The following is a 57671-nucleotide window of genomic DNA, read 5'->3' on the forward strand; positions in this document are numbered from 1 at the left end:
CGCAGGTGCTCTACGGCCTCTTCGCCCACGTCCCCGGCTTCAAAGTCGTCGTCCCCGCCACCGCCTACGACGCCAAGGGCCTCACCATCAGCGCCTTGCGCGACCCCAACCCCGTCGTCATCTTCGGCCACAAGCTGCTCACCGGCCTGCCGTTCCTGCCCTTCGAAGGCATCGCCGACGAACCCGTGCCCGATACCCCCTACACCGTCGAGTTCGGCAAGGCCGCCGTCCGCCGCGAAGGCCGCGATGTCACCCTCGTCGCTGCTGGCCTCATGGTGCACCGCTGCCTGCGCGCCGCTGAGCAGCTCGCCCAGCAGGGCATCGACGCCGAGGTCATCGATGTCCGCACCCTCGTCCCACTCGACACCGCCACCCTCGTCGCGTCCGCCCGCAAGACCGGCCGTGTCCTGATCGTCGACGAGGATTATCAGAGTTTCGGCATGACCGGTGAACTTGCCTTCCGCATCCAGGCCGACGCCTTTGACGCCCTCAAGGCGCCGATCCGCCGCCTCGCCGTCCCCGACGTGCCCATCCCCTTCTCCGCGCCACTCGAGCAACGGGTCATCCCCAGCGTCGAGCGGATCGTCGCTGAAGCCCAAGCACTCTTTGGCGCGCCAGCCCGCGCAACGGCGCGGTAGGAGGGATCACCAGATCTGATGCACCGGTTTCCATTCCGCCTGCTGGTCGGCACGAGCACAGCCGCCCTCGCGGTTGTGCTCGTTGTCCTGCTCGCGCTCCCGCTCGGCCCACTCCCCGCCCTCGGCCCCACCTTCAACCCCGTCACCGGCGTCTTTGCCGGCATCGACCGCGATCAAGCATCGACGCTCACCGTCCCTGGCTTACAGCAGCCGGTCATCATCAACGAAGACGCCTACGGCGTGCCCCACATCTTCGCCCAAACCGACCATGACCTCTTCTTCGCCCAGGGGTACCTCACCGCACGCCATCGCCTCACCGAACTCGACCTGATCCGCCGCCAGGCCGAAGGCCGCCTCGCCGAAATCGTCGGCCCGGCTGCCCTCCCCAGCGACGAACGCGAGCGCGTCCTCGGCCTCGCCCGCACGGCGCAGGCCGCCGCCGCCCGCCTCCCCCAGGTCGACCCCGAGGCCGCCGCCGAACTCGACGCCTACGCCGCGGGCATCAACGCCTGGATCGACGAGGCCGTCCGCACCCACGCCTTGCCGCCCTTCTTCCGCTTGCTCGGGTACACCCCCGAACACTGGCAGGTCGCCGACAGCCTCGCCATCCAGGGCATCATGACCCAGGAACTCGCCTTCAGCACTGCACCCATCGACCGCGCCAACCTCGCCGACGCCCTCGGCCAAGACGCCGCCGCAACGCTCTTCCCGCAACTTCCCCAGAACCCGCAACTGCCCTACGCGCCCGGCCCCTACCCCGCCATCACGCCCGACCAGGCCGCCCTCGACGCCGCCTTGCTCCCCTATGGCAACGGCGCTGGCACCGGCGGCCGCCAGCCGTCGTCCGCTGACGCGCCGCCCCCGCCATCACGCGCCACCAGCCTCCCGCCCTCGCGCACCGTCGACCGGCTCATCCAGTCCATGCCCTGGCTCGTCGATCCGCTCGGGCTCCTCGTCCGGCCACAGCTCACCGAGGGCAACAGCAACAACTGGGCGGTCGGCGGCGGCCTCACCGACACCGGCAAGCCCTACCTCGCCGGCGACCCCCACCTCGGCCTCACGTTGCCAGCCATCTGGATCGAAGTCCACCTCGAGTCGCCGACCATCCACGTCTACGGCGTCAGCATCCCCGGCACACCCGGCATCATCATCGGCCACAACCGTACCGTCGCCTGGAGCCTGACCAACACCCAAAACGCCCAGACCGTCTTCTACCGCGAACAGACGAGCCCTGACCACCCGGGCCAGTACTTCTACGCCGGACAGTGGCGCCCCTTCGTCGACCACGACGAAACCATCCTCGTCCGTGGCCAGCCCGCCCACCACCTCACGGTCCACTGGACCGTCCATGGCCCGGTCATCCCCGAAGGGCTTGCCGGCATCCCGCCGCTGAACGGCCGCACGCTCGCCATGGCCTGGACCGGCAATCTCTTCTCCGACGACGTCGGCGCACTCCTCCGCCTGATGCAAGCCCGCACCGCCGACGACGTCCGTGCCGCCCTCGCCCGCTGGGGCGCCCCAACCCAGAACTTCGCCTACGCCACCACTGACGGCGCTATCGGCATCATCGCCGCAGGCTACTACCCGCTCCTCGCCCACGGCCAGCTTGACACCCTGCTCGACGGCAGCGACCCGCAGCAGAACTGGCAGGGCCTCATCCCAGCTAACGCTGTCCCCCAGGTCCAGGGCAAGCCCAACCAGTTCGTCTGGTCAGCGAACCAGCGGCCGGTCAGCGCTGACTATCCTGTTGATATCGGCAGCGCCCTCGGTTTCGACGCCGGCTATCGCGCAAGCGTCATCTACGCGTTTCTCAACGACCCCGCCAACCGGCCGCTCACGCGCGATCGCCTCATGGCCCTCCAGGCCTCGCACCAGGACGCCCTCGCGCGGCGCATGCTCCCCGTCGTCGTCCAGGCTCTCGCCCAGGACACCACGCTCTCCCCGCTTGCCCAGCAGGCCCTCGCCCTCCTGCGCCAGTGGGACGGCACCATGGCAGCCAACCAGGCCGCCCCCGCCATCTGGTGGCACTTCCTCCAGGCCTTCATCGTCCAGCTCTTCGGCCCCTGGTGGGCCCAGGCCGGTCTCGACCAAACCGCCTACACCTTGCACACCTTCACGCCGCACCAGGACGGCTGGGACGGCAACCTCGTCGTCGCCGCCGAAGTGCTCACCACCGGCAACCCCGCCGACCGCGCCCAGGTCCTCCAGCGCTGGCTCGCCGACCCCTCCACCGGCCAGCCCCGTCCACTCCCCACCCTCTTCCATAACGCGCTCGAATCCGCGGTCAACGACCTCGCCCAGCGGCTCGGCGCCAACCCAGCCAGCTGGCAGTGGGGTGCCATCCACCGCCGCCTCATCCCATCCCTCACCCAGGCCCCGCGCCTCGCCCGCGGCCCCTATCCCACCGACGGCGACCGCTTCACCGTCGACCCCAGCGGTGGCGAGTCATCGACCGGCGGTGCCAGCTGGCGCATGATCGCTGACCTGGCCGATCTCACGCGTTCCGTCGGCGTCTTCCCCGCCGGCGAATCCGAAGACCCGACCAGCCCGCACTACGACGACCAGCTACCGCTCTGGCTCAACCACCAGGTCAAGCCGCTCCACTTCCCCGACACCCCACAGACCACCCCAGGCGGCTGGGTCGTCCGCGTCTGGCAGCTTCGCCCGAAAGGAGCGTCGTGATGCGCGTCGCAGCCCGCTGGCTCCCCTGGCTGATCCTCCCCCTCGCCCTGCTCATTGCCGCAGCCATGCTGCTTATCGGCTGGTGGTGGGCCGTGCCCGTCGCCGGCCTGCTCACCGGTCTCGTCGGCCAGGTGAGCCGCCGCCGCGCCTTCAGCTACGGCTTCCTCGCCGCCCTGCTCGCCTGGCTCGCCTTGCTCGCCTGGCGCGCGCTTGCCTGGCGCGGCCTCGCCCAGCTCGCCGTCGTCGCCGCCCTGGCACGGTTGCCCACGGTGGCCGGCATCGCCTTCGCCCTCGTCCCCGCCCTGATCACAGCCCTCGCCGCAGGGCTCCTCGCCGTCGCGGCCTGGACACTCGCCCGTCTCGCCCGCTAGGCTTCGCTCAGCGCTGGCTCCTCGGACGGCCGCACCAGCAGCAATGGCACCGTGCCCTCACGCAGCAGCCGCTCGGCCACGCTCCCCAACACCAGCCGGCTCAGCCCACTGCGCCCGTGCGTCGCCATCACGACCAGGTCAGGCTGGAGCTTCCGTTCCAGCTCCAGCAGTTCCGCGACCGGCAGGCCGCTCCGCACCTGCGTCTGGACAACAACCCCCTGCGACCGTACCTGCTCGGCCACCATCGTCAGGTAGCTCTCAGCATCCTGCACCAGATCCTGCTCGAGCTGATTGATGATGTCCGCGCTCGCTGGCATCTGCACCCAACTCTGGTAGAGCATTGCTGGCACATCGACCACCCGCACCACGTGGATCGTCGCCCCCGTGTGCGCCGCTAGCTCCACCGCGTAGGGCAACGCCGCCTCCGCCAAGGCCGAGCCGTCCAGCGGCACGAGCAGCATCCGCAGCGTGTCCGGCACGGCGTGCGTCACCCCCGAGCGCAACAGCAGCACAGGCACACCAGCGTGCCGCACCACCTTGTCAGCAACACTGCCGGAAATCCAACGCCCAATGCCGCCCCGTCCGTGCGTCGTCATCACGATCAGCGGATCGGATTGCTCCTGCGCATAGTCAATAATCTCCCCAGCCGGATCGCCATAGCGGATCTCGCCGTGCGCCGCGACTGCTAGCCGCTTTGCCACATCCTCGACATACGCCCGAGCCTCAGCGCCCGCCTCCGGCGTCGCATCCTCGGGCACCACCCGCAGCAGCCGCAGGGGCACGTCGAGCTTCCGTGCCAACAGCACCGCGTAGGGCAGTGCGTCCTCGGCAAGCGCCGAGCCATCGAGCGGCACCACAATCGTCCCGATCCGCCGTCGTTCCTGCATCGGTTCCCTCCCAATCCACCCTGACAGACAACCATTGGCATAGTACCATGCCCACGAGCGCACAACGGTTGGCGCGACCGTTCGGCAAGCACTGCGTTATTCAGGAAAAGGGGGAACGTTGTGGGGCAGAACGAGGTTCGCGTGCCGGTCGACACGCTCCATGCCTTCGTCGTCGACGCCTTCCGCCGGGTCGGCATCCCTGACGACGATGCCCGGATTAGCGCCGACATCTTGCTCGCATCCGACGTCCGCGGCATCGAGTCACACGGCGTCCCACGCCTGCGCGGCTACATCACCCGCATCCGCCAGGGCGTCATCAACTTGCGGCCAACCCTCCGCGTCCTCGCCGAAACCCCCGCGACGCTCGCCCTCGACGCCGACAACGGCCTCGGCATGCCGTCGGCCTACCGCGCCATGCAGCGCTGCATCGCCAAGGCCCAGCAGACCGGCTTCTGCCTCACGACGGTCCGCAACAGCAACCACTTCGGCATCGCGGGGTACTACGCCACCATGGCGCTCGAGGCCGGCCTCTGCGGCGTCGCCATGACCAACGCCACGCCGCTCGTCGTCCCCGCTGGCGCGCGTGACCCCTATCTCAGCACCGCCCCCATCGCCGTCGCCATCCCCGCGGGCGAGGAGCCGCCCTTCGTCCTCGACATGGCCACGAGCACCGTCGCCTGGGGCAAAATCGAAATCGCCCAGCGCGAGGGAAAGCCCATCCCCCGCGGCTGGGCCTATGACGCCAATGGCGAGCTGACCACCGACCCCTTCACCGCCGTCGCTCTCACGCCGCTCGGCGCGCTGCCCGAACTCGGCGCGCACAAAGGCTACGGCCTCGGTCTCTTCATCGAAGTTCTCTGTGGCCCACTCGCCGGCGGCCCCTGGGGCTACCACGTCGCCGGCTCACGGAGCGCGCCGCGCCCCTCCGGCACTGGCCACGCCTTCATGGCCTGGCGCATCGACGCTTTCCAGCCCGAGGACCAGTTCCGCGCCGCCATGGACGAGATGCTCCGCACGCTCCGCTCCGCCGCCCCACGCTCTGGCGTCGCGCGCGTGCTCGTGCCCGGCGATCCCGAGCGTGAGGCCGAGGCCGACCGGCGCGCCAACGGCATCCCGCTCCATCCCAAAGTCCTCGACGACCTCCGCGCCCTGGCCGCCGAACTCGACCTGCCCGCGCCCTTCTAGCCGTCGAGCACCACCGGGCTATCAGCGCCGCACTCCCGGCACTGATAGGAGACAAATTCAACCCAGGAAACAACCTCGTCTGGCGCTGGAAAGGCGTGCTCAGCGCCAGCGTCCCAGCGTGCGTAGATCGTCCCAAGGTCATCGGTCACGACCAGCGCCGCCACCGGCTGACCGCCCATGCCCCGCAGCCCGCACCGCCCATGCAGCGCGCCATCCTCGTCGAGCAGCACCGCCGTACCACGGCCCAGCCGCGTCAGCTCCCGCACCGCGATCGTCGGCCCCAAGGCAACCACCACGAGCAACTGCCCGCGCGCCGCGGCAATCGCCGGCTCGCGTTCCGCCAGCTGCTCCACGTAGGCCGCACAGCCCGGACACGGCCAGGCATGCGTGAACAGCACCACGAGGTTGCGACGCCAGTACCACTGCCGTGTGTCCACCTCGCCGTCCAGCCCCGTGCCACGCAGTCGCGGTAGCTGCTGCCCGCGCGCCAGCCGTTCACCGGCCTGCTCCGCTGCCATCGCCACTTCCCTCGCTACTGCGTGATGATCCCCGCTTGCACGGCCGCATCCACCACCTGCCGTGCCAGGGGCGCTGCCGTCACCGAGCCCTCGCCGCCGTGCTCGACCATGACAACCGCTGCCAGCTTCGCCCCGTCCACCGGCGCAAACTCCGCGAACCAGGCGTGCGGCTGCTGCTGCCCGCTCTCGGCCGTCCCCGTCTTGCCCGCAACCGGCACCTTCTCTCCGCGGAACGCCGTCACCGCCGTGCCATTCGGTGCTGACGTCACGTCATGCAGCGCGCTGCGAATATCCGCCAGGTGCTGCGGCGAGACCGGGAGCGTGCCCCGCGCCTTCGGCTGGTGGGTATAGAGCTTCGTCCCATCGACCGCCACCACCTCTTGCACCAGATAGGGCTCCCAGAGCGTCCCACCGTTCGCGATCGCTGCATAGGCATCGGCCAGTTGCAGCGGCGTTGCCAGGAAGAAGCCCTGCCCAATCGCCAGGTTCACCGCATCGCCCCGCGCCCAGTAGTCGTTCTTTTGCTGCCGCTTCCACGTCGGATCCGGCACGAGCCCAGCAACTTCCGGTAACTCCGCCAGCCCCGTCTGCGAGCCAAACCCAAAGCCCCGCGCCATCTGCGGCAGCAGGTTCGGGTCATGCTCGTCGAGCTGGGCACCAATCTGGTAGAACACCGTGTCACACGACTGCACCAGCGCATTGTGCAGCGTCAGCACACCCTGCCCGTTCGGGCTCCAGTCGTGCCACACCTGCGAGCTGCCAGGCAACGAGAACGTCGCCGGACAGTTGATCCGCGTCTGCGCCGTCATCCCCAGCTTCTCGAGCGCCGCGGCCATCGTCACGACCTTAAACGTCGATCCCGTCGGGTAGGCCATCTGCGTCGCCCGGTTCACCAGCGGCTGCTTCTGCGGATCATTCAGCGCGTTCCACGCCTCCGGCGTCATCCCCAGGATGAACTGGTTCGGGTCGAAGCTCGGGTTGCTGGCCATCGCCAGGATCGCCCCGGTGTTCGGGTCGAGCACGACGATGCTGCCAACCTTGTCCCCCAGCGCCTTGTAAGCCGCCTGCTGCAAATCAGCGTCGATCGTCAGCACGATGTCGGCAGCCGGCTGGCTCGGCACCTCCGCTAGCAGCTTCCGCTCCTGCCCGTCCGGCCCGACGATCACCAGCCGCCCGCCGCGCTTGCCGCTCAGGTACTGCTCGCCCCACGCCTCAATGCCTGCCCGGCCAATCCGGTCGCCAACCTCATAGCCCCGGTCAGCATACTTCGCCAGCTCGTCGGCGCTAATCTCCGTCAAATAGCCCGTGATGTGCGCCGCCGCTGGCCCCAGCGGGTAGACGCGGTCGGGCCACTGCCGGATCACCACCCCGGGAATCGCCAGTAACTTCTGCGCCAGCTGCGGATCGACCGGATCGGGCAGCGTGGTGATCGGCATGAACCAGTCCGGCTGCCCGTTCGCATAGCGTTGCTTGATGACGTCCTTCGGCAGGTTCAGCAACTGGCTCAAGCTCTCCAGCAGCGCGTTCTCGTCCTTGATCTGCCCGGGAATCACCCCGACCTTGTCCACCATCCCCAGCTCTGCCAGTGGCCGCCCCTTGCGGTCAAGGATCCGGCCACGCTGCGGCACCACCGGCACCCAGCGCACGTAGCCGTCTCCCAGGTCAGCCACAATCAGCGAGGGCGTCCAGTCTACCCGATATTGCCCTTGCTCGCGAATAATCGGGATCACATTGTCTTCGGTCAGCGTCCCCACCCGGCTCGTCTGCCGCACCACGTGGATCGGCAGCCGCATCGCCCCCGGCGCGGCCGTCCCCAGCGTTACCGTGATCGACCGCTGCCCCATCTCGGCCGCAATGTCCTGGTACCGCTTGACGAAGTCCGCCTGGCTGATGTGCGACTGCGCGGCACTTGAGATCAACGGGTACATTGCGGCATAGTCGCCCTTCTGCCAGGCCGCGATGAACGCCTGGGCCAGTTCCTGCGGCGACGCGAATGTCGCCCCAGCCGGCACGGGCGTGCCGCCAGCCACCGCCAGCGGACTCGCCGTGCTCGTCGCCGCCGCTGTCGCCGTCGGCTCCGGCCCGGCGGCAAGGCGCCCCAGCCGCGCTGCGAGCAGGAACGCTCCCCCCACCACGACCAGCACGCTGACCACACTGACGATGATCAGGGCAGGATTCCGGCTCCGTTCGAGGCGTCGAGCCGGGACCGTTGAGTATCGTCGCACTGCACACCCCCGGCATCGTAGCACCGGCCGCTGTCGGCGACCCGGCGTGCCCTAATGCTGGCAGCTGAAGGGGGTGCGCGTCAACCAACCGAAGGCCACCGCAGCCGCGCTGCACTGCGGTAGGCCAGGCTCACGCTTGCCCCGGTGTGAATCCGCTGGATCGACTCCCCGAGCAGCGGCGCCACCGACAGCACCGTGATCTTCTCGAGGTGCTTGTGCGGGGGCAGCGGAATCGTGTCCGTCACCACCAGCTCCTGGATCGGGCTGCGCGCGAGCCGCTCCACCGCCGGCCCGCTCAGCACCGGGTGCGTGCAGGCCGCGTAGATCGTCCGCGCCCCCCGCGCCAGGCACAGCTCCGCCGCCTGCGTAATCGACCCCGCCGTGTCAATCTCGTCGTCGATCAGAATCACCTCAGCGTCCCGCACGTCGCCGATCAGGTTCAGCAACTCGGTCTGGTCATTGTTCCCCTTGCGCCGCTTCTCGATGATCGCCAGCGGCGCATTCAGCTCGTCCGCGAAGTTGCGCGCCCGCTTCGTGCTCCCCAGGTCAGGCGAGACCACCACCGGATTGCTGAGTTGCTTTTCCTGGAAATACCGCGCCAGGATCGGTAGCGCCGTCATCTCGTCCACCGGGATGTTGAAGAAGCCCTGAATCTGCCCAGCGTGCAGGTCGATCGTCAGCACCCGGTCAGCCCCGGCCACCGTAATCATGTCGGCGATCAGCCGCGCGGTAATCGGCACCCGCGGCTGATCCTTCTTGTCCGTCCGCCCATAGCCGTAGTACGGGATCACCGCCGTGATCCGCCCAGCCGACGCCCGCTTCAGCGCGTCGATGATGATCAGCAGCTCCATGATGCTCTCGTTGACCGGGCTGCTGAACGACTGGATCACGAAGACGTCGTTCTCGCGCACGCTCTCGCCGATGCGCACAAAAATATTCTCGTTGCTGAACTTGAAAACCTCGATCCGCCCGAGCGGGATATCGATATACGCGCAGACTTTGCGCGCCAGCTCGGGGTTCGCGTTCCCAGTGAAGATCGTCAGCTGGTCATAGAGTCCCATCGCGCCCCCTCGCCTCCTCCGCCTGCAACCGCTCGAGCGCCTGGCGCGCCGCCTCTTGCTCGGCCGCCCGCTTGCTCGGCCCTTGGCCAATTCCCAGCACCACCTCGCCGACCTGCACCGCCACAGTGAACATCCGCTGGTGCGCCGGCCCCACTTCCTCGAGCGTTGCATACACCGGCGTCACGTGCAGCCGCTCTTGCGTCCACTCCTGCAGCCGCCCCTTGTAGTTGCCGATCCGCCGCACCAGTGACCCCTCGTCCGCTTCCCGCTTCAGGAAGCGGGCCAGGAATCGCCGTGCCGTCCGAATCCCGCGATCCAGGTAGATGGCGGCCAGCACCGCCTCGAACGCCCCGGCCAGAATCCGATCACGCACTGGCTGGCCCGGCCGTGGCCGCTCTCCATGCCCCAGATATAAGCACTGGTCGAGTTCCAGCTCCCGTGCCCAGCGTGCCAGCGTCTGCGTCCGCACCAGCGCCGTCCGGTAGGCCGTCAAGTCGCCTTCCGGCGCGCGCGGAAACCGCTGGTAGAGAAATTCGGCCGCCAGCAGCCCAAGCACCGCATCGCCGACGAACTCCAGCCGCTCGTTTGAGGCTGCCACCGCCGCCTCGCCGCTCAGCCCCTGCTCATTGACGTACGACAGGTGCGTCAGCGCGCGCCGCAGCAGCGCCACATCACGAAACTGCACCCCCAGCCGCTGCGTGGCCAGCGCCAACCGCTCGTCCAGCTCCCCCGCCTTCGCCATCGTCGCGTCTGCTGTCGCGCTCATCGCATGGCAAGCTTCAGCATCGCCTCAAGGTCGACCTGGGCCTTGCGCGCGAGCTCGGCCAGCTTGTCCCAGTGGATGGAGATGATATAGAGGTAGTGCATCGGCTCCGTCTCGCGGCTCATCGAACTCGCCAGCCCCGGACCCACCAGAAAGTGGATCAGCGCCTCGGCCATCATGTTCTCTTCCGCGTTGCGATCGTCCAGCGTAATCGCGTTGCCCCCGGCGCAATACGCCGCGTACGCCTTTGCCAGACCCCGCAGAAACGGCCGCACCATCCGATCGGCCAGCGCCCGCTCCTTGCGCATCACCCGTCGCTGCTCGGCCTCGATCTCCTGCACAGCCTCAGCCGTCGTCGCGCTGCGCTCGACGTCCTTCACCTCCTCACGCCCAGTGTAGTGCTCGACAATGTAATACAGCAGGCGCTGTGCCTCGTCTGCCATATCCACCCTGCCCCACTGCTGGCCAGCCCAGCCCTCTGGCCTGCCCTTATTCTCGCATAGTCTGCCTCACGAGGAACACCTGCGCGCACTCCAAGCCTACCGGTATCCCCGCCCGCTCAGCAACCCCACCCGGCAATCGTAAGAAGCCGTTTACACAACGGTTACCATGCGGCACTATTATGAGCCAGGCCGGGGTATCCTTCCCCGGCAAAGTCAGGCGTGTCGTGCTGTCAGCAAGGAGGCCCACTGCCGATGAGCACCGGAACTGCTGGTCTGCGTGCCCCGTGGTCGTTCCCCAAGTTTCCGTTTTCCTGGACACAACGCGCCGTGCTCCTCGCCGCGCTCTTGATCAGCGCCGTCGTCGGCCACACGGCCTACTACCGCGTGACCGGCCAGTCATCTGCCCCTGTCACACCGCCGACCGTCACGCCCGTCCGCCGGGGCACAGTGGCCGCGACGGTCTCGGCCTCCGGCAACTTGACGACTGACACGACGCTGAATCTCAACTTCGCCACATCGGGCCGTGTCCAGGAAGTGCTGGTCAAGGTCGGCGACCAGGTCAAGGCCGGCCAGCCACTCGCTCGCCTCGACCCGACCGACCTGCAGAACCAGGTGAACCAGGCCCAGGCCCAGGTCGCCGCGGCCCAGGCGCGTCTTGACGCCGTCATGCACCCCTACACCCAGGCTGACGTCGCTGCGGCGCAACAGCAAGTGGCGCAGGCCCAGGCCTCCTATACCCAGGCCGTCAACAACCTCAACGCTCTACTGAACCCGAGCCCGGCCGACATCGCTGCGGCGCAGCAGCAGGTGGCCCAGGCTCAGGCAACCTACCAATCGGCTCTGAACAACCTCAATACCTTGCAAAACCCGAGCCAGGCTGACATTGCTGCCGCCCAGCAGGCCGTCCAGCAGGCCCAAGCCAACTACCAGACCGCGCTCAATAACCTCAACACGCTCCAAAACCCGAACCAGGCCGACGTCGCCGCAGCCCAGCAAGCTGTCCAGCAAGCCCAGGCCAACTACCAGACCGCGCTCAATAACCTGCAGAACCTGCAGCAGCCGAACGCCGCCGACGTCGCTGCGGCCCAGCAGGCCGTCGCTCAGGCTCAGGCAGCCTACCAGAGTGCCCTCAACACGCTCAACACGCTCCAGCATCCGAGCCAGGCCGACATCGCTGCTGCCAACCAGGCCGTGCAACAGGCTGGCGCAAGCCTCAGCCAGGCCCAGAACAACCTCACCTTCTGCGGCCGGCAGGGCTATCCCGACTGCGTCACTGCCCAGCGCCAGGTCGATTCCGCCAAGGCCGCACTCGACGCCGCTCGCCAGAAGCTCTACCAGCTCATGAACCCCGACCCCGCTCAGATCGCCGCGGCCCAGCAGCAGGTGCAGTCGGCCAAGCAAGCCCTCGATGCCGCCAACGCCAAGCTCCAGCAGTTGCTCAACCCCGATCCCAGCCAGGTCGCCGCGGCCCAGCAGCAAGTCAACGCCGCCAAGTCGGCGCTCGATGCCGCCCAGGCCAAGCTCAACCAGCTCCTCCATCCCGACCCGAACCAGCTGGCCGCCGCGCAGCAGCAGGTCGACTCGGCCAAGGCCGCGCTCGATGCTGCCAACGCCAAGCTCAACCAGTTGCTCCATCCTGACCCCAGCACGATCCAGGCCGCGCAGCAGCAGGTCGACTCGGCCAAGGCTGCGCTCGACGCCGCCAACGCCAAACTCAACCAGCTCCTCCACCCCACCGCCCGCGATATCAGCAACGCTCAGGCGGCCGTCCAGAGCGCGCAATCAGCCTTGAACGCTGCCCAGGCTCACCTGCAGCAGGTGCTCGCTGGCCCCTTGCCGACCGACGTCGCCCAGCAGCAGGCAGCTGTCCAGCAAGCCCAGGCCGCCTTGCAGCAGGCCCAGGACAACCTCGCCAAGGCCACCTTGACTGCGCCGATCGATGGTGTCGTAACGGCCGTCAACATCAAGCCCGGTGACCTGGTCGGCACCTCGAGCGCCAGCGGCGCCATCAGCATCCTCAACAACACCGGACTCTACCTGCAGGCGACGATCAGTGAAACCGACGTGCCCAACGTCAAGGTCGGCCAGCCGGCGATCATCACGCTCGACGCCCTGCCCAACCAGCGCTTCACCGGCCACGTCTCGGCCATCTCGCTCTCGCCCACCGTCACCCAGGGCGTCGTGACCTACACCGTCCTGCTCTCCCTCGATAACACCCCGGCCACCAGCAGCCTGGCCCCGGGCATGACCGCGACCGCCTCGATCATCACCCAGCAGCACACCAACGTGCTCGTCGTCCCCTCGCGGGCCATCCGTCGCCAGGGCACGCAGCAGGTCGTCGACGTCTGGGCCAATGGCCATATGGTCACCCGGACCGTGACGACCGGCCTGAGCTCCAATAACCTTACGGAGATCACCAGCGGCCTGAACGAAGGCGACCTCGTCGTCGTGCCCACGACTGGCACGGCTGGCACGACTGGTACGACCACGCAAGCGACGCCCGCGGCCAACGCGCCACGCGGCTTCGGTGGCGGCGGCTTCTTCGGCGGCCCCGGGCGATAGGAGGTGTGCGATGATCCGCGTCCGTAACCTCAAGAAGATCTACCAGATGGAAGGCGGCGTGACGATCCCAGCCCTGGCCGGCGTCTCGCTCGACATTGCCGACGGAGAGCTGGTCGCGATCATGGGGCCCTCCGGCTCGGGCAAGTCGACGCTGATGTACATCCTCGGCTGCCTCGACCAGCCCACCTCTGGCACCTACGAACTCGACGGCGTCCTCGTCAACGAGCTCTCCGACGACAAGCTGGCCGAGATCCGCAGCAAAAAGATCGGCTTCGTCTTCCAGAACTACAACCTGCTCCCCCACCTGCCCGCCATTGAGCAGGTCGAGATGCCGCTCATCTACCTCGGCCTGCCGCGCAGCGAGCGCCGCAAGCGGGCCCGTGAGGCGCTGATCGCCGTCGGACTCGGCAACTTCCTCGATCACCGCCCCACCCAGCTCTCCGGCGGCCAGCAGCAACGCGTCGGCATCGCCCGGGCGCTCGTCAAGGAGCCCTCCCTCATCCTCGCGGACGAGCCGACCGGCAACCTCGACAGCCGCTCCGCCGAGGAGATCCTCGCCATCTTCCAGCGGCTCAACGCCGAGCGCGGCATCACCATCGTCCTCGTCACCCACGAGCCCGATATCGCCGCTCACACGCAACGCGTCATCCGCATGCGCGACGGCTTCGTCATCGGCGACGAGCGCCAGGAGCCCGTCCTGGCCGGCAGCTGGGCCACCGTTGCGCCCGCGGTGACTTCACCGGAGGTGCAGCCATGAGCATCGGCGACGCCTTCGCCATCGCCTTCCACGCCCTGGCCACCAACAAGCTGCGCACCGCCCTCACCATGCTCGGCATTATCATCGGCGTCTGTGCCGTCATCGCCATGATCGCCATCGGCCAGGGCGCCCAGCAGCAGGTCGTCTCCCGCATCTCCTCGCTCGGCACCGACCTGCTCTACATCCGCCCCGGCGCCCAGCAGCAGAACGGCGTGCGCACGGCCGCCGGTACCGCCCCGACCCTCAGCATCGACGACGGCCAGGCCATCGCCCAGAACGTCGACAACGTCAAGGCCGTCGTCCCCGTCGTCTACGGCAACGCCCAGGTCATCTACCAGGGGCAGAATGTCAACACCCGTATCATCGGCACGACCCCAGCCTACCAGGACGTCCATAGCTACTATCCCGTCGACGGCGACTTCTTTACCGACCAGGACGTTACCGCCGCCAACCCGGTCATCGTCCTCGGCTCCAACGTCGCCCAGGAACTCTTCGGCGACACCGAGCCGGTCGGCCAGACCGTCCGCGTCTCGGCCGGCCGCGTCTCGATCCCCTTCCGCGTCGTCGGCGTGATGCAGTCGAAGGGCAGCCTCGGCTTCGTCAATGTCGACGACCAAGTGCTGATGCCCCTCACAACGCTCGCCCGCAAGATCCAGGTTAACCGCAACACCAAGGGTGGCCAGCTCGTCGACGAACTCGACGTCCAGGTCACCAGCACGGACGTAATCCCAACCGTCCAGAACCAGATCGACGACCTGCTCCGCACGCGCCACCAGGTCGCTCAGGACGACTTCACGATTCTGAGCCCGCTCGACTTCCTGAACACGCTCTCGAGCGCGATCCAGGCCTTCACCATCCTGCTCGGCAGCATCGCCGGTATCTCCCTCGTCGTCGGCGGCATCGGCATCATGAACATCATGCTCGTCTCGGTCACGGAGCGCACACGCGAGATCGGCATCCGCAAGGCGATGGGCGCCCGGCGACGGGATATTCTGACCCAGTTCCTGATCGAGGCCGTGACGGTGAGCCTGATCGGCGGCGCAGCCGGCATCTTGCTCGGCGTCGGGGCAGCCCACGTGCTCAACGGCCGGCAGATCGGCACCGGCACGCTAACAACGGCGATCGTGCCGTCCTCGATCGTGCTGGCCTTCACCGTCGCCGCAGCGGTCGGGATCGTCTCCGGGATCTACCCGGCGATGCGGGCTGCCTCGCTCAACCCGATCGAGGCCCTGCGGTATGAGTGACACGCAGCCGCCACGCCCGCCGCACTGCTGCGGCCCGCCCGGTGCCAGGGAAACGCGGCGCCGGGCGACCGGACAGGCAGCAGGCACGGGATCGCTGGGTAGGGGTGGAAAGGAGAAGGCATGCGCAATCGCTTTACCCAGGTACTCGCCGTCGTCATCATCCTCGGCCTCGGCATCGGGGCTGCATTCGCCGCCGGCTCGGTCTACGGCCGGAACACGGCGGCCAAGAACGTCCAGCCGGTCGTCATCGGCGCGGGCGGCACAGGCGGCGTCGCCGCAGCGAGCGGCACAGCCGACGCCGCCGGTGGCACCGGCAGCGGCAGTGGCAGTGGCCGCCAGGGCTTCGGCGGAGGCGGCTTCGGCGGCGCCATCAGCGGCACCGTCAGCGCTGTCAACGGCCAGCAGCTCACGCTGACGCTCGCCAACGGCCAGCAGCTCACCGTCGCCCTCACGGCTGACACCCACATCGGCACGGTGAGCCAGGCGAGCCAGAGCGCGCTCACCAGCGGCGCTGAGGTACTGGTTACGGGCACCCGCGGCAGCGACGGCACGCTGACCGCCAGCGCCGTGATCGTCGTGCCGTCGGGCTTCCTGCCGACGCCAGCAGCCGGCAGCACCAGCGGCGCAGGCGCCTCGGGCGCAGGCACCTCGGGCGCAGGCACCTCAGGCGCGGGCGCCGGGACTGGCGGAGCCGGCCGGGCCGGTGGACAGGCCACGCCGGGCGCAAGCGGACGCCCCGCGGCCACGCCCACCCCGACGCCCTAGCCCCACCTAACTCGATCACACCAGTCCGTTTGCTCCAGTCCTTTTTCTCCACGCACGTGGGCCGGGAGGTAACCTCCCGGCCCACCCTGCTGCTCGGGCACGCCCGCGCACGCCGTCTCTGACCAGCCTTGTGCCGGCATGCCAGGGCAGGGCACGCAGCGCTGCCAGCTCTCCCGCAGAGACAGCCTGTGCCAGGCGCTCCAGCCTGCCAGCGAGCCCCAGGCCGTCGCCACGGCCCACGCTCGCCACCCCAGCACGCCACACCTGGCCCACGCACAACCGGGAGGCGCACGCAGAGCTGGGCCATGACGTCGATGCACGATGCGCAGGTGCGCGCCCGAGTCAACACCCGGCTCAGCGCACGCGCCAAACGCGCACAACATCACAACGCGCAACCGGCAACGCGAAAAACGCGGGCGTCACGAGCGGGCAGCGGGCAGCGCCCAGCGCATCGCTCGCACCATAACACCGACCCGCAAACCGGCGACGCCGGCGGACAGCACGGGTGCATTGCCTGCCCAACACCCAGGAACGCAGGCATCACTGGGGAATCACGACCGGGGCATGGTCGCACAAGAGCACGAGCGCCTTGCCGCGTAACACGCTGGTGCGACAGCCAGGCGCATTGGCCGCGCACCAAAAGAAACGGCCCCGGGGGAAATCCCCCAGGGCCGCCCCAGCGTCTCCGCCGTGCTTACGGATACGCTACGGAATCACGTAGACCGTCTGCACGTTGGACAGTGGCGTCGTCCCGTCTGCCGCGAAGAGCTGGACCTGGAAGTACGTGCCAGCCGTACCCGAGCAGACGTAGATCGGCTGCGTTCCACCGGTGAGCGTCACCGACGTTGCTGGCGGCTGAATGTTGCACTGCTGGAAGCTCACCGTGGCGTGGCCGTTGCCGTCGGCGTGCCGGTCGGCGTGCCCGTCGGCGTGGCCGTTGCCGTCGGCGTGCCGGTTGGCGTGCCCGTCGGCGTGGCCGTCACGGTGCCCGTCGGCGTGGCCGTTGCCGTCGGCGTGCCGGTTGGCGTGCCCGTCGGCGTGGCCGTCACGGTGCCCGTCGGCGTGGCCGTTGCCGTCGGCGTGCCGGTTGGCGTGCCCGTCGGCGTGGCCGTCACGGTGCCCGTCGGCGTGGCCGTCACCGTGCCGGTGCTGGTTGCAGTCGGCGTCGGGGCCGGCGGCGGCGTGAACAGGCCAGGCACGACCGCCAGGTTGAACACGGCCGAGCCGTCACCCTGCACCGCGTAGTTCACGTCGTTCGAGACACCGCTGACCGGGCCACCGGAGTCGATCTTGATAACAGCCGAGCCCTGGAAGCCGAGCGGCAGCGTCGACAGATCCGTCGGCGCGTAGATCGTCAACCCGCCGAAGGCCGGGATCGTCGTGATCACCGGGCTGCTCAGGGTCGGCGCCACCTTCGCGCCCGACTGGTCATAGAAGGTGACCTCGATCGTGGCGGCCGTCGTGCTGCTGGCGTTGAAGAGGTTGATGCCGCTCGTGTCACCGAACGGCGAAGCCGCACCCGCGCCACGCTGGAAGAGCGGCAGCGCCAGGCCGTCGTTCGTCACACCGCCGGTCTGCGCCAGGTAGCTCATCGCCTGGCCCATGCCGTCGGCCTTGGTGCCCATGTACTTGACTTCATCGACCACTGCCGCCAGCGGGCCAGTGCCGCTGATCACCGCCTGGGCAATGCCGCCGATGCCGACATTGGCGAACTCCGGCCGGTAGACGTAGGTCATCGACCGAGCATCGATCGACACCTGCTGGGCCGCGACCGCCGTGCCGGCCTGGTTGTAGAAGGTGACCGTCACGGTGTTGCTGGAATCGCCCAGGTTGGCGATGTTGATGCCGGTGTTCCAGCCGTTATAGGTCTGGAAGATCAGCGGCGCGTAGACCGTCTGTGCGCTCGCACCCTGATCCGACGACACCCGTGGCTGGACGACGTTCGTCAGCGCCATCGAGGTCGAGGCCTTGACGCGATCGACGTTCCCAACGATCGCGCAGTCCGACGAAATCCAGGCCGAGCCGACCCAGGTGTTCAGCCCGGTCGGGAAGGTGCCCAGCGCCAGCAGGTCGACCGTTGCCGACTGGCCCATGTTCAAGGTCGTCGTGAAGCTGTTGGGCACGCTCGGGTTCGTCCCCTGCGGGTAGAAGATGACCGTCACGCCGCAGGCATCAGTCTGCGAGACGTTGGTCACGTGGATGATCGAGTCCCAGCCGTTGTTGGTCTGGACGATCGGCAGCACCCAGTTCCACTGACCGGTCGTCGTGATCGTCGTGTCGTAGTCGGTCGGCACCGTCAGGCCGCGCGACAGCGTCACGTCCGACAGCGGCAGCGCCGTGTAACCGGAGACGATCGTCTGGGCCGAGCTGGTCTGGGCCGCCGTCGACGCCGACGGTGCGACGTGCTTCTCCGCGCCAGCGATCGCCGGGCAGGCACCAGGCGCCAGGTTGAAGCTCACCTTGTACTGCGACCCCGGCGCTGGCTCGTTAGCGTTGACGTTGCCGATGGTGTTCCAGTTGATCTGGAAGCCGGTCGACGTCAGGTTCTGGATCGCGTAGTCGGTGCCCGAGACATAGGTCGTGCTGCCCTGCTTGACGACGATGTTCGGCGTCGCGGTATCGACCGGCGCCGTCACCGTGTCGGTGCTGTCAAGCGCGCCGTGCGTGATCGTCACCGTCTCGGAGCACTCAGCCAGCGCGACCAGCGCACCACCCGGGCTGCTGATGCCCAGCTGGGCCGCCGACAGCGTCTTCGACGCAAACGGCTCGAGCACCGTCGACAGGATCGGCGTCGAGCTCGAGCTATCGCCCGGCTTGTGGAAGTCAACGGTGATCTCCGCGTTGTTGAGGTTCTGCACCGTCACCGTGCCGTACCACGGCCCGGTGCCGTTCAGGGTCTCCCCGTTCGGTACCCACGGGAAGAAGATCGCGTTCTGCCCGGGGTTCTGGGGGCCCTGCTGTGCCGGCGCTGGCGCCGTCGTCAGCCCCGCCAGGGCGCCGACGATCAGGCCGAGCGCGGCCAGAAGATAGAGTACTCGCTTCGTCATACGTCCCCCTTCATGCACACAAACCTTCTGCCGTCAGGCGCACACTGCGCGAAACGACACAAGGATCGACGTGGCAGCCGGTCACCACCACGTCACACCCCGCTGACGCACACCCGTGCGTCTCATCCCATGCCCCTTACCCGCTAAGCTACCCTCCTTTCCTTCCCCTTCCCCAGACGTGTGTTGTCCACACTACCACACAGTCTAGCGAAGGGTCATCACCCGGTCAAGAGATCTCCACTGCCACGCACCAGGCCGCGCCTGTTCGCTCACGTCATCTCACGCAGCCACCACCCTGCGGCCAGCAGCGGAGGGGAGCACTCCCTCTCAGCGCTCCCACTCTCTATAACGAACGAGCGCGCCAAAGGTTACGCGCGCCCGGCCATTGCATGGTTGTTGCGCCAGCCGCCCGCTACGCTCCCCAGCGCCAGGACAGCCACGATCAGCCCGGTGGCGATGTTGCCGAACACCGCCGCCCCAGAGGCCGTCGCCCCAAAGACGAACGGCGACACGGCCAGCCACAGCCCAAGCACCACGTTGGCCAGCCCCGACCAGCGGTAGGTCGGCGACAGCACCAGTTCGGTGATCGCCCAGCCGACGATCAAAAAGCCGCAGACGACGTCGTTGATCCGCACTCCGTGGTAGAGCCAGAACTGCAGCGCATAGGGCATTGCGACCGTCCAGGCCCCGAGCACGATGCAGGCCCCGGCCAGGAGGTCCCACAACACCGACGGCCGCTCTGCTGTGTTGGCCATCTCCACCAACCCTCTCCGTCTGCACCCTGCACGCCAGCTTCAGCCCAGCCTGCCGCCAGGCCCGGCGCGATTCTACCATGCCCCCGCGCCGCCGCAGGACATTGCCCCGCTGTACCGCCAATACTGCCAGCACTGGCGCCGTCGGGGCACGACCATCGCCGGGCCCCGGCCGGGCGTAGTTGGCCGTCGTGACGGGCAACGCTTGCGCCCGGCTGAGATGCCAGCTATCCTTGGGTCGAGAGGAGCCTGCCGGTGGCAGCCCACCACGACGACCACGAGCTGATCGAGCAACTGCTGCGGCTGGTGCGCGAGCACCCTGAGCTGCGCGAGGCGCTGCGCCGCGAGCTGCTAAGCGAGGAGTTGCTCGCCCTGCCGGCCCGCGTCGACCAGCGGTTCGCTGAACTTGCCCAGCGCATCGAGGAACTCGCGGCCCGTACGTCCGAACTCGCCGACCGCATCACCTTCCTGGCGACCCGTCAGGAGCGGACGGAGGCCGGCCTCGCCCGGCTCGACGAGCGGCTCGAACGCCTCGAAGCCCGCACCGAGACCCAGGCGCAGGCCATCGCCGCCCTCCTCGACGCCCAACAGGCCACCGAGCGCCAGCTCGCCACCCTCGCCGAGCGCATGGCCGAGCTCGCTGACCGCCAGGCGGTGACCGAGCAGCGGCTGGCCCAGCTCGCTGCGCGCATGGACGCTCTCACCGAGCGCATGGAGCGTGTCGAAGCCCAAATCGCCAGCCTCACCGCGCGCATGGAGCAGGCCGAGCAGCAGATCGCCAATCTGACGGCGCGGATGGAGCGTGTTGAAGCGCAGATCGCCAGCCTGACTGAGCGCATGGAACGCGTCGAGGCCCAGATCGCCAGCCTCACTGCGCGGATGGAGCGCGTCGAGGCACAGATTGCGAGTCTCACTGTGCGTATGGAGCAGGTCGAGCAGCAGATCGCCAGCCTGGTGGAAGAACTCCGGGCCTTCCGCCAGGCGGTGGAGGCCCGCTTCCAGCGAGTCGAGGACCGGCTTGGGGTGCTCAGTGGCTTCTTCCACTACACCTTCTATCTCCATCGCCTCGCCTCGATCCTCGGCCACCAGGTCCGACGGCTCCGCGCCGACCAGCCTGGTGTGCTGCTCGAGCCACTCGCCGACCGCCTCGGCCCGGCCGCCTACCGCGCCTTGCTCGACACCGACCTGATCGCCCGCGGCCGCTTGACCGACGGGCGCGAGGTCTGGCTGGTCATCGAGGTCTCGGCGGTCGTCGACGAGCACGACGTCGAGCGCGCGCTGACCCGGGCTGCGCTCTTGCGCCGCGCTGTGCCGCTCGTCCTGCCGGCCGTCGCGGGCTCGAGCGCGACCGAGGCCGCTGAGCAGCTCGCGGCTGAGTCCGGCGTGATCGTCATGCAGGACGGCCTCCACCCCGCGCTCGACCCCCTGCTCGAACGCTGGGCCGCAGCCTAGCTGCCCCCAGCACGCCTTGCCACCGCTGCACGCCCTGCCGTACACTCTGACATGACAGGTGTCTTGTCAGCTCACAGGTGGGCACGACCGCATCTGCTGGCCGCACGCCCGCGCCCACCGACCGGCAACGAAAGGAGTCCGCCATGACACGCGTCGTCGAGGTTCCCGACTACCCGGTGGCCAGCCACGTCGCGATCGACCCTGCCCGGACAGCCCTGATCGTGGTCGACATGCAGAACGACTTCGTCGAGCCGCAGGGCGCGCTCTTCGTCCCCGACGCCCCAGCCACCGTGCCCCGCATCCAGCAACTGCTCGCGCTCGCCCGCGCCCACGGCCTCTTCACCGTCTTCACCCAGGACACCCACTACCCCGGCGATCCCGAGTTCCCGATCTGGGGCGAGCACTGCCTCGCTGGCACCTGGGGCTGGCAGATCGTCGATGCCCTCGCTCCCCAGCCCACCGAACTCGTGCTGCCCAAGCGCCGCTACGACGCCTTCTACGGCACGCCGCTCGACCACGAGCTGCGCCTCCGCGGCATCACCCACCTCGTCATCTGCGGCACCGTCGCCAGCATCTGCGTCCACTACACCGCCGCGAGTGCAGCCCTGCGCTGGTACCAGGTCATCATCCCGGTCGACGCCACCTCTGCCCTGCATCCGTTCGACCTCGAAACCGCCAACCGGCAGACGGCCTTCCTCTTCCGTGGCATCCTCACGACTGTCGATGCCATCACCGTCGAGCCAGCCGCTGCCGCAGCCGCCACTCAGCCCGCCGAAGGAGCACGCTGATGCCCACGACACACGCGCCGTCGCCGCTCACTCCCGACCGGGCAGCCGCCCCTGAGGCACGCCGCGCGCGCTTGCTCGATTGCCTGCGCCAGGCCGACCGGCCGCTCACCGGCGGCGAACTCGCTGCGCTGCTCGGCGTCAGCCGCCAGATCATCGTCCAGGACATCGCTGTCCTGCGGGCTCGCGGCGCCGCCATCACCGCCACACCCCGCGGCTACCAGCTCGCCTCCCCGGCAACCGGCCTGCGGGCGATGGTCGCCGTCCGGCACACGCCAGCCCAGACGGCCGACGAACTGTTCGCGCTCGTCGATGCCGGCGTCGAGGTCATCGACGTCATCGTCGACCACCCGCTCTACGGCGAGTTGCGCGGCAACCTGCGCCTCGCCTCGCGCGCCGACGTCGAGCAGTTCCTCGACGCCGTCTCCCGGACACGCGCCCACCTGCTGAGTGAGCTGACCGACGGCCTCCACGTCCACACGCTCGAGGCCCGCTCCCTCGAGGCGCTCGAGCGCGCCCGCAACGCCCTCCGCGCCCGCGGTTACCTCATCGAGTAGCGCCCGCGCTCACGGCGCTGGAAGCATCACGACCGGACGCGGCGTGCCTGGCAGCGGGTGCCAGTCCGCCGTGGCCACCAGCTGCAGCTCGACCTGCAGCTGCCCAACCGTCCCCGCCGGCAGTGGCAGCAGCCACCAGTCCTCGACGGCGTCACCCGGCTGCCACAGCCGCGGCGCGCTCATTCCCGCCAGCGCGTAGTCCCGCCGCTCGGCGACAATGCGCCCGGCAGCGTCGCGCACCCGCAGCCAGATCATCGCGTCACGGCCGAGCGGCTGGCGCACCTGCCAGCGCAGCTGCACCACCAGTCGCGAGCCAGTGCGCTGCGCCGTCGCCTCAGCCAGCTCGAGCGCATCGGCAAAGGTCGCCAGCGGCGTGGCAGCCGTCGCCCCGCCGGGGAGAAGCCGCCCCGGCTCCCGCACGACGATGCCGTCTGGCAAGAACTCGGTGACGCCCAGCGCGAAGCCCGCCCGCAACCGCTGGTCGATGGCCTGATGGTCAATCGGCTCACCATGGGGACCGAACGTCAGCCGCCACGCGTGCACCGGCGGCGCCAGCGACCGCGATTCCACCGTCGCCCGCACGTTCGCCCCGGCCAGCACCACCCGCTCTAGCCCCACGTACTCCGGCTCAACCTGCACACCAAAGCGGCCAATCGGCCACTCGTAGCGGTCGCGCGCAAACCAGGCCGGTACGTTGACCAGCAGCAGCTGGCCGCCGGGATGCGCCGCGCCGAGCCGGATGATCCCCTCGGCCACCGTCGAGGCCGCGGCAAACCAGTCGGTGCGCATGGCGATGAACTGCACGCTCTGCACGAGCACCGCCGCCAGCGCCAGCGGAACGGTCACCGCAGCAGCGTGCCGCCAGCGCGTCACCGCCACGCCTTCGCCCCAGGCACGCCAGACCGCCCGCGGCAGCAGTCCCCAGAAGGCCGCAATCCCCGGCGAGGCAGCGTAGAGCAGGCGCGGGCTGTTGACGACGTAGCCGGGGAACGTGAGGCGCGTCGCTGCCGGAGCAAACGCCACGGCCGCCCAGGCCAGCGCCAGCAGCCCCAGCCAGCCCTGCCGCCCCGTCCGGTGGAGCAGCAGCCCGGCCAGCACCCCGGCCAGCCCCGTCCCCACCACCCAGCGCAGCGGGTGCGCCTCAAGCGCGGCCGGCGGCACCAGCCAGCTGAGCTGGCGCGTCACCGGGAACGCCACGCCTTCCAGCCCAAACACGCTGTTCCAGAGCACGTCCCGCAGCACCACGTGGTCGCCACGCGGCTTGGGCAAGACCACGAACCAGACCAGCAGGTAGCCCGCCTCCGCCAGCAGCGGCAGGAGCAGCCACGCGCTCGGCCGCCGCGCACGCCCGCTCCGCCAGCGCCACAGCTCGATCGCCAGCAACGCCGGCCCGAGCAGCACCGCCGACTCGTGCGTCAGCAGCGCCGTCACCGCCAGCACGCCCGCCGCGGCCAGCCAGCCTGCTGATCCCCGCTCCCGCCCACGCAGCCAGCAGACCAGCGCCCCCAGCACCTGCGGTAACGACAGCGGATGGCACATCGCCCCAAAGATCGTAACCGCCTGGTAGCTCCAGGGAAACGCCAGGAAGAACGCCCCCGGCAGCAGCGCCCACCGCCAGCCCACCGCCCGGCGCAGCAGCAGCACCACGCACCAGCCAGCCAGCGCGTGCCCCAGCAGCGAAACCCCGTGCAGGAGCACCGTGTCGTAGCGGCCAAGCAGGTCGAACGTCGCCTTCCAGAGCACGAACGGGATCGGCCGGAAGTAGGGATACCCGTTCGGCAGCGGCTGCGTCAGCAGCTGCCAGTAGCTCCGCTCCTGCGTCCGCGTCGTGTCGTAGGCATCGTCGAGAAAGAAGGAGAAGCCCAGCGCCCGGCCATAGAGCGCCAGCGTCACCAGCAGGCACGCCACCAGCGTCCCCGCCGGCAGCGCCCAGCGCGCCCACGCCCGCGGCAGCCCCACTCCCCGCGCAGCAGCCTGCCGCGTCGCCCGGCGCGAACGCTGCGCAACCTCCACTCCTGCCATAACGGCCCCCGCCCGTTCTCCCAATTCCCCGGTAAGCCTAGCCCAGGCTTTTCCTTCCGGCAACCATGCGGTAGCCTGAAGCACAGCGGCGCTCGAGCCGCCACACACAGAGGGAAAGGATTGCAGGTATGCGGGAAAACACGGCCAAGCGTAAGATGCTCGCCGGCCAGCCAGCGTTCGGCTACACGCTGCAACTCTACGCGCCGCTCGTCGCCGAGGCGCTCGCCAGTTGCGGCATCGACTTCATCCTCATCGATACGCAGCACGGCACCTTCGGCCCCGACGGCCTCATCGACACCCTCGTCGCCCTCACCCACGGCACCGCCGTCCCGATGGTGCGTGTCGCCCGCAACGACTACACGCTGATCGGCCGTGCCCTCGACGACGGCGCACTCGGCATCATCGTGCCGCTCGTCAACAGCCGGGCCGACGCCCAGGCCGTCGCCGACGCCTGCCACTTCCCGCCCCGCGGCACACGCTCCCTCGGCTGGGGCCGCGCCCGCGTCTACGGCGCCGACTACCCCGACTGGATCGACCGCGAGCTCTTCGTCGCCGTCCAGATCGAGACCATCACCGCCGTCGAGCACGCCGACGAGATCCTCGCTGTCGACGGCATCGACGGCTGCTGGATCGGCCCCGCCGACCTCGCCCTCTCCCTCGGCATCGACTACCGCCGCGCGGCCGACGACCCCCGCCACGCCGAAGCCATCGCCCACGTACTCGACGTCTGCCGCCAGCTCGGCAAAGTCCCCGGCTTCGCCGCCTACTCCATCCCCGACGCCCAGGCGCGCGCAGCCCAGGGCTTCCGCTTCGTCACCGCCGGCAGCGACATCGGCTTCCTCGTCAACGGCGCGCTTGAGGGCGTGCGCGCGCTCGGCCTCACTGCCCAAACGGGGCCGGGCTACGGCGCCTAACGCCGTCAGCTATCCTTGGGCCAGGCCAACGGAGGGAGGCTCCCATGTTCTACACCCGCAAAGGCGACGAGGGCTACACCGACCTGCTCGGCGGCCGCACCCGCGTCGCCAAGTATCACCCGCAGCCCGACGCCTACGGCACGCTCGACGAAGCCAGCGCCGCCCTCGGCCTCGCGCGCGCCCTCGCCCAGCACGAGCGCACCAAGGCGCTGATCATCCAGGTTCAGCGCGACCTCTACCTGCTGATGGCCGAGCTCGCCTTCGCCCCCGGCATCGAGCAAGAGCGCTACCACATCACTGCCGAGCACGTCGCACGCATCGAGCGCGAGACCGACGCCCTGGCTGCCGACGTCCCGCTCGGCCGCCACTTCATCCTGCCCGGCGACAGCCTCGGCGGGGCCGCGCTCGACCTGGCACGCACCATCGTGCGGCGCGCCGAACGGCTCGTCGTCCGGCTTGCCCACGAGGGCGCCTTCGACAACCCCCAGGCGCTGGCCTACCTCAACCGGCTGTCCTCCCTGCTCTTCATCCTTGCCCGCTTCGAAGACCGCGTCGCCGGCGTGACGCCCACGCCCGCCAAGGCCGAGGACGCGTCCTGACCAGGCGCCGGAGGGATCACAGCGGGATGGTAGCACACGGCTGAAAAGCCGCCGGAGCGGGCGCCCAGCGACGACCATGGGCATGCCCGCTCCAGCCGACGGGAGGAGGAGAGCAGGCAGCTGGCTGGGGAGACGACCAGCCGCCTGGCGCCGGGTGCGCCTGGCCCCGCCCCCGGCCTAGTAGAGGTAGTAGCCGCCCATGTAGTAAGTTCGCTCGAGCAGCGCGGCAGCCGTCCCAAGCAGGGCCAGCACCGGCACCAGCCGCACCGCCAGCAGCGTCAGTCGCATCCGCATCACACACCTCCCTTCGGTCACTGACCGGCTTTGCCTGTCCGCCCGGGCGCCCCCGGCCTGGGGCGCTCGCGAGCGACTTCCACCCTGTTCAACGCACGACCCCCTGCGCGACTTACATCCCCAACGGCGCGGCAGTGCACGCCCCGCCAGCTGGTCAGCGGGCGGCGCGTGCGGCGAGCGCGCCGTCTGATCCGGCTGTCGCCTGCTCGGTTGACCCCTGTTCGGCTGAGGCCACTGCCGCGTGCCAGGCAGCACTGCAGGCCGCGCTGCAAAAGCGACCGCTTGGGTCGGCTGGCCAGAAGTCACGGGCGCACCAGTTGCAGATGGCCGGCTCAGGGGGCAGGACGCGCCCAGCGGGGCGGTAGCGTGACTGAGACGTTCCCGGGCGTGAGGTGGCGAGCAGGCGTAGCCACCCAGCGTCGGCCAGCTCATGGGCAGCCGACATCGCCACATCGACCGGCAGGCCAGCGGCCCGGGCAGCGTCGGCGATGCTCGACGGGCCGAGGCGCGCCCAGGTCCTGAACAGCGTGACCGCCTGGGGCGAGAGGGCGAAGCGGTTCGCTGGCGCAGCTGCCGCAGTCGGCGCGGGCGGGGTGGACACCGCCACCGGAGGCGGATCGCTCGGCTGGCCACCGGTGGCCGGTGCGGTGGCGGTGGCAGCCCGGGCTGGCTCGGGGGGCGGGGGCTCCGCGGGCGGGGCAGGAGCATCCGCCGCGGGGGGAGCATCCGGCTGGGCCGCATCGCCAGTAGCCGCCCAGCGGCCGTCGCCGAGGGGAGCAGCGCGCCCACGGCGGCGCAGGAGCGTCAGGGTGTTCCGCACGGTCTTCTCGGCGAGGCCGAGCTGCTCGGCGAGCTGGTCAGGCGTGCGCGGGCCCTCTAGAGCGAGGACGCGGGCGAGCTGTTCCTGCGGCGGCAACTGCGGCGCAAGGCCATCGAGGGCGGCGTCGGTCAGCTCAAGTGGGCGCACCTGGATGGCGTCGGCGGTGAAGTGCAGGGCAACGCTGCAGAGTGCCCCCACCGGTGCCAGGTTCGACTTGGTCACCCGCAGCAGCACGGCAGCGCCGTCGGTGGCGGAGAGGAGCACCACGTGGCGCGCTTTGGCCCGTTTCGCGAAGCTCCCCCAGGGCCGGGGGGTGGCGGCATAGCCGAGGCCGGGCGGCGGTTTGGGGATGTGGTCGATGACCAGCACGGTGGTCGGCAGGCTCTCGAGGAAGGCGATGATCCCGGCGGCGGCCGTCGCCTCTTTCAGGTCATCGGCATAGGAGCCGAGCGTCAGGCTGTCGACGATGAGCAGGCGGGGCTGGTACCGCGTGACCAGGCGGGCGATCTCGTCCTGCCCGGCGGGGCTGCCGAGGCTGGCGCGCAGGCGGTAGTAGCGCAGGGCATCGCGCTGGGCCTCGGTCGGCGTGAGCTGGAGGCCGCGCACGAGGCGCTGGCACCGGCGCACGAACTCGTCCTGGGCGAACTCGGTGTCGAGGTAGAGCACGACGCCGGGCTCGACGGGCTGGCCGAGGAACGGCGTGCCGGTGGCAACAGCGACAGCCAGGGCGGTGGCCAGCGTCGACTTGCCGCTGCCGTCGTCGCCGAACCAGAGGGTCACGGTGTGCTCGGGGACGAAGCCCGGCAGGAGCCAGCGGCGTGGCTCGGGCTCGGGCAGGCGCAGCACCGCGACGGCCTCCGGGCTGGGGTCCCCGCCGCCGGGCGGCGCGCCACCCGGCGGCCCGGCCGGGTCCTCCTCCCGGCCTCCGTCCTCCCTGGTTCCCGATTCCCGATTCCCGTTCCCTATTAGGGAACGGGAATCGGGAATCGCCTCCGGGGAACCATTGGGGGATTCCCGAACCGGTTCCCGGCGGGAATGGTTCGGGAAGGAACCGGGAATGTGGTCACGGACAGCGTTGTCCGATTCCTCCCGTTCCCGATCCCTTAGGGAAAGGGAACGGGAGGAATGGGATGGCTCGCCGGGCGGGTAGGTGCGCCAGACCCGGGCGATGAGCGCGGCGACTGACTCTTCGCCAGGATCGGAAGGGTAAGGCGGCTGGCACGCCGCCGCTGCCTCGGCCAGGAGCCGCTCCGCCACCACAGCCGGCACGTCGGCCGCGCGCAGCCGGCAGGCCAGCTGAAAAAGCGCGGTGTTGCGCTGCCCCTGCGGCACCCCGGCCAGCACCGCCGCCGTCGTCCACCGCGCCGCTCCCCCGTCGCGTGCCGCCTCCGTGCCCCCCGCGCGCCCCACCCCCGGCAGCACTGCTGGATCGAGCACCGCCACCGCGCTCCAGTCGTCGCCACCCCCCGCGTGCAGCCAGCGATACTCCCCACCCGACGGATGCCGCGAGGGCGGCACCAGCACGTAGCTCCGCTGGGCTTTGACGTCGCCCCAGGCGCAGCGGGTGGTGCGCACCGGCTGACCGTCAGGCGCGCGCAGGTAGACGTGGAGCCCGCCCGAGCCCGTCTCGACCACCAGCCCCTGCTCCCAGGCCGGGCACTGCTGCCGCAGCCAGTCCACCGCCGCGTCACGGAAGCGCGCTTCAATGTCCAGCACCCAGATCCCCGGCACCAGCCGCTCGAGCGCCAGGCCAATCGGCAACGCCAGCCCGGTGGCCGCCTGCCAGGGCCAGTCCGCCGCTTCCGCCGGCGTGGGTAGGGCGTCGCAGTACGGGCCCCAGGTCACCAGCGCACGCTTCCCCTGCACCGGAAAGACCGGCAGCCCACGCTGCCAGTAGTCCGCCGCGACCGTTTCCCAGTCCAGCCGCGGCCCAGACAACGCAGACGACGGTATCACGAGGCGCTCCTTTCACCATGCAGCCTGACCACCCCGCCGGGAAGGAGTGCGCCCCGACGGGCGAAGGTGGCGCCGCCGGCACCCAGGCGCACGCTCGCCGCTGGGCTCCCAGCATTCCCCCTTCTACTCACTATCAAGACAGCGAGCGAGGCAAAAACCGCCACATTTTCTTTCAGCAGAAATCGCCGCCTGCAGCGCTCGCGCGCCTCTCGTGATTTCGTTGTCGTTCTGGGAAGATCGTCGCAGGCAGGACGCCGGCTCGCCCGGCGTTTCTTCCATCAGCAGAAAGCCGCAGCGGGCTCCACATGCGTTACCGGTCGTGCGTGGGAGCACCACGCAGCTCCGCCGTTCGTGGGTGCGCACCCCCAACACCTGGCAACGCGTCCCGCAGTCCTCACCCGGACTTCGCGTGTCCCGCACGCCGGTGCTGGGAGACTGTGACGGTACAGCCAGTCCAGGTGCGCCGCCACAATCGCTGGAGCGATCGCGACGAGCGCGTCGAGAGACGCCTCTTCAGCCTGGCAGCCCGGCAACCCCTGGACGACGCCGAGGCACAAAGCACCCCCAGCGCTCGACGAGGAGCGAGCATGGCATCGCCCCCTCCTCCCGATGGCCGCGCTGTCTTACTCCCCGCCGCGCCGGCGCGTCGTCAGCTCCTCAGGCAGCCGGCTCGGCCGCGGGTCGACCTGGCCGGCGTACTTGTTGCCACGCTTGTGCCGGTAGGGAACCAGCGCGGGGGAGGTCAGCTCTTCGAACGTGAAGGAGCAGATCCGCATCCCCGGGTAGAGGGCAACGGCCATCCGCCCCAGGTTCGACAGCTCCATCGTGGCCGTGCCCGCCCAGCCCGGCTCGAACAGCGCCGCCGTGCTGTGCACCGTGATCCCCAGCCGGGCAATGCTGCTCCGCCCCTCCAACCGGCCGACGAGGTCATCGGCCAGCTCGAGATACTCGAGCGTTGAGGCCAGGGCAAAGTCGCCCGCCTGCATGATGAACGCCTCGCCGTCCGGCACCACAATCGTGCGCATCGCCGCGTCGATCGACTGTGGCTGCTGCGGGTCGATGTAGGAGAAGCGCGAATGCTCGAACACCATGAAGGTGTTGCCGAGGCGCAGGTCAATCGAGCACGCCCCGAGCTGGGTCGACAGGTCAGGCTCGGGCGTAATCTTGATCCGCCCGCTCTTGAGCGCGGCGAGAATATCGCGATCCGAGAGAATCATGCGCTGCCTCCACCCTTCCGGCGCGCCACGCGGCTCCCCACGCGTGTCAGCACGCGTCTGGGATTCCACCGCCCAGTGTACGGACAGTATGCGCTGTCCACGCACCCCCGTCAAGCGTTCCGGTCAGCGGCGTGTTGCGCTGGCGGCCAGGTGATGCCGTACTCGGCGGCGTGCTCGGCCATCCAGCGCTCGGCCGCTGCCTGGGCCCCAGCCTTGTCGCCGGGCGCGAGCGTGCCGTCGAGCACCAGCTCGCGCAAGTACGCCTTGAGCCCGGCGATCCACCGTCCGGGCGGCAGGCCGAACAAGGCCATCAGCTCGTGGCCGTCCAGCGGACTCTTGATCTCGGCCAGCGCCGCCTCCTCGCGCAGCCGGGCGATGTGCGCGCGCAGCTGGGCCAACCGTTGTGCAGCCTGCCGCCGCCGCTCGGGCCGAGCGCTCGTGACGTCAGCCGCGGCCAGATCGAGCAGGTCATCGAGCAGATCACCCGTCTCGACCATCAAGCGGCGCACGGCGCTGTCCGTCCAGGTCTCGTCATAGGCGGCTGGGCGAAGGTGCAGCGCGACCAGCTGGGCCACGCGTTCCGTCAGGGCCTTGTCCTTGCGCAACCGTCGTAGCAGCCGTCGGGCCAGCTCGGCGCCGACCACGTCATGCCCGAAGAAGTGGACTTCCCCGTGCTCGTTGATCACGCGGGTCATCGGCTTGGCGGCGTCATGCAGCAGCGCCGCCCAGCGCACCGCCAGTCGTGGCGGCGTCTGGTCGACGACCTTGAGCGTGTGCCGCCAGATATCCTTATGCCGCCCCAGGCCGCGGTCTTCGGCCATCGGCACCAGTTCGGGCAGGGCAACCGCCAGCAGCCCGCTCTCGCGCAGCAGCTGCAGCCCGTGCGATGGCCGCGGCGCGAGCAGCAGCCGGTCGAGTTCGGCGGCGATGCGCTCGACGCTCACCCGCCCAAGCTCGCTCGCCATTGCCTGGATCGCAGCCAGCGTCTGCGGCTCAATGGCAAACCCGAGCTGTGCCGCCAGGCGCACGGCCCGGAGCATCCGCAGCGGGTCTTCGTCGAAGCGCGCCGCGGGGTCACCGACCGCCCGGATCACCCGGCGCGCAAGGTCAGCCTGCCCGTCGAACGGATCGACGAGCGCCCCGGTGAGCGGGTCGAGCGCCATGGCGTTGATGGTGAAGTCGCGGCGCGCAAGGTCGGCCTCCAGCCGGTCGATGAAGGTCACCACCGGATGGCGGTCGGGCGTTGGGTAGACCTCCGCCCGGAACGTCGTGATCTCGACCGTCACCCCATCGATGACCAGGCCGATCGTGCCGTAGGCCTCGCCAACCGTGTAGATCGCCTCCGCGCCAGCCTCCTGTGCCAGCGCCTTCGTCACCGCCGGCGGGGCGGACGTCGCGCAGTCCAGCTCACCGACCGGCCGCCCGAGCAGCAGGTCGCGCACCACGCCGCCAACCAGGTAGAGTGCCTGGCCGTGCGCGGCGAACACCTCCGCCAACCGTGCCGCAACCGCGCGCTGGGGCGCTGGCAAACGGTCGAGCAGTGGAGCCGCCTCGGCCAGTGATGCATCGTGTCGCACAGTCCCTCCTCGGACAACGCCAGCTGCGTTGCCAATATCGGTATTGTACCCGCGCCCGGCCACCAGCTTGCGCGCTCGCCCCCGCCCGGCTACCCTTGCCGCGGCACGAGCGCCCACCGTGCCGACACGGACGCGAACGCACGATGACGCGAAGGACACCACCGTCCGGCTCCGCACCACCGGCGCCACTGCGCCGTCTCACGCCTCAGCCTGCCGCCGTGCCAGCCCGTCGCTGGCGGGCCTGGCAGTGGGTTGTCGTTGCCGCGCACCTGGCCGTCATCCTCGGCCTGCTGGCGACCACCGGCGGCGTCGTCCTCGCGGGCCGGATGGCCCTCCGTGGCATCGAGACCGGCGAGGACGGCCAGCCCATCCCGTATACGGACGTCAACCCGCTCGGCGTCAACACGTTCCTCAACGAGCTCGCCAACCCGGCCGACGTCGCGCGCGAGCTCGACATGATCGCCGCGGCCGGCTTCAGCTCCATCCGTCAGCCGTTCTTCTGGTATGAGATCGAGCCGCAGCCCGGCGTCTACCAGGACCCGCAGTGGGGCGGCAGCACCTGGACGAAGTACGACCGGATCGTCGAGCTCGCCCAGGCCCGCGGCATCGAGATCATCGCCCGGCTCGACAAGCCGCCGCGCTGGGCTCGCGCTGGCCAGCCCAACCTCGACCAGTGCCCCGACGGCCCACCCACGCACCTTGCAGACTACGCCCACTTCGTCGCCACCGTCGTCAGCCGCTACCGCGGGCGCATCCACTATATCCAGCTCTGGAACGAACCGAACCTGCAAGGCGAATGGGGCTGCCAGCCGATCGACCCCGCCGCCTTCACGCAACTCCTCAAAGCCGGCTACGAAGCTGCCAAACAGGCCGACCCCTCGATCGTCGTCCTGATGCCCGGCCTCGCCCCCACCGACCAGCGCGGCCCGGCCAACCTCAGCGACCTGCTCTTCCTCCAGGGCATGTACGACGCCGGCGCCAAGCCCTACTTCGACATCGCCACCGCCATGGTCTACGGCTACGGCTACAGCCCCGAAGACCGCCGCGTCAGCTTCGCCCGCAACAACTTCTCCCGCGTCATCCAAACCCGCGAGATCATGGTGCGCAACGGCGATGCTGCCAAGCCGCTCTGGGTCATGGAATACGCCTGGGAGGCCCTCCCGCCCGGCTGGACCGGCCGTCCATCGGTCTGGGGCAAATCCGTCAGCCCCGACACCCAGGCTCGCTACCTCTACGAGGGCTATCTCCGCGCCCAGCGGGAGTGGCCGTGGATGGGCGTCATGTGCATCTGGTACTTCCGCTGGCCCATCCCCTCGACCGACCCCCAGAACCGCGACGACCCCACCCGCGGCTTCGCCATCGTCAACGAGGACTTTACCCCGCGCCCAGCCTACACACTGCTCAGCCAGTCCCGCAGAGTCCTCGACCGGGCGTGGACCGGCGTCTACACCGCCGCCAGCCGCTACCTCACCCACGACGCGCACTGGTCAGCCGGGCCAGACACCTGGCACGGCGCCCCCGTCCTCCGGCCAACACAACCTGGCGCGAGCGCGACCATCACCTTCGGCGGGCCCGGCCTCGACCTCATCCTCACCGCCCCTGCCGCCCGCTACGCTGTCTGGATCGACGGCCAGCCCGCCCCCGGCCTGCCCCGCGACGCCCAGGGGCGTGCAGTGCTCACCGCACCCGCCCGTGCCGCGCCCGGCACAGCAGTGCGCGTCACCGTCGCCCGCGGCCTGGCTGATGCGCCGCATATCGCCCGCATCGAGGCGCTTGACGTCCCGAGCGCTGGCGGCCTTGCTGGCTTCGCCGTTGTCCGCATCCCGCCGCAAGCGCGCCAAGTGCAGCTGAGCCTTGCACTCTGCGCCCTCGCCCTCCTGCTCAACCTCGGCTCACTCCTCTGGAACCTGCGCCATCCCCTCACAACCCCCTCGCCCACGCCCCGAACCGGCATGACCTCTTCACGCCCTACGCCCACTCCTGAGCTGCGCGCCTGACAGCCGTGTCCACCATTGCTGAACAGCGGCCTTGACCGCGCCCCACCCTCTCAGCACGATGCTCCATAAGAACCATTTCGTGCGGTTGAGCTGACCGTCTCCTCACCGCAACGCATCAGCCGAGGCAGCATGGCCGACTGCGGCTGCCGGCCATCGCCTCCGGGTGGCATGACGTTGCCACAAGCGAGGCGGATCAGCGCCGATCACCCTCTAGACGAGCATGGTGTAGAAAGGGGAGGAGTACATGAACCGACGGCAATTCCTGGCCCGTTCCGGGGTTACGCTTGCGGGCGCGCTGCTCGCCGCCTGCGCGGGAGGCAGCACTGCAACGCCAACTGCCACCCCTGCCCCAACCAGGGCCCCCGCCACAAGCCCGACCACCGCGCCAGCCGCAGCCGCGTCCCCAACGACTTCCGCCAGCACCCCCTCGCCAGCGTCCCAGCCCACGCCCACCACCGGCGTTGCCCGCAGCACCACGCCGTTCAAGATCGGCGTGATCGCGGCCCTCACTGGCGATCTCGCGGCATCCGGCAAGCGCCACGTCGATGGCATGCAGCTGGCACTCGACGAACTCGGCGGCAAAGCTGGCGGTCGGCAGCTGCAACTCCTCGCCGAAGACTCCGCTGGCTCGCCCCAGCAGGCCGTCGCCAAAGTCCGCCGCCTTGTCGAGAGCGAGCACGTCGACGCCATCACCGGCTTCACCATCACTCCCGAACTCACCGCCAACCGCGACTACCTCCACCAGAACCAGCAACTCACCCTCGTCTCCACCGCCGGCTGGCCAGACCTGACCCGCAACCCCACCGTCCGCAGCCCCTACATCTTCCGCACCTCGTTCTGCCAGGGCCAGTACGAGTACATCCTCGCCCAATGGGCCTACGACAAAGGCGGCTTCCGCTCCGTCGCCTTCATGGCGCCCGACTACTCCACCGGCCACGCCACCGCCGACGTCTTCCGCACCTACTTCAAGAAAGCTGGTGGCCAGGTCACCACCGAGGTCTATCCCCCGCTCAACACCCAGGACTTCGGCCCCTACTTCCAGCGTCTCTCCCAGAGCATCGGCGACGCGAAGGCGGTGTGGACGTGGTTCATCGGCGCCGACGCCATCCGCTTCATGACGCAATTCCAGGACTTCGGCCTTAAGGACAAGTACACCGTCCTCAGCACGGCCGAAGTCGGCGACGAGCCCTACCTCAAGGAAGTCGGCGATGCCGCCCTCAACATCATCAGCGCCATCAACTACGCTGCCCGCTACGACCGCGCCGAGAACAAGGCCTTCGTCGACCGCTTCCAGGCCAAGTACAACCGCCTCCCCGGCCACCTCGAGTACTGGGGCTACATCACCGTCATGATCCTCGCCAAAGCGCTCGACGCCGTCAGCGGCGACACCAGCAACAAGGACGCCTTCCTCCAGGCCATCCGCAACGTTCGCTTCCAGGGCCCGATGAACGAGGTGCACTTCCACCCCGAAGCCCAGGGGCTCTACGTCACCGTCGTCGTCCGCAAAGTGCAGAAGCTCGCCGACGGTACCCTCGGCAACGTCGTCGTCGCCGACTACCCCAACGTCCACGACCTCTCGTTCTAACCCCTGGACCTGTCCGGTACCGCGCTGCTCCCTCTCTTCTCACAGGGAGCAGCGCGGCTTCGCTGCCCGTGCCGGTTGCTTGCGCCCCCGATCTTGCGAGCACCTTAGCTCCGCAGCAGCCGCTCCCGCTGAAACAGCGCGAAGCTCACCGCCAGCAGCACCACGTCGATCGCCAGCACCACCGCCGCCCCGACCAGCGCAGCCTGCAGCGGGTGCAACCCGCTCAGCCAGCTGACCACCGACTGCCGCAACCCAGCCGGCATCAGTTGCAGCCCGATGAACGGCACCAGGAACAACACCACAAAGAACATGCTCGTAAACTGCTGGGCCTGCCGCAGACTCCGCGCATAGATCGAGACGATCGACGCCAGCGCCGCTTCAAACACCGCCAGCTCAAGCCCTACCAGGAGCAAGCCTCCCAGCCACGCCGGGGGAACTGGCAGCCCCATACCCGGATGGACCACCAGCGTCGTCACCGTGCTCAGCACCAGGCAGACCACCGACAGCCCCATCCCGATCGCGATCCCCGCCAGCAGCTTCCCCAGCAGGATCGCCCGGTCGGGCAAGCGCGTCGCCAGCAGCGTCTCCAGCGTGTGCCGCTCGCGCTCGCCCGCAATCGCATCGCAGACGATGTTGCCGGGAAAGATGAACGCGATCAGCAAGAGCCCCAGCATCACCGGCACCCCCGCGATGACCCGCCCCGGCGCCAGCTCCGGGGGCACCCCGTGCGTCCGGCTCGGCGTCGCGATCAGCGGCAAGATGATGCCAAAGTAGCCGAGGATGAACAGCAGAGTCCAGCGGCCGCCACGCCCCGTCCCGCCGCTGCGCAGCCCCTCCCGCACATCTTTCCAGAAGACCGCCACGCTGTCGGCCACTAGCGATCCGCCCTCAGCCCGTGGCCGCTCCGTCTTCTGCACCATCACACGACCTCCTGCTGCGCTTCGGCCTGCGATTCTTCCGCCATCAGCGTCAAGAAGACGTCCTCCAACGACGCCTGCTCGCGCCGCACCTCGGCCACCTCCACCCCCTGCTGCACCAGCAGGCTCACCAGCGGCACAGTGTCGACCGCACTGTCGTGCAGCGTCACCACCAGCCCTTCATGCGTCGGCGTCACCGCCTCCACGCCCGGCTGCGCGCGCAGCGCTGCAACGGCACGCTCCGGCACCGTGCGCGCCACCACCACTAGCCGCGGCTGCCCCTGCCGTGCCCGCAACTCCGCCAGCGTGCCGACCGCCAGCAGCCGCCCCTGCCGGATCACCCCCACCAGGTGACAGAGCCGCTCCGCCTCCGCCAGGTTGTGCGTCGTCAAGAAGACGGTTACCCCCTCCTGCGCAACCAGCCGGGCAATATCCTCACGCAGGGCTGCCGCCGCCACCGGGTCGAGCCCCGCCGTCGGCTCATCGAAGAACACCAGCGCCGGCCGGTGCAACAGCGCCCGCGCAATCGCCAGCTTCTGGCGCATCCCCCGGCTCCACTGCCCCACCGGATCGTTCCGGCGATCCCACAGCTCGAAGTGCCGCAGCAACGCCTCACTGCGCGCACGGCGCTCGCTCGCCGAGAGGTGCCAGATCCGGCCGAAAAACTCCAGGTTCTCCAGCGCCGTCAGCCGGTCGTAGAGCCCTGGATAGTCCAGCAGCACGCCCACCCGCGCCCGAACCGCATCCCCCTGCTTCCACGGGTCGAACCCCAGCACTCGTGCCTGCCCCACCGTCGGCGCAAGCAGGCCGAGCAGCAGCCGGATCGTCGTCGTCTTCCCAGCCCCGTTCGGCCCAAGAAAGCCGAAGATGCTGCCAGCGGGCACCGTCACCGTCAGGTTGTCAAGCGCCCGCAGACTGCCAAAATCCCGCGTGAGCCCCACCGTCTCAATTGCGGCCGTCATCTGCCACCTCCAGCCCACTGCCGCATCGCCTCAAGCATAGTCCCGCGCAGCCAACCAGACAACCGATAGTTTCTCCCGATTCCGTACCGCCTGCCCATCGCGGAGCGAGTGCGCCCTGTGCCTGCCGCTCCGGCATGTGCCACTTGGCAACCGGCCAGCAGCTTGCTATACTGCGAACGCGCAGGTGCGCAGTGGATGGTTCCGGATACACGCAGTGTCCAGCAACGGAGGACGGAGGACAGCATGGAGATCACGCAAGCAGTCGGCTTGAGCACCAGTGCGATGATGCAGCACGGCCGCTTCCTGCTTGCTGGACACGGCGTGAGTAGCCCCTCCAGTCGGGGATCTGGATCGAGCGCCGGTTCGGCGCTCTGGGCAATCCCGGTGGAGCAACGTCAGCAAAGACTGGAGGGGAACCATGACGACCGTTCGACTCGCGCTTGACCTTGACGGGGTCCTCACCGAACACCCCGCACCTTTAGCCCAAGCAGCCAACCAGGCCCTCGGCATGGAGTTGCCGGACACCGCGTTCGTCGACTCCCACGGCTGCAACGTCCCCGAAGCTGTCCGGCTCTGGGTCTATGGCCCGGGCGGGCCCGCAAGCCTGCTCAAGCCCGCGCCACACGCCCAGCTCTGGCTCAGGCGCCTCATCGAAACGCTCGGCCGCGACAACGTCTGGATCATCACCGCCCGGCCCGAGCGTTCTCGCCCTGTCACCGAGGCCTGGCTGCACGAGCATAACTTTCCCGCCTGCCAGCTCTACTTCGTCGAAGACAAAGTCGCCCAGGCACGCCAGCTCGGCGTCACCCACGCCATCGAAGACAGCCTGCGCCACGCCCAGCGATACGCCCAGGCCGGCATCACCTGCTTCCTCCTGACCAACGAGCCTGCGCCAGCTGGCGAATCACCGTTCATCGTCCGCGTTCCTGACCTCGCCACCGCCTGCCGCACCTTGCTGGGCCTTGACACGCCACTCAGCACTGATGGCAACGAGCACGGGCGGCGCAAGCGCATCGTCATCAGCGACGTCATCGATGCCCGCGCTCGCGAACGGCTGGCAGCCGAGGCCGAGATCATCGACGTTGACGGACGCGACCGCGACGCACTCTTCGCCGCGCTCCGCGACGCCGACGCCCTCGTCGTCCGCAGCGAGACCCGCGTCACCCGCGAGGTGATTGCCGCCGCACCGCGGCTCCGCGTCATCGCCCGCGCCGGCACCGGCGTCGACAACATCGATGTCGACGCCGCCACCGAGGCGGGCATCCTCGTCCTCAACGCACCCGGCGCCAACGCCGTCTCGGCCGGCGAACACACCATCGCGCTCCTCTTAGCCATCAGCCGCTGCATCCCCGACGCCAACGCCTCAACCCACGCCGGCCGTTGGGAGCGCAAGCGCTTCAAGCCCTTCGACCTCAAAGGCAAGACAGTCGGCATCGTCGGCCTTGGCCGCGTCGGCTCGGTCGTCGCCCAGCGTTTGCGCGCCTTCGAGATGCGCCTGCTCGGCTACGACCCCTACATCACGCGCGAACGCTTCACCCAGCTCGGCGTCGAGCCGGTCGACTACGAGACCTTGCTCGAAACGGCCGACATCGTCACGTTCCACGTTCCAGCCACCCCCGAAACCCACCACATGCTCAACGCCGCCGCCATTGCGCGCATGAAGCCCGGCGCGATCGTCATCAACGCTGCCCGTGGCGAAGTCGTCGACGTCGACGCCCTGGCCGACGCCCTCAAGCGCGGTCACCTGGCTGCCGCCGCGGTCGACGTCTTCCCCGAAGAGCCAGCCTACACCAGCCCGCTCTTCGGCCTGCCCAACGTCGTGCTCACCCCACACATCGGCGGATCAAGCAAAGAAGCGCTGGCGGCCATTGGCGACATCATCAGCACCACCACCTTGGCTGCCCTCCGCGGCGAGATCGTGCCCAACGCCGTCAACCTGCCAGCCGCATCCCTCCACGCCCCCGAACTCCAGCGGCTGACCCAGGTCGCCGAAGCCGCGGGCACCTTGATCGCCGTGCTCCAGCCCGAGCTGCCCAGCACCTTCCACGTGCTCGTCCGTGGCCAGGTGCCGCAGGACGTCGCCGAACACGTCACCGCCGTGGCCCTCAGCACCGCGCTCCGCCGCTGGTCCGATCGCCGCGTCACGCCCGTCAACGCCCGGCTCGTCGCCCAAGAGCTCGCCCTCGCCGTCAGCCTCCACTTCGATCCCACGGCTACGACCATCCCCGACTTCTCCATCGAAGTCGACGGCGAGACGCCCCACCGCGTCACCATCCGCTGGGACCGCAAAGATGCGGGGATCATGGAAGTCGACCGGTTCACGCTCGAACGACCGCTCGCCGGGCACATGCTCATCACCCACCACCGCGATCGCCCCGGCATCGTCGGCCGCATCGGCATGATCCTCGGCCGCTATGAGGTCAACATCGCGGGCATGCAGGTCGGCCGGCACCACCGTGGCGGCGACGCCATCATGGTACTGAACGTCGACGATCCCATTCCCGAAGAGGCGCTCGAGGAAATCCGGCAGATTCCCGATATCGCCACGGCCTACGTCGTCTCGCTGCCCCAGCCGCAGCCGCTGGTGACGACCCGCAGCGTCCGTGTGCTCACCTCCAGCGCCGACGACTGACGCCTAGCGTCGTGCGCCGGCCAGCACCTGGCGATAGAGCGCCAGCGTCTGCCGCGCGATCGCGTCCCAGCTGAACTGCTCCTCGACCCTGCGCCGGCCACGCTGCCCCATCTGCCGGCGCAGGGTCGAATCGACAACCAGCCGGTTGATCGCCTCCGCCAGCCCACGGGCAAACCCGTCCGGATCCACTGGCGTGAGCGTATCTGGATCGATCGTCACCGGCACCAGGATCCCCGTCTCACCGTCAACCACGACTTCCGGAATGCCGCCAACCGCCGACGCAACAACGGGCACCTCGCACGCCATCGCCTCAAGGTTTATCAGCCCGAACGGCTCGTAAATCGACGGACAGCAGAAGACCGCTGCATGCGAGTAGAGCTGCAGCAGTTCCTCCCGCGGCAGCATCGCCTGAATCCAGATCACGCCCGGCCGCGTTGCCTGCAGCGCCGCCACCTTGCTCGCGACCTCCTGCCCAATCTCCGGCGTATCGGGCTTGCCCGCGCAGAGGACGACCTGGATGCCCGGATCCAGATACGGCACGGCATCCAGCAAGTACGGGAGCCCCTTCTGTCGTGTCATCCGCCCGACGAACAGCACGTACGGCCGCCCCGGGTCAACGCCATAGCGCATGAGCGCCGCAGTCTCCTCGACCTTGTGGTAGACCGTCGGGTCAATGCCGTTGTGGATCACGTGGACGCGCTCCGGCGCAACGGCAAAGAGGCGCAGCACGTCCGCACGCGTCGCCGCCGACACCGCGATCACCGCATCAGCGTGCTCAATGCCCGTCCGCTCCATCCACGAACTCACCCGGTAGGCTGCCCCCAGCTGCTCGGCCTTCCAGGGGCGCAGCGGCTCGAGCGAGTGAATGGTCACGACCAGCGGCGTCTCCCACAGCAGCTTGGCGAGAAACCCCGCCAGGTCGGTGTACCAGGTGTGACAGTGGACAAGCTCGCCGAGCGGCCGATCCTTGACCATCAGCAACGTCCGCGAGAGCGCATCGAACGCGCCAGCAAAACGCGGATCCGCCGGACGTGCCACCGCCTCCCAGGCCGGATAACCCCGGACACGCAACCGCTCGGTCTCGAGTTGCTGGTCGCCAAAACAGCGGACTTCGACGGTGAGCAGACGAGACAGGGCCCGGGTTAGCTCCGCGACATGCACCCCGGCCCCACCATAGACATGGGGCGGATACTCGTTGGTGAAGAAGGTCACCGCACCTGGCGTCGACACAGATACCCCCTCGAGCACGATCGCCTTCTCGCGGCGATTGTACCCGAGGGGGCAGCAACGGACGCTACGAATTCCCGATCAGCACACCGGCCGCAAAGACCAGCGCCCCACCGACAATTACCTGGATAACCGACTTCAGCATCGGCATCTTGAAGAAGCGGTAACGGATCAGAGCAATCGCGATCAGCTCAACGCCCACGACGATGTACGCCGACACCAGCGCCAGGTGCAGCACCGGGATCAAGAAGGGCAACGTATGCAGGATACCGCCGACAAAGGTCGATGCCCCGGTAATCACGCCGCGCTGCACTGGCCCGCCACGCCCCGTCAGCTCCCCCGTGTCAGACAGCGCTTCCGCAAAGCCCATACTAATCGCCGCACCAACCGCCGCCGCAAGACCAACGACGAACGCCACATGCGGCCGACCAGTCGCATAGGCGCTGGCAAAGATCGGAGCAAGCGTCGAGACCGAGCCATCCATCAACCCGACGAGCGCCGGCTGCACCACCTGGAGGATGAACCGCTGCTCCAGTTCCGCGGGATCTTCACCGTGCCGCACGCCCTGGCGCAACCCCGGCACCAGTGACCACCACCAGGGGTGCCGACTGCTCGCCTTCTGCTCTGCCTCACGCACGCTCACTGCCATCCCAACCCCTCTCGCACTTGAGAATGAGTCCTATTTTCATCACGAACCAGTGTAGCAGAGCCCGTCGGCCGCGTCAACACCACGCCGGCCGTGGGCATTGGGCGTGTATACTCTGATGTCGGCACGGCAGTCTGTGGCCGTCGCGCCGCGCACGAACAGGGAGGGTTGATGAAGGGCGTCGTCCTCGCCGGCGGGTTAGGCACACGGCTCTACCCGCTCACCTACGTCACCAACAAGCACCTGCTGCCGGTCTACGACCAGCCCATGGTCTACTACCCGATCCAGACGCTGGTGCGCGCTGGCATCACCGACATCCTCGTCGTGACCGGCGGCCCCTACGCCGGCGACTTCCTGCGCGTCCTCCGCAACGGCAAGCATCTTGGCGTCCGCCACCTGGAGTACGCCTACCAGGAAGCCGAACATGGCATCGCCGATGCCCTGGCCCTGGCCGAGGAGTTCGCCGACAGCGAACCCATCTGCGTCATCCTCGGCGACAACACCACCGACGCCGATATCGGTCCCACCCTTGCCACGTTTACCGATGGCGCCCTCCTCTTCCTCGCACGCGTCCCTGACCCCGAGCGGTTCGGTTGTCCCGTCTTCGATCCAGCCGACCCAACACGCATCGTGCGCATCGAGGAAAAACCCCGTCAGCCCGCCAGCTCCTATGCCGTCACCGGGCTCTATGTCTACGACGCCCACGTCTTCGACTACATCCGCCAGCTCACGCCTTCAGCCCGCGGCGAACTCGAGATCACCGACGTCAACAACCGCTACCTCGCAGCTGGCAAGCTGCGCTGGGTCGAACTCAACGGCTTTTGGACGGATGCCGGCACTGTCGAAGGCCTCTTCCGCGCCAACGCCTACTGGGCACGCAAACGCGGCTTCCGTGACGACTGGTTCACACCCGCCGAGCCGCCCGCTGCCGGCACCACAGCCCCCGCCCTTTCCACAGACAGACAAACGACGAGGTGACGCCAATGTTTCAGCAGGAGACGCAACGCGTCGCAGCCCTCATCAATGAGGTATTAGAAACGCTCGGCTACGGCCGCCGCCAGCTCGAGCTGCGCCCTGTCCCCTTCTCCGGCGTCTGGGGTGCCGCCTCCTCGATCAGCTACCAGCTCGCGACCGAGCAACTCGAGGCCGAACTGCAGCCCCAACTCGCCGAGCTGCCCAAGAAAGAAGCCAAGCGGCTGCTCCAGGAACGCGTGCGCGAGCGCGCCCAGGCCATCGCCGAGCAGATCGCAGCCCAGCTCATCGCCCGCGACGGCTTCGCCCGTGTCGAGGCCGTCAACGGCTACGTCAACGTCATCTTCGACTCGAGCCACTACGCCAACGCCGTCATCCGGGCCGTCCTCGAGCAGGCCGAGCGCTACGGCCAGGGCGAGCCCAAGACCGAGCGCATCATGGTCGAGTTCTCGCAGCCCAACACCCACAAGGCCTTCCACATCGGCCACCTGCGCAACGCCTGCCTCGGCGACAGCCTCTGCCGCATCCTGCGCTTCGCTGGCTACGACGTCCTCGCTGCCAACTACATCGGTGATATCGGCCTCCACGTGATCAAGACCCTCTGGTGCTATCTCCGCTTCCACCAGGGCGAGGAGCCGCCACGCCAGCAACGCGGGCGCTGGCTCGGTGAAATCTACGCCGAAGCCGACCGCCGCTTGAACTACCGCGACGACGTCGTCGCCCTGCTCAACGAGCTGGCACACGACGACCAGCTCTTCGTCCAGGCTATCGATCGCATGCTCAAAGAACTCTGGCGCGAGCACAAAGTCGGCGAAGATATCGCCTATCTCCTCGGCCAAATCTCCAGCGGCCGTGAACTCAAGCCCGACGCCTTCTACGACGACCAGACCATCGTGGCGTTCTGGCCGATCGTCGGCAAACAACTCGAGCACGAACTGGCAGCCTTGCGCGACCAGCAGGCCGCTGAGCCCGATAACCCCGATATCCCACGCCTGCTCGCAAGCACCCAAGAACGCTACCAGCGCTGGCAGCGCCTGGCCGAAACCATCGACTGGTGGCCGCAGGTGCCAACCTGGCAGCGCGAAGTCCGCGAGACATTCCAGCGCTGGGAACGCAAAGACCCCGACTTCATCCGCCTTTGGGAAGAAACGCGAGCCTGGAGCCTCGAAGAATTCCACCGCATCTACGCCGAACTCGACATCCACTTCGACGTCTGGTTCTACGAGAGCGAAGTCGAAGACGAGGGCCGGGCCATCGTCCGCGAACTCCTCGAAAAGGGCATCGCCGAAATCAGCGACGGCTTGCCGGTCGTCAAGATCGACGAGAAACTCGGCCTCGATAAAGAGACCTACCGCACGCTGCCGATCCTCCGCTCCGACGGCACCACGCTGTACTCCACCAAAGACCTCGCCCTCACCAAGCGCAAGTTCGAGCAATACGGCGTCGACCGTGCCATCTGGGTCGTCGACACCCGGCAAAGCCTCTACCTGCAGCAAATCTTCAAGGTGATGGAACTGTGGGGCTTCCCCCAGGCCGCCAAGTGCTACCACCTCGCCTACGAGATGGTCACCTTGCCCAGCGGCGCGATGAGCAGCCGCTCCGGCAACGTTGTCCTCTACGAGGACATCGCCCGGCAGGTGCTCGAACGCGCCCGCGAGATCATCGACGAGAAGAACCCAACCCTGCCGCCCGAACGCAAGGAGGAAGTCGCCCGCCAGGTCGGATTAGGCAGCCTCAAGTACAGCATGCTCTCCCGCGACAACAACCGCGTCATCGTCTTCGATATCGAGGAAGCCCTCTCCTTCGAAGGGCATGCCGCCCCCTACATCCAGTACGCCCACGCCCGCGCCTGCCGCATCCTCGAAAAGGTCGACGCCCTGCCAGAAGGGCCATACACCTTCCGCGACCTGACGCCCGAAGAGATCAACCTCATCGAGCACCTCGCCAACTTCCCCAACGACGTCGCTAAGGCCGCCGAAGAGTACAAGCCGCTCGTTATCGCAAATTACGTCTACGAGCTTGCCAAGCGCTTCAACGACTTCTATCATGTCTGCCCTGTCTTGCAGGCCGAGGAGCCAACGCGTTCCGCCCGCCTCGCACTCGTTGCGGCCACGCGCCAGACGCTGGCCAACGGCCTCCGCCTCCTCGGCATCGCCGCCCCCGACGTCATGTAGCAACCCACGCCGTGCAGACCGAGCCGGCAGCACGAGGATCTCCCACGCTGCCGGCTCGCCGTCGTTTTCGATTGCACGCTAGCCTTCGACGAAGGCGACGAGACGGCAGAACGCCGCTTCCCCACCTTTGAAGCGCCAGGGGAAGCAGCCAACCAGCACGCGCTGATCAAGCACCTCGTCGATCTGTCCCCCCGCGTTCTCGACGTGGATGACCCCATGGGGGAAGAGCAGCACGTGCATCACCTGGTAATCCGACTCCGGGAAGAGCGTCGCCAGCGGTTGGCCGAGCACCTGCTCCGCCTCCGCCGCAAGGTCCGGCCGCACCCGCCGGATCACGGTGTTCATCGGATGATCGGCTGAGCCGCAGTCCACGGCCAGCCAGCGGATGCCGCGATCAAGCACCCACTCCGCAAAGGCCCGCGTCGGCCCCGGATGCTTGATGAAGTAGCGCGTATCGTCGGGCTCGACCGCTGCGCAGCGCGTCGCCCAGTCGCTGGGATAGTGGCGGTGATAGCCGGTATGGATAATCAGGATATCGCCCCGCTCAATCCGAATCCCCGTGCGCCGTTCCCATTCCTCGAAATGCTCAGGGCCATAAATCCCATAGTCGCCGACCCCCAGCTTCGTGAGATCGACCACACATGCCGGCCCAACCAGCGTGTCAAGCGGGATTGACGCGATGTCCTTGCCGTTCGTCTGGAAGTGCAGCGGCGCATCAAGGTGTGTGCCAACATGGAGCGTCGAGCCGATCCACTGGCCCCCCGCCCGCTCGAACGCCAGCCGCTTGACCCACTTCACCGTCGGCCCCTCGTAGAGGGCAAACCCTGGCGTATGAATATCCCAGTCCTGAGACAGATCGAGCACACGCATCGTCGCAAGATCAGCCAACAAGGCTCCCTCCCTCTCTCGTCATCGCGGCGCACACGCCACGCTGCTGCGGCACGACGCCGGCATCATGCCGCGATCCCGCGCGAGCCGCACAGCGCCCAAACACACGCGCGCCGGTCTATTCCTCCACAAACGCGACAGCCCGGCAGAACGCTGCCTCGCCCCCCTTGAACTTCCAGGGGAAGACGCCAAGCGTCAGCCGCCGGTTGTGCAACTCCTTCAACCCAATATCACCACCGAGGTTCTCGACATGGATGCAGTCGTGCGGGAAGAGCGCGTTATGCGTGAGCTGGTAGGCCGACTCAGGGAAGAGTTCGTCAAGCTTGTCGCCAAACTTCGCCTCGCAGATCTGCCGCACCTTCCGCCACTGCTCCAGCCCACCACGCCCTAGAAACCGCCCGATCGGCAGGTTCATCGGGTGGTCGGTCGAGACCATATCGACACCCCAGATATGGATCTTCTTCGCCAGGAGCCAGTCGACAATCCGGTAATGTGGCCCGGGATGCCGCAGCAGATACTTCTCCTCGTCGGGCGATTCCCCGAACTGGGCATAGCGGTGCCAGCCGGTATGGATGAACAGAATATCGCCCTCACGCACGTCGACACGCTCTTCGATCATCTCCGGGGTGAAAATATCGAGCTCATCGAGCACATCGCTCAAGTCAACGATCACCCCCGGGCCGTAGCACCACTCGAGCGGAATCTCGTCGATCGTTCGCCCGCCGGTGACAAAGTGCCGGGGCGCATCGAGGTGCGTGCCCATGTGGTTCGACGTCATGATGTACTGGGCGTTGACCCCATGCTCCGCCTTCCGCTTGATGTACTTCACCTCAAACGGCGGATAGAACGGCCAGAACGACACGTCCTGGTTGAGCGGCTGTGAGAGGTCATAGATCTTGGTCTTGCCCATCGGCTCCCTTCCCTTCTCCTTGGGCGGCCTGTCCCGCACTCACTCTGCAACGCTGCTCGCCCGTCCCTGGGCAACCAGCGCGCGTACGGCACTTGGGTCGAGCGGCATGCGCGTGACGCGGACGCCGAACGGTCGCAAGGCATCGTCGAGCGCGGCAGCGACCACCGCTGGCATCGGGATCGCCCCCGCCTCGCCAACCCCCTTCACCCCAAGCGGATTCAGTGGTGACGGCGTCTCAAGATGCTCGACCTCGATCGGCGGAATCTCCATCGCCGTCGGCAACAGAAAGTCCATGAAGCTTGCGTTGACCAGCTGGCCGCGCTCGTCATACGCCAGCCGCTCGTAGAACGCACCGCCGATCCCTTGGGCAACGCCGCCGTGAATTTGCCCCTCAACCACCAGCGGGTTGATCATCTTCCCGCAGTCATGCACGACGCAGAGGCGATGGAACTGCAGCATCCCCGTCTCCGGATCAACTTCCAGCACCACGCCGACCGCCCCGCTGGCCCACGTCGCGTGTGGCGGCGAGTAGTACTCGACTGCCTCGAGCGCCGGCTGGCGGCCCGGCGGCAAGGCCGGCCCCGTCCACGGCCGCGGCCGCACCGCCAGGTCACCGGCGTAGGCGTAGCGCAGCGGGTTGGCGAGCTGCGCTAGTTGCCCCCAGGTGAAGCCACGCTCGGGCGCCCCACGCACGAAAACCCGCCCATCCTCAACCACAAGGTCGTGCGGATCGACCTCGAGTTCCTCGGCAGCCAGCTGCAGCCCCTGCTCCCGCACCCGTTGCGCTGCCAGCGCCACGGCACTGCCCGCAACCACCGCGCTCCGGCTCGCGTAAACTCCGGAGCCAAACTCGAAGGCAGCCGTGTCGCCTTCGACGACCTGCACCAGCTCCAACGGCACCTGCAGCGTCTCCGCCACAACTTGCGCCAGAATCGTCCGGTGCGCTTGCCCTTGCTGCGGCACGCCGGTCGCAACGTAGACCTGGCCCGTCGGCTCCACCCGCACATGCGCGCCCTCGTACGGCCCAATCCCCGTGCCTTCGACGTAGCAGGCAATGCCAACGCCGACATACCGGCCCTCGGCACGCAGCCGCGGCAACTCCTCACGCTGCAGCCGCTCGTAGTCGAGCATGGCCAGCAGCTTGTCGAGCATCGCGGGGTAGTTGCCACTGTCGTACCGCGTCGGCGCGCCGTCCTGGAAGATCAACCCGACGTCGTAGGGGAACTCGTGCGGCTGGATGAAGTTCCGCCGCCGCACCTCCGCTCGGTCAATCCCAAGCTCGTCAGCTACACGATCCAGCAGCCGCTCCATGACAAAGCAGGCATGCGGCCGGCCAGCACCACGGTAGGGACTGACCGGCACGGTGTTGGTGAAGACCGCACGGAACTCGACGTGATAGTTCGGCACTTTGTACGGGCCAGGCAACTGGCAAGCAGTAATCTGGGGGACAATGATGCCGTAGGGCGTATACGCCCCGGCATCATGCAAGAACCGGTCGCGAATCCCGAGGATCCGACCGTCAGCATCCACCGCAATTTCCGCTTCGTGGATCTGCAGCCGCTCCTGATTGGTGCCAATGAAATGCTCCCGACGGTCTTCAACCCACTTCACCGGCCGCTTCAACGTCAGCGCCGCAAAGGGCACGAGCACTTCCTCAGGATAGACCATGATCTTGCAGCCAAACCCGCCGCCAACGTCCGGCGCAATCACCCGCACCTGCGTCGGCGGCAAGCTGAAGAGCGCCGCCAGCGCGTTGCGGATCACGATCGGCGCTTGCGTCGAATCCCAGACCAGCAACCGTTCCTCGAACTCGTCCCATTGGGCCAGCACGGCCCGGGTCTCGATCGGCATCCCAGCGCTGCGCTCGATCACCAGCCGCTCGCGAAAGACATGCGCGGCCTCGCGAAATGCCCGCTCGGGGTCGCCGACAACGCCAACGTAGTGCGCCGCCACGTTCGTGCCCAGCTCCTCATGGACGAGCGGCGCTCCCGGCGCAACCGCCGCCTCAATGTCGACCACCGGCGGCAACTCCTCGTAGTCAACCGCAATCAGCTCAAGCGCATCCTCGGCCACGTAGCGGCTCGTCGCCACAACCATGGCCACGCACTCCCCAACGTGGTTGACCTCATCCCGGGCCAGGGCGTAGCGCGTAGCGGGATGTGTCAAGGCCGGATGCGGAATGAGCAGCGGCATCCGCTGCTTGACTGGGCCGATATCGTCGTAGGTGTAGACAGCCACAACCCCGTCGAGCTCCCGCGCCTTGCTGACGTCGATCCCCCGGATTCGCGCATGGGCATAGGGACTGCGCAAGAACGCGGCATGGAGCATGCCCGGCAGATCGATATCGTCAACGTATCGTCCCTGCCCGGTCAACAACCGCGGGTCTTCCCGCCGCTTCACCGGCTCGCCGAACATCCGGGTCGGCATACGCGTCCGCCTTTCCCTCTAGGATGACTGCCGCAGAAGACGAGCAGCCTCGAGCGCTGCGGCCACGATGTTTTGATACCCCGTGCACCGGCAAAGATTGCCCGAAATGGCTTCGCGCACCTCCTCCGGCGTTGGATCAGGGTGCTCGGCCAGAAACGCCTTGAGCGTCATCAGCATCCCGGGCGTGCAGTAGCCACATTGCAGGCCATGCTTCTCCCAAAACGCCTGTTGCAGCGGATGCAACTGCTCCGGGCTCGGCGCAAGCCCTTCGACCGTCTCCAGTTCCTGTCCATCGGCCTGGACCGCCAGCATCAAACAGGAACGCACCGGCTCGCCATTCAGCAGCACGGTGCACGCCCCGCAGACCCCATGCTCACAGCCCACGTGCGTCCCCGTCAGCCCCAGTTCATGCCGCAGAAAATCGGATAGCAGCAGGCGTGGCTCGACATCCCGCTCGTAGCGCACGCCGTTCACCGTCACTCGCACACGGTGCAGCTTCGTCGCTGTCGTCGCGCTCATTGCAGTTCCTCTCCGGTCACACGCCGGTAGGCATCGGCCAGCGCCCGCTGCGCCAGCACCCCAGCAACATGGCGGCGATAGTCGCGACTCGCATGCAGGTCATCCGCCGGATCGAGTTCAGCCGCCACCAGCCGAGCCGCCTCCGCCAGCAACTGACGCGACAGCCGCTCTCCACGCAGGCGTTCTTCGGCCTGCCGTGCCCGCACCGGCCGCCCACCAACGCCGATGAACGCCAGGCGCACATCGTGCACGGCGCCCGCGTCGTCGAGCGTCAGGACCGCGCCAAGGCCAACCAGCGCGTAGTCCCCGTGCCGTCGCGCAACCTCAAGCCAAACGTGACTCGTCCGCTCTGGGAGTGCCGGCAGCCAGATCTCCGTGACCAGTTCGTCAGGCTCCGCGACCGTCGTCAGCGTATCGACAAAGAACGCCTTACTCGGCACAACCCGCTCGCCGCGCTGGCTGCGCAAGCGCACATGCCCGTCGAGCGCCACCAGCACGCCAGGAATCTCTGCTGCCGGATCGGCATGCGCAACGCTGCCACCAACGGTTCCACGCGTCCGGATCGGGAAATGCCCAACGTAGCGGATCGCCTGCGCCAGAAGCGGGCAGCGCGCCGCAATCAAGGCTGACTGCTCGACCGCGCGCTGCCGCGTCATCGCCCCGATCGCAATCCCGCCATCCCGCTCGGTTATGAACGCCAGCGCCGCCAGCCGGTTCAAATCGACCAGCAACCTGGGCCGGGCAAGGCGCATGTTGAGCAAGGGCACCAGACTCTGCCCGCCGGCAAGCGGCTTGGCGTCGTAGCCATAGTCGTGCAACGCTGCCAGCGCATCAGCGAGCGAATCCGCCACCATGTAGTCAAAGGGCGCTGGCTTCATCGTCGTTCCCCTCGTCTTCTCGCCATCCTGCTCCTGTTTCCCTCGCCTTAGCGACGGCCACGCGGCTGCCGCGATTGCCGCGGTTGCGTCGGCGGAGCCGGTCGGCGCTCCGCCGGCTCAGCATCAGCCGGCACCGCCTCCGCCTCACCAAACGCCTGCGGCGCGCCCTTGAAGAGCTGATAGAGGATGATCGCTCCAAACGTGCCCACCGCAATCCCCGCGAACTGGAACTGCCCGAGCTTCAGCGTGTAGTCCGCCGCTCCCATGATCAACGCGACCGCCGCAATGAAGAGGTTAATCCCCTTGGTGAAATCAACGCCATTTTCAACCCAAATGCGCGCTCCCGTGACCGCAATCAAACCAAAAAGCACCGTCGAGATGCCGCCGAGCACCCCGCCGGGAATCGACTGAATCAACGCCCCGAACTTCGGCGACAGCCCAAGCAGAATCGCCACCAGTGCTGCAATCGGGAAGATCACCGTCGAGTACACGCGCGTCATCGCCATCACGCCGATGTTCTCCGCATAGGTCGTGACGCCAGTGCCGCCGCCCAACCCCGACACAATCGTCGCAATGCCATCACCGGCAAAGGCCCGGCCGAGGTACGGCATCAAATTGCGCCCCGTCATCGCCTCGATCGCCTTGATATGCCCGAAGTTCTCAGCAACCAGAATGATCGCCACCGGCGCAATCAACGTGATCGCACGCACGTCGAACGTCGGGCTTTGGAAGTGCGGCAACCCAAACCAGGGGGCCTGCTTGACCTGACTCAGGTCAACCCCCTGCACCCGGAAAAACCAGATCTCGCGCCCATTCGGGTTGGTGCCTCCAAGCACCAACGCAACCACGTACCCAAAGACTGTCCCCAGCAAGACCGGCAACCGCGCAACCAGTCCGCGTGTCATCAAGCCAATCACAAGCACCGCCAGCATCGTGATGATCGCCAGGAACGGCCCTTGCTTCACCAGGCCATAGGCCGCCGGAGCCAGATTCAGCCCGATGATCATCACAACCGCACCAGTCACCACCGGCGGCATGAGCCGGTCGATCCAGTCCGTGCCGCTAAAGTGGACAATCACGCCAAGGATTGCGTACACAATCCCAGCAGCGATAATGCCACCGAGCGCCTTGGGGATATCCGCCGGGTTATACGTTCCCGCCGCCTTCGAGCCGATCACCGCCGCCACCGGACCGATGAAGGAGAAACTCGATCCAAGGTAACTCGGCACCCGCCCGCCAACGATCAGGAAGAAGAGCAACGTGCCAACACCCGAGAAGAAAATCGCCAGGTTTGGGTCAAACCCCATGACCAGCGGCGCCACCACCGTCGCACCAAACATCGCCAGCACGTGCTGGAGGCCAAGCGCAATCGTCGGCCCCCATGGCAACCGCTCATCCGGCGCGATAATTCCCCCGCGCTTCTCGCGCCATGACAGCTGGATCGCCACATCTCCCCCCTTCTGTTCCCGGTACAAGGCGGCCAGCACCCGCCGACACCACTATTACCAAACAGCAGCAGCCCGGCCGTGCCGGCTCAGCCGGGCGCGTGCTTCCTCCGAACCTGCTGGCAACGAGCAGCGTACGCGTACCGATCTGCCGTCGCTGCCAGAGACGCCGCCGAGCGGCAGTATAGCGCGATGGCATCACCCTGCAACCCCTTGGGAGGCTGCCACATGCACGTGACCGCTGTGACCACACTCCTCATCCCACGCCTCACCGCCCCGGCAACGCCCTTGCCAGTCCTGACGGCCCTGCCAACTGCGCTCTACCTCGATGCCCCCGAGGGCGTGGTCGCCATCGTCACCAGCCCGCACGTCTTGCCCCCGCTTGGCCTCGCCCTCAGCCAGCCCGACCTCGACCTGCGCCACGCCCTGTGTGACACCACGGTCACGCTCGGCAACGGCCACGTGTGCATCCCCGGCCTGCCACCGAGCGCCCTCGCGCCCCAAACCGAACGCTGGTGTCCGAGTCTGGCAGCCCACCTGCCGCCACACATCGACCTCGACGCCATCCGCGCACTCCTGCCCGCCATGGCCACACTCACTCCGCCGCCCGATCCCGCCCTGCAGCCCGTCCTCAGCCGTGCCACCGCCCTCTTCGAGGCGTTGCGTCGCGGCAATGCCGAAGCCGTCCTGGCACGCGCTGCCACGCTCGTTGGGCTTGGCCCCGGACTGACCCCGGCCGGCGACGACCTCCTGATCGGCCTCTGCGCTGCCTTGACCCTGCTGGGCCACGCCCTCCCCGCTCGCCAGTCGTGGCTGTTGACCCTGCGCCAGCAACTCGGCCGCCTTGCCCCCCAGACGACTACCCTGAGCGCGAGCTGGCTGACGCACGCCGCTGCTGGCAACCTCCAGCGCCTGCTCATCCATACCGCCCAGGCCCTTGCGCTCGCCGATGCGCCCGCGCTTGCCCAGGCCACACGTCACCTGATGCGCTACGGGGCAACGTCTGGCTGGGCCATGCTAGCCGGTTTGAGTCAGAGCCTCGCCGCCCTCCTCACGTAACCGCGCCCGTGGCCACTTCCGCTTGCGCCATCGGCAAGCCAGCCGTATAGTGGCAGGGTAATGATGGCTGGGCGCATTGTCAACACGTGGTGTCAACGATGTCAACGCATCCGCCCCAGCCAACACCGCACGAACCAGGGAGAGAGGACAGTCCAATGGCGACGGCAGTTCGCGTCGTCCCCAATACCTATTTCGATTCGGTAGCCCTGATGGTTGTCGCCGGGCAACTCAGCCAGCAACCCGGCGTCACCCTCGCGTCACTCGTGATGGGCACGAGCGCCAACCGCGCCCTCTTGGCAGAAGCCGGCGTTGACCCCGCGGTAATCGCGCACGCCGGACCCAACGACTTGATCATCGTGGTGCAGGCCGAGAGCACCGAACGCGCCGAGGCGCTTGTCGCCGAAGCCCTCACCCAGCTCACCAGTACCCGAGCCCCCGCTACGCCGACCGGCGACGGCGCTGCGCCACGTCCACGATCCTTGCGCACTGCGCTCCGCCATGCCGCCGACGCCAACCTCGTCCTCATCTCAACGCCAGGCGCCTTCGCGGCAATCGAAGCCGAAGAAGCGCTGCGCGCCGGCAAACACGTCTTCCTCTTCAGCGACAACGTCCCGCTCGAGGCCGAAGTCCGGCTTAAGCGGCTTGCCGCCGAACAGGGCCTGCTCGTCATGGGCCCAGACTGCGGCACCGCGCTGATCGGCGGCGTTGGCCTCGGCTTCGCCAATGCCGTCCAACGGGGCCCCATCGGCATCATCGCTGCCTCCGGCACCGGCCTCCAGCAGGTCTCGTGCCTCATCGATTGGCTCGGCTCCGGCGTCAGCCACGGGATTGGCGTCGGCAGCCGCGACCTCAGTGCCGCGGTCGGCGGTGCGACCATGCAGGCCGCGCTCGCCGCGCTCGCGAACGACCCGGCAACGCAGGTCATCGTGCTCCTGTCAAAGCCGCCAGCCCACGAGGTCGCGGCGCGCGTGCTCGCCGCGGCCCACGCCACCGGTAAGCCGGTCGTCGCCGCCTTCCTTGGTGCGCACCTCAGCGCGCCCGAAGGCGTCACCGTCGTCCCGACCCTCACCGCCGCTGCCCAGGCCGCGGTCGCACTCGCCACTGGCCAGTCGACCGGTTCATCCGCTATCGACCCGATACCGATCGATACGCTCACCCACGAGCGCGCAAGCCTCAGCCCCGAGCAGCGCTTTGTCCGCGGGCTCTACTCTGGCGGCACCCTGTGTGAAGAAGCGCTCTGGATCCTCAGCCAGCGCCTCGGCCCAGCCTGGTCGAACGTCCCCCTCAACCCTGCCTACCGCCTGCCCAATCCACACCAGAGCCACGAGCACACGCTGCTCGACCTCGGCGACGACGAGCTGACCGTCGGCCGGCCTCACCCCATGATCGACCACACCCTTCGCATCGAGCGATTGCACCGTGAGGCAGCCGACCCTACGACCGCCGTCATTCTGCTCGATGTCGTGCTCGGCTACGGCGCGCATCCCGATCCCGCCAGCGTGCTCGCCCCTGCCATTGCCGCCGCACGCCAGCACGCCCGCCAGCACGGCCGCGGCCTCCCCATCATCGTCACCCTCGTCGGCACCGAACGCGATCCCCAACGACTCTCACGCCAGCGCCGAGCCCTTGAAGAGGCAGGCGCCCTGGTAACAACTAGCAACGTCAGCGCAGCCGAGGCCGCAGCCCAGCTTCTCGCCGACCGATAGCCTACGGGAAGGGAGCAAGCACGATGGAGACCAACGCCATCCAGGCACTGCTCACCAACGGCATCCACCAGCCGATCAACGTCGGACTCGACCTCTTCGCCGATGCGCTTGCCCAACAAGGCCATCCCCCCGTGCGCGTCGACTGGCGCCCGCCGCTCATCGAGCCCGATCCTGCAGCAGCCACCCTGTTCCTCGACCCAGCCATCGACGCCGCAACTCGCGAGTCCGTGCAGCGCATGATGCGCGCCCAGCCAGTCCTGGTCGGCGTCGCCAGAGCCCTCGATGTCTTGCCCGGCATGACCCCGCGCACGTTCTTCCACGCCGGCCCACCGATCGACTGGGCACACGCCTCCGGCCCACTCCGCGGCGCGCTCATCGGCGCAGCCCTCTTCGAAGGCCTGGCGACTACGCCGGAAGAGGCCGTCCAGCTCTTCGAGCGTGGCGCAATCGAGCTCGCGCCCAACCACGAGCACAGCGCCGTCGGGCCAATGGCCGGCGTCATCTCGCCATCCATGCCGGTCTTCGTCGTCGAGAACGCCGCTGGCACGAACCGGGCCTACTCCAATTTCAACGAAGGCATCGGCAAGGTCATGCGCATGGGCGCGTACAGCCCTGAGGTGATCGACCGGCTGCGCTGGATCACTACCGTCCTCGCCCCGCTGCTCGGCCAGGCCCTCGCCCGCACCAACGGCATCGACCTGCGCAACATCATCGCCCAGGCCCTGCAGATGGGTGACGAATGCCACAACCGCAACAAAGCCGCCACCTCGCTCTTCATCCGCGAGATCGCCCCAGCCCTCGTCGAGTGCGACGCGCCCGCATCCGACATCGCCCAGGCGCTGCGCTTCATGCATGGCAACGACCACTTCTTCGTCAACCTGGCAATGGTCGCCTCGAAAGTCATGGCCGATGCCGCGCACGGCGTGCCCCACAGCGCGCTGGTCACCACGCTCTCGCGCAACGGCACCGAATTCGGCATCCGCGTCAGTGGCCTCGGCGACCAGTGGTTCACCGGCCCGGCCCAGGTACCTCGTGGACTCTACTTCGCTGGATTTGGCCCTGACGACGCCAATCCCGATATCGGCGACAGTGCCATCACCGAAACCGTCGGGATCGGTGGATTTGCCCTGGCCGGTGCTCCGGCAATCGTCCAGTTCATCGGTGGCACGCCCGAGGATGCCGTCCGCGCCACGCTCGAAATGGACGAAATTACCGTCACCGAGCACGAGCTGTTCCGCATTCCCGCGCTCAATTTCCGCGGCACTCCCACCGGCATCGACCTGCGGCGTGTCGTCCGCACCGGCATTTTGCCCGTCATCGACACCGGCATCGCTCATCGCGAGCCAGGCATCGGCCAGGTCGGCGCAGGCATCGTCCGCCCACCAGCCCAGTGCTTCACCGCGGCCTTTCAGGCGTTCGCCGCGCGCTACGCTGCCGAACTCGAAGCCGGTCGGAGGTAGCCTGCCATGGCCCGCATCGTCGTTGCCCTTGGCGGGAACGCCATCATCCAGGCTGGCCAACGGGGCACAGCCGAGGAGCAGCAAGCCAACGTTGACCGCAGTTGTCAGCTCCTCGCCGACCTGATCGCACAGGGCCACGAGGTGATCATCACCCACGGCAACGGGCCTCAAGTCGGCAACCTCCTGCTCAAGAACGAACTCGCCCGCGACGTCGTCCCCGCGGTGCCGCTCCACTGGTGCGTCGCCCAGACCCAGGCAACGATCGGCTTCATGATCCAACAGGCACTCGGCGCAGCGCTCGCCCAACGCGGCATCTCCCGCGTCGTTGCCGCCCTGGTGACCCGCACTGAAGTCAGCGCCGACGATCCCGCCTGGCAGAATCCAACCAAGCCCATCGGCCTCTTTTACCCGGAGGAACGCGCCCGAGCAATCATGGCCGAAACTGGTCAAACGTGGCGCCCACAAGGCGCGCGCGGCTGGCGACGCGTCGTGCCTTCGCCTGAACCCATCGCCATCGTCGACCGGCCAGCGATCGAGGCCCTCATCGGCGACGGTGCCATCGTCGTCGCCTGTGGCGGCGGAGGTGTGCCCGTCGTGCGCGACCCAGACGGCCGGTATCGCGGCGTCGAAGCCGTCATCGATAAAGACCTCGCAGCCGCCCTCCTTGCCCACGAACTCGACGCCGACCTCCTGCTCATCCTCACCGATGTCCCAGCTGTCATGCTGGACTACGGCACGCCCAACGCCCGCCCGCTGCACAACGTCAGCGCCAGCGAACTGGCCGCCTACCACGCTGCCGGCCAGTTCGCCGCCGGCAGCATGGGCCCGAAAGTCGAGGCCGCCATCCGCTTCAGCCGCAGCCGCCCGGGACGCCGCGCCATCATCGCCGCCCTCGACGACGCTGTCGCTGCCGTCGCCGGCCAAGCCGGTACCCACGTGACAGACACCCCCTCTCCCCACTGAACGACGGGTGAGGGGGTGAGGCCACACATTCCGTGGCGGTTTTTGCCCTCGAACATGCATTGATAGAGATAGAGGGACATGAGACGACCTGCCGTGGGCAGTGCCTGCAGCGCCCACTGGCGAGCCTCATGTGAGCAGCGCCACGACCCGCTCAGCCACCTGCTCCGTTGTCGCACTGCCGCCCATGTCAGGCGTCAGCACCTGCCCCTCG

General features: G+C 68.2%; 47 protein-coding genes (2 of these 47 cut by a window edge). 23 read left to right on the top strand and 24 right to left on the bottom strand.

Translation table 11 applies throughout. The features are described from left to right. The 3 genes in view from N675_RS03805 to N675_RS03815 are tightly spaced (at most 18 nt apart) and all read left to right on the top strand, a layout consistent with a single transcriptional unit that may run on beyond the window. Positions 1-638, top strand: partial view of an alpha-ketoacid dehydrogenase subunit beta gene (locus N675_RS03805; protein ID WP_038038144.1) — the 3' portion only. It extends 400 nt beyond the left edge of the window; the window shows 638 of its 1038 coding nt (coding positions 401-1038); its start codon lies beyond the left edge, outside the window; the stop codon is at positions 636-638. An 18-nt stretch (positions 639-656) separates the two neighbouring features. Then, positions 657-3320 (top strand): penicillin acylase family protein, encoded by a 2664-nt coding sequence (locus N675_RS03810; RefSeq protein ID WP_038038146.1) that lies wholly within the window; start codon positions 657-659, stop codon positions 3318-3320. Beyond that, entirely contained in the window at positions 3320-3691 is a 372-nt protein-coding gene (locus tag N675_RS03815; RefSeq protein WP_038038148.1) for a hypothetical protein, read from the top strand. Before N675_RS03810 ends, N675_RS03815 begins: the two co-directional genes overlap by 1 nt. Here the strand turns inward: N675_RS03815 and N675_RS03820 are convergent. Continuing rightward, positions 3688-4578: a universal stress protein gene (locus N675_RS03820; protein WP_038038149.1), complete on the bottom strand. Its 891-nt coding sequence runs from the start codon at positions 4576-4578 to the stop codon at positions 3688-3690. The genes N675_RS03815 and N675_RS03820 overlap by 4 nt on opposite strands. 120 nt (positions 4579-4698) lie before the next feature. Here N675_RS03820 and N675_RS03825 point away from each other — a divergent pair, with 120 nt between their 5' ends. Further along, a complete protein-coding gene (locus N675_RS03825) occupies positions 4699-5763 on the top strand; it encodes an Ldh family oxidoreductase (RefSeq protein WP_081886841.1) in 1065 nt (354 codons plus the stop codon). Here N675_RS03825 and N675_RS13515 read toward each other — a convergent pair. The 5 genes from N675_RS13515 to N675_RS03850 all read right to left on the bottom strand — a co-directional run bounded on the left by N675_RS13515 (position 5760) and on the right by N675_RS03850 (position 10773). Further along, on the bottom strand, positions 5760-6281 hold the full coding sequence (locus N675_RS13515) for a thioredoxin domain-containing protein (protein WP_051914089.1): 522 nt from the start codon (positions 6279-6281) through the stop codon (positions 5760-5762). The genes N675_RS03825 and N675_RS13515 overlap by 4 nt on opposite strands. A gap of 14 nt (positions 6282-6295) precedes the next feature. Continuing rightward, positions 6296-8434, bottom strand: coding sequence for a penicillin-binding protein 2 (mrdA, locus tag N675_RS03835; protein WP_231577925.1), 2139 nt, complete (start codon positions 8432-8434; stop codon positions 6296-6298). Positions 8435-8586: 152 nt separating this feature from the next. Then, positions 8587-9567 carry a ribose-phosphate diphosphokinase gene (locus tag N675_RS03840; protein ID WP_038038153.1) on the bottom strand — a complete coding sequence of 327 codons (981 nt, stop codon included), beginning with the start codon at positions 9565-9567 and terminating at the stop codon, positions 8587-8589. Continuing rightward, entirely contained in the window at positions 9554-10333 is a 780-nt protein-coding gene (gene rnc / locus N675_RS03845; RefSeq protein ID WP_051914090.1) for a ribonuclease III, read from the bottom strand. The genes N675_RS03840 and rnc overlap by 14 nt, the downstream gene beginning before the upstream one ends. Beyond that, a complete protein-coding gene (locus tag N675_RS03850) occupies positions 10330-10773 on the bottom strand; it encodes a hypothetical protein (protein WP_038038155.1) in 444 nt (147 codons plus the stop codon). The genes rnc and N675_RS03850 overlap by 4 nt, the downstream gene beginning before the upstream one ends. A gap of 252 nt (positions 10774-11025) precedes the next feature. Between N675_RS03850 and N675_RS03855 the strand changes: the two genes are divergently transcribed. From N675_RS03855 to N675_RS13520, 4 genes are all read left to right on the top strand, one after another. Beyond that, a complete protein-coding gene (locus N675_RS03855; RefSeq protein ID WP_038038156.1) occupies positions 11026-13335 on the top strand; it encodes an efflux RND transporter periplasmic adaptor subunit in 2310 nt (769 codons plus the stop codon). Positions 13336-13345: 10 nt separating this feature from the next. Further along, positions 13346-14092 carry an ABC transporter ATP-binding protein gene (locus N675_RS03860; protein ID WP_038038158.1) on the top strand — a complete coding sequence of 249 codons (747 nt, stop codon included), beginning with the start codon at positions 13346-13348 and terminating at the stop codon, positions 14090-14092. Beyond that, positions 14089-15336: an ABC transporter permease gene (locus tag N675_RS03865; protein ID WP_038038159.1), complete on the top strand. Its 1248-nt coding sequence runs from the start codon at positions 14089-14091 to the stop codon at positions 15334-15336. Before N675_RS03860 ends, N675_RS03865 begins: the two co-directional genes overlap by 4 nt. 120 nt (positions 15337-15456) lie before the next feature. Next, the gene (locus N675_RS13520) at positions 15457-16101 is read left to right on the top strand and encodes a DUF5666 domain-containing protein (RefSeq protein WP_051914091.1); all 645 of its coding nucleotides are present in this window, start codon (positions 15457-15459) and stop codon (positions 16099-16101) included. Positions 16102-16806: 705 nt separating this feature from the next. Here the strand turns inward: N675_RS13520 and N675_RS14250 are convergent. The 3 genes from N675_RS14250 to N675_RS03880 all read right to left on the bottom strand — a co-directional run bounded on the left by N675_RS14250 (position 16807) and on the right by N675_RS03880 (position 19903). Further along, the gene (locus tag N675_RS14250; protein ID WP_156100811.1) at positions 16807-16983 is read right to left on the bottom strand and encodes a hypothetical protein; all 177 of its coding nucleotides are present in this window, start codon (positions 16981-16983) and stop codon (positions 16807-16809) included. Then, positions 16980-19148 (bottom strand): DUF4815 domain-containing protein, encoded by a 2169-nt coding sequence (locus tag N675_RS03875; RefSeq protein WP_038038163.1) that lies wholly within the window; start codon positions 19146-19148, stop codon positions 16980-16982. The genes N675_RS14250 and N675_RS03875 overlap by 4 nt, the downstream gene beginning before the upstream one ends. Before the next feature lie 368 nt (positions 19149-19516). Further along, positions 19517-19903 carry an SPW repeat protein gene (locus N675_RS03880; RefSeq protein WP_038038165.1) on the bottom strand — a complete coding sequence of 129 codons (387 nt, stop codon included), beginning with the start codon at positions 19901-19903 and terminating at the stop codon, positions 19517-19519. 252 nt (positions 19904-20155) lie between these two features. Between N675_RS03880 and N675_RS03890 the strand changes: the two genes are divergently transcribed. The 3 genes from N675_RS03890 (at position 20156) to N675_RS03900 (ending at position 22694) form a co-directional block, all read left to right on the top strand. After that, positions 20156-21352 carry a hypothetical protein gene (locus N675_RS03890; protein WP_051914093.1) on the top strand — a complete coding sequence of 399 codons (1197 nt, stop codon included), beginning with the start codon at positions 20156-20158 and terminating at the stop codon, positions 21350-21352. Positions 21353-21495: 143 nt separating this feature from the next. After that, a complete protein-coding gene (locus tag N675_RS03895; RefSeq protein ID WP_051914095.1) occupies positions 21496-22140 on the top strand; it encodes a cysteine hydrolase family protein in 645 nt (214 codons plus the stop codon). Further along, positions 22140-22694 carry a transcription repressor NadR gene (locus N675_RS03900; RefSeq protein WP_051914097.1) on the top strand — a complete coding sequence of 185 codons (555 nt, stop codon included), beginning with the start codon at positions 22140-22142 and terminating at the stop codon, positions 22692-22694. The genes N675_RS03895 and N675_RS03900 overlap by 1 nt, the downstream gene beginning before the upstream one ends. A 9-nt stretch (positions 22695-22703) precedes the next feature. Here the strand turns inward: N675_RS03900 and N675_RS03905 are convergent, their stop codons facing one another. Continuing rightward, positions 22704-24602: an ArnT family glycosyltransferase gene (locus tag N675_RS03905; protein ID WP_197066268.1), complete on the bottom strand. Its 1899-nt coding sequence runs from the start codon at positions 24600-24602 to the stop codon at positions 22704-22706. Between the two features lie 242 nt (positions 24603-24844). Here N675_RS03905 and N675_RS03910 point away from each other — a divergent pair, with 242 nt between their 5' ends. After that, a complete protein-coding gene (locus N675_RS03910; RefSeq protein WP_051914099.1) occupies positions 24845-25630 on the top strand; it encodes an HpcH/HpaI aldolase family protein in 786 nt (261 codons plus the stop codon). Positions 25631-25674: 44 nt separating this feature from the next. Next, positions 25675-26229 (top strand): cob(I)yrinic acid a,c-diamide adenosyltransferase, encoded by a 555-nt coding sequence (locus N675_RS03915; RefSeq protein ID WP_038038169.1) that lies wholly within the window; start codon positions 25675-25677, stop codon positions 26227-26229. 448 nt (positions 26230-26677) lie between these two features. On the opposite strand, the gene N675_RS03920 is transcribed toward N675_RS03915, so the two are convergent. The 3 genes from N675_RS03920 to N675_RS03930 form a co-directional block, all read right to left on the bottom strand. Beyond that, complete coding sequence (locus N675_RS03920) at positions 26678-29299, bottom strand: AAA family ATPase (RefSeq protein ID WP_038038170.1); 2622 nt, start codon at positions 29297-29299, stop codon at positions 26678-26680. Positions 29300-29922: 623 nt separating this feature from the next. Beyond that, entirely contained in the window at positions 29923-30516 is a 594-nt protein-coding gene (gene dcd / locus N675_RS03925; RefSeq protein ID WP_038038171.1) for a dCTP deaminase, read from the bottom strand. Positions 30517-30626: 110 nt separating this feature from the next. Next, on the bottom strand, positions 30627-32093 hold the full coding sequence (locus N675_RS03930) for a CCA tRNA nucleotidyltransferase (RefSeq protein WP_051914101.1): 1467 nt from the start codon (positions 32091-32093) through the stop codon (positions 30627-30629). A gap of 218 nt (positions 32094-32311) precedes the next feature. On the opposite strand from N675_RS03930, the gene N675_RS03935 reads away from it, so the two are divergent. Beyond that, positions 32312-34090, top strand: a complete 1779-nt coding sequence (locus tag N675_RS03935) for a cellulase family glycosylhydrolase (protein ID WP_231577926.1) — start codon at positions 32312-32314, stop codon at positions 34088-34090. Positions 34091-34334: 244 nt separating this feature from the next. After that, positions 34335-35675 (top strand): ABC transporter substrate-binding protein, encoded by a 1341-nt coding sequence (locus N675_RS03940; RefSeq protein WP_038038172.1) that lies wholly within the window; start codon positions 34335-34337, stop codon positions 35673-35675. Between the two features lie 104 nt (positions 35676-35779). Here the strand turns inward: N675_RS03940 and N675_RS03945 are convergent, their stop codons facing one another. Together N675_RS03945 and N675_RS03950 are read right to left on the bottom strand one after the other, a co-directional pair. Further along, positions 35780-36595: an ABC transporter permease subunit gene (locus tag N675_RS03945; protein WP_038038174.1), complete on the bottom strand. Its 816-nt coding sequence runs from the start codon at positions 36593-36595 to the stop codon at positions 35780-35782. Continuing rightward, complete coding sequence (locus tag N675_RS03950; protein ID WP_038038176.1) at positions 36595-37554, bottom strand: ABC transporter ATP-binding protein; 960 nt, start codon at positions 37552-37554, stop codon at positions 36595-36597. Before N675_RS03950 ends, N675_RS03945 begins: the two co-directional genes overlap by 1 nt. A 243-nt stretch (positions 37555-37797) precedes the next feature. Between N675_RS03950 and N675_RS14255 the strand changes: the two genes are divergently transcribed. Then, positions 37798-37998: a hypothetical protein gene (locus N675_RS14255; RefSeq protein WP_156100812.1), complete on the top strand. Its 201-nt coding sequence runs from the start codon at positions 37798-37800 to the stop codon at positions 37996-37998. Further along, the gene (gene serA, locus N675_RS03955) at positions 37973-40186 is read left to right on the top strand and encodes a phosphoglycerate dehydrogenase (RefSeq protein WP_051914103.1); all 2214 of its coding nucleotides are present in this window, start codon (positions 37973-37975) and stop codon (positions 40184-40186) included. The genes N675_RS14255 and serA overlap by 26 nt, the downstream gene beginning before the upstream one ends. Positions 40187-40189: 3 nt before the next feature. Here serA and glgA read toward each other — a convergent pair whose 3' ends face one another. Together glgA and N675_RS03965 are read right to left on the bottom strand one after the other, a co-directional pair. Continuing rightward, the gene (gene glgA / locus N675_RS03960; protein ID WP_038038177.1) at positions 40190-41416 is read right to left on the bottom strand and encodes a glycogen synthase; all 1227 of its coding nucleotides are present in this window, start codon (positions 41414-41416) and stop codon (positions 40190-40192) included. Positions 41417-41480: 64 nt separating this feature from the next. Next, complete coding sequence (locus N675_RS03965) at positions 41481-42062, bottom strand: VIT1/CCC1 transporter family protein (protein WP_231577927.1); 582 nt, start codon at positions 42060-42062, stop codon at positions 41481-41483. Between the two features lie 168 nt (positions 42063-42230). Between N675_RS03965 and N675_RS03970 the strand changes: the two genes are divergently transcribed. Together N675_RS03970 and argS are read left to right on the top strand one after the other, a co-directional pair. Then, positions 42231-43037: a sugar phosphate nucleotidyltransferase gene (locus N675_RS03970; RefSeq protein WP_051914105.1), complete on the top strand. Its 807-nt coding sequence runs from the start codon at positions 42231-42233 to the stop codon at positions 43035-43037. Between the two features lie 5 nt (positions 43038-43042). Beyond that, entirely contained in the window at positions 43043-45205 is a 2163-nt protein-coding gene (argS, locus tag N675_RS03975) for an arginine--tRNA ligase (protein WP_038038179.1), read from the top strand. A 78-nt stretch (positions 45206-45283) separates the two neighbouring features. Here argS and N675_RS03980 read toward each other — a convergent pair whose 3' ends face one another. From N675_RS03980 to N675_RS04005, 6 genes are all read right to left on the bottom strand, one after another. Continuing rightward, entirely contained in the window at positions 45284-46093 is an 810-nt protein-coding gene (locus N675_RS03980) for a cyclase family protein (RefSeq protein ID WP_338417740.1), read from the bottom strand. A 118-nt stretch (positions 46094-46211) separates the two neighbouring features. Then, entirely contained in the window at positions 46212-47003 is a 792-nt protein-coding gene (locus N675_RS03985; protein WP_038038181.1) for a cyclase family protein, read from the bottom strand. Between the two features lie 39 nt (positions 47004-47042). After that, complete coding sequence (gene cutA / locus N675_RS03990) at positions 47043-49430, bottom strand: aerobic carbon-monoxide dehydrogenase large subunit (protein WP_038038183.1); 2388 nt, start codon at positions 49428-49430, stop codon at positions 47043-47045. A gap of 18 nt (positions 49431-49448) precedes the next feature. Beyond that, a complete protein-coding gene (locus N675_RS03995; RefSeq protein WP_038038185.1) occupies positions 49449-49949 on the bottom strand; it encodes a (2Fe-2S)-binding protein in 501 nt (166 codons plus the stop codon). Further along, positions 49946-50827 (bottom strand): FAD binding domain-containing protein, encoded by an 882-nt coding sequence (locus N675_RS04000; RefSeq protein WP_038038187.1) that lies wholly within the window; start codon positions 50825-50827, stop codon positions 49946-49948. The genes N675_RS03995 and N675_RS04000 overlap by 4 nt, the downstream gene beginning before the upstream one ends. A 47-nt stretch (positions 50828-50874) precedes the next feature. After that, positions 50875-52275 carry a solute carrier family 23 protein gene (locus tag N675_RS04005; RefSeq protein ID WP_081886842.1) on the bottom strand — a complete coding sequence of 467 codons (1401 nt, stop codon included), beginning with the start codon at positions 52273-52275 and terminating at the stop codon, positions 50875-50877. Between the two features lie 225 nt (positions 52276-52500). Here N675_RS04005 and N675_RS04015 point away from each other — a divergent pair, with 225 nt between their 5' ends. The 4 genes from N675_RS04015 (at position 52501) to arcC (ending at position 57460) form a co-directional block, all read left to right on the top strand. Continuing rightward, the gene (locus N675_RS04015; protein ID WP_051914106.1) at positions 52501-53331 is read left to right on the top strand and encodes an oxamate carbamoyltransferase subunit AllH family protein; all 831 of its coding nucleotides are present in this window, start codon (positions 52501-52503) and stop codon (positions 53329-53331) included. Positions 53332-53486: 155 nt separating this feature from the next. After that, a complete protein-coding gene (gene fdrA, locus N675_RS04020; RefSeq protein WP_038038190.1) occupies positions 53487-55037 on the top strand; it encodes an acyl-CoA synthetase FdrA in 1551 nt (516 codons plus the stop codon). 23 nt (positions 55038-55060) lie between these two features. Next, the gene (locus N675_RS04025) at positions 55061-56497 is read left to right on the top strand and encodes a YlbE family protein (RefSeq protein ID WP_038038191.1); all 1437 of its coding nucleotides are present in this window, start codon (positions 55061-55063) and stop codon (positions 56495-56497) included. A 6-nt stretch (positions 56498-56503) separates the two neighbouring features. After that, the gene (arcC, locus tag N675_RS04030; protein WP_038038192.1) at positions 56504-57460 is read left to right on the top strand and encodes a carbamate kinase; all 957 of its coding nucleotides are present in this window, start codon (positions 56504-56506) and stop codon (positions 57458-57460) included. Between the two features lie 126 nt (positions 57461-57586). On the opposite strand, the gene N675_RS04035 is transcribed toward arcC, so the two are convergent. Beyond that, a protein-coding gene (locus N675_RS04035; RefSeq protein WP_038038193.1) for a tartrate dehydrogenase crosses the window boundary here: on the bottom strand, positions 57587-57671 show its 3' end. 974 nt of this gene lie beyond the right edge of the window; only the last 85 of its 1059 coding nucleotides appear in the window; the start codon falls outside the window, past its right edge — the gene reads right to left on this strand; it ends in the stop codon at positions 57587-57589.

It is taken from the genome of Thermorudis peleae, assembly GCF_000744775.1.
GTDB classification, from domain to species: Bacteria; Chloroflexota; Chloroflexia; order Thermomicrobiales; family Thermomicrobiaceae; genus Thermorudis; species Thermorudis peleae.

Bases quoted from the DNA above. Each gene is read 5' to 3' on its own strand.
- N675_RS03860 (WP_038038158.1), top strand. From the start codon at position 13,346: ATGATCCGCGTCCGTAACCTCAAGAAGATCTACCAGATGGAAGGCGGC.
- N675_RS03945 (WP_038038174.1), bottom strand. From the start codon at position 36,595: ATGGTGCAGAAGACGGAGCGGCCACGGGCTGAGGGCGGATCGCTAGTG.
- N675_RS03850 (WP_038038155.1), bottom strand. From the start codon at position 10,773: ATGGCAGACGAGGCACAGCGCCTGCTGTATTACATTGTCGAGCACTAC.
- N675_RS04025 (WP_038038191.1), top strand. From the start codon at position 55,061: ATGGAGACCAACGCCATCCAGGCACTGCTCACCAACGGCATCCACCAG.
- N675_RS03865 (WP_038038159.1), top strand. From the start codon at position 14,089: ATGAGCATCGGCGACGCCTTCGCCATCGCCTTCCACGCCCTGGCCACC.
- serA (WP_051914103.1), top strand. From the start codon at position 37,973: ATGACGACCGTTCGACTCGCGCTTGACCTTGACGGGGTCCTCACCGAA.
- N675_RS03840 (WP_038038153.1), bottom strand. From the start codon at position 9,567: ATGGGACTCTATGACCAGCTGACGATCTTCACTGGGAACGCGAACCCC.
- N675_RS03895 (WP_051914095.1), top strand. From the start codon at position 21,496: ATGACACGCGTCGTCGAGGTTCCCGACTACCCGGTGGCCAGCCACGTC.
- N675_RS03875 (WP_038038163.1), bottom strand. From the start codon at position 19,148: ATGACGAAGCGAGTACTCTATCTTCTGGCCGCGCTCGGCCTGATCGTC.
- cutA (WP_038038183.1), bottom strand. From the start codon at position 49,430: ATGCCGACCCGGATGTTCGGCGAGCCGGTGAAGCGGCGGGAAGACCCG.
- N675_RS03880 (WP_038038165.1), bottom strand. From the start codon at position 19,903: ATGGCCAACACAGCAGAGCGGCCGTCGGTGTTGTGGGACCTCCTGGCC.
- argS (WP_038038179.1), top strand. From the start codon at position 43,043: ATGTTTCAGCAGGAGACGCAACGCGTCGCAGCCCTCATCAATGAGGTA.
- N675_RS03855 (WP_038038156.1), top strand. From the start codon at position 11,026: ATGAGCACCGGAACTGCTGGTCTGCGTGCCCCGTGGTCGTTCCCCAAG.
- N675_RS14255 (WP_156100812.1), top strand. From the start codon at position 37,798: ATGGAGATCACGCAAGCAGTCGGCTTGAGCACCAGTGCGATGATGCAG.
- N675_RS03810 (WP_038038146.1), top strand. From the start codon at position 657: ATGCACCGGTTTCCATTCCGCCTGCTGGTCGGCACGAGCACAGCCGCC.
- dcd (WP_038038171.1), bottom strand. From the start codon at position 30,516: ATGATTCTCTCGGATCGCGATATTCTCGCCGCGCTCAAGAGCGGGCGG.
- arcC (WP_038038192.1), top strand. From the start codon at position 56,504: ATGGCCCGCATCGTCGTTGCCCTTGGCGGGAACGCCATCATCCAGGCT.
- N675_RS13515 (WP_051914089.1), bottom strand. From the start codon at position 6,281: ATGGCAGCGGAGCAGGCCGGTGAACGGCTGGCGCGCGGGCAGCAGCTA.
- N675_RS03950 (WP_038038176.1), bottom strand. From the start codon at position 37,554: ATGACGGCCGCAATTGAGACGGTGGGGCTCACGCGGGATTTTGGCAGT.
- N675_RS03995 (WP_038038185.1), bottom strand. From the start codon at position 49,949: ATGAGCGCGACGACAGCGACGAAGCTGCACCGTGTGCGAGTGACGGTG.
- N675_RS03970 (WP_051914105.1), top strand. From the start codon at position 42,231: ATGAAGGGCGTCGTCCTCGCCGGCGGGTTAGGCACACGGCTCTACCCG.
- N675_RS03965 (WP_231577927.1), bottom strand. From the start codon at position 42,062: ATGGCAGTGAGCGTGCGTGAGGCAGAGCAGAAGGCGAGCAGTCGGCAC.
- N675_RS13520 (WP_051914091.1), top strand. From the start codon at position 15,457: ATGCGCAATCGCTTTACCCAGGTACTCGCCGTCGTCATCATCCTCGGC.
- N675_RS03940 (WP_038038172.1), top strand. From the start codon at position 34,335: ATGAACCGACGGCAATTCCTGGCCCGTTCCGGGGTTACGCTTGCGGGC.
- fdrA (WP_038038190.1), top strand. From the start codon at position 53,487: ATGGCGACGGCAGTTCGCGTCGTCCCCAATACCTATTTCGATTCGGTA.
- N675_RS03985 (WP_038038181.1), bottom strand. From the start codon at position 47,003: ATGGGCAAGACCAAGATCTATGACCTCTCACAGCCGCTCAACCAGGAC.
- N675_RS04000 (WP_038038187.1), bottom strand. From the start codon at position 50,827: ATGAAGCCAGCGCCCTTTGACTACATGGTGGCGGATTCGCTCGCTGAT.
- N675_RS03900 (WP_051914097.1), top strand. From the start codon at position 22,140: ATGCCCACGACACACGCGCCGTCGCCGCTCACTCCCGACCGGGCAGCC.
- N675_RS03915 (WP_038038169.1), top strand. From the start codon at position 25,675: ATGTTCTACACCCGCAAAGGCGACGAGGGCTACACCGACCTGCTCGGC.
- N675_RS03910 (WP_051914099.1), top strand. From the start codon at position 24,845: ATGCGGGAAAACACGGCCAAGCGTAAGATGCTCGCCGGCCAGCCAGCG.
- rnc (WP_051914090.1), bottom strand. From the start codon at position 10,333: ATGAGCGCGACAGCAGACGCGACGATGGCGAAGGCGGGGGAGCTGGAC.
- N675_RS03820 (WP_038038149.1), bottom strand. From the start codon at position 4,578: ATGCAGGAACGACGGCGGATCGGGACGATTGTGGTGCCGCTCGATGGC.
- N675_RS04015 (WP_051914106.1), top strand. From the start codon at position 52,501: ATGCACGTGACCGCTGTGACCACACTCCTCATCCCACGCCTCACCGCC.
- N675_RS03815 (WP_038038148.1), top strand. From the start codon at position 3,320: ATGCGCGTCGCAGCCCGCTGGCTCCCCTGGCTGATCCTCCCCCTCGCC.